The organism is Deinococcus hopiensis KR-140, from assembly GCF_900176165.1.
GTDB lineage: Bacteria > Deinococcota > Deinococci > Deinococcales > Deinococcaceae > Deinococcus > Deinococcus hopiensis.
Genome location: NZ_FWWU01000002.1, coordinates 1 through 57,671, shown reverse-complemented (window position 1 = coordinate 57,671; position 57,671 = coordinate 1). Strand labels below are relative to the sequence as shown.

The window sequence follows — 57,671 nt, the reverse complement described above, 5'->3', positions numbered from 1 at the left end:
GAAGCACTTGCCCGTCACATTCGGTTGAACACCGGCTCTTCCACATGGAGCAGTGTCTCTTTGGAAAAGCGCGTATTCAGTTAGGGACTGCTTGCGTGGTGCAGGGACAGATGGTAGAGCACACCAATGGCTGGGGGGACCGCGAGCTGTCCGAGCGCACGCGCATCTCCAGCCACTTCACCCAGTTCAACCGCCGGGAAGCTCTGACGAGACCCTGGGCATGGAGCGTGGAACAGGCATTCACGGGTCTGGGCACGACGGTACCCATGGCCCAGGCCCGGGCAGGAGACCTGGTGCTCAGCCGGTAACTGGCCTTGCCAGGGTTTTGTGGAGGGAAAGTTCAGTCTGATTCAGACTGGAGCGAGATATGACGACCCCTCGGCAGAACTACACCGCTGAATTCAAGCAGGAGGCCGTGCGGCTGGTCGAAGTCGCGGGCAAAAGTTGTGCCCAAATCGCCCGCGACCTCGGCGTCCCTCCCCACTACGTCGCGCGCTGGAAAAAGCGGCAGGAGGTGCAGAAGGCTGTGGGACGCCCGTATTGACGGGGCGTGGCTTCCCTGCGCGTTCTGAACAGGAAGAACGGATCAAGCATCTGGAGCGTGAACTGGAGATTGCCCGTCAGGAGTGGGATGTGTTGAAAAAAGCCGTGGCCTTCTTCGCCAAACAAAGCTGATCTTCGCCTTCGTTCAGCAGTACCAGGAAGAGTTTCCGGTGGAGCTGATGTGTCAGGTGCTGGAGGTCGGTGTGAGCGGGTATTACGCAGACGCGGGGAAGGCCAGAGCGTGTCAGAGCGCGAAAAGACCGCGCCCAGACCGAGAAGATCAAGGCGAGTCATCAGCGAAGCCGAGGGACTTACGGAACCCCGAGAATTCAAGCGGATCTCGCAGATGAGGGAGAGCGGGTGAGCCGACAGCGGATCGGGCGACCGATGAAGGCAGCGGACCCTGAGATCCGCTGCAAGCGGCCGTTTCGCGTGACGACCAAGGCCTCATCGGCTCACCCAACCGCAGAAAATCTGCTGAACTGAGAGTTCAGTGCCGACCGGCCGAACCGGAAGTGGGTCACGGACATCACCTCTCTGCCGACGACGGAGGGCTGGCTGTATCTGGCCACGGTCATGGACCTGTTCTCCAGAAAAATTGTCGGCTGGGCGATGAGCGAACGTCTTCACACGCCGCTGGTCACCGCGGCGCTGAACATGGCTTGGCAGCGACGGCAGCCCGAGACCGGGCTGCTCCACCACTCCGACCGAGGCAGCCAATACAGCAGTGAGGTCTACCGACAAGCCCTGGAGCGCCTGGAGGCGGTTTAGAGCATGAGCAGCAAAGGGCAGTGTTGGGATAACGCCGTGCAGGAACGCTTTTTCTCAACCCTCAAGGTTGAACTCGACCTGCGCCAGGCACCCGGGACGTGTGCCCAAACCCGCAGTGACGTGTTCGCGTGGATCGAGGTGTTTTACAACCGGCAACGTCGCCATTCGTCGCCCTGCTGCCGTTCCCCGGTGGCCTTTGAGGAACAAACCACCCATCTGAACTACGCCTCCACTAAACCCTTGCAACTTCATCCTCAGGTTGCCGGAGTAGGACAGGGACATCTTGCTTGACCCCGCCCTGGCTTTGGCCAGCGGCGGAAGGGGGGCTTTTTGCGCTTTATTCGTCAACTCAGATCTGTCACTGGTATGTCACTCTCATTCTGAGAAGGTAAGTCATGGTTCGTTTTGAGCATTCTCTATTTGGTGCCCTGCTGATTACTGCCTGCAGCCCCGCTCCCCTTCCCTCTGGGGCCGAAATCAGTGGGCAATTGGAGCTTCCCGGGCCTTGGCCTGACGCTGTTAGCTTTATTCCCATCGAAATCTTGCCTCAGGCCCGAACCCCCGTTGCTGCGGATGGTACGTTCAGATTGCCCCTACCGGCCGCCATGCCTCCAGATGGCACCATATACGGCGATCCTACCTGCGAAGGAATGGTGCTGCAGCGTAACCCTCAGGCAGCGTTCGCTACCCTGCCAACTGATCGACTGAATATCTGGAGGCAGGGACATCCCTCCGGTACAGTCACAACGCGGAAGATTCAATCCGGCGTAGTGAAGACCTACCAGTACGTCTATGCAACGGCAGCGACAACAGTCCACGGCGTACAAACGTGTGGTGGAAGTCAAGAAACCTTTGAATTGGACTACGATTTGGGCTGGAATCTGGTGGAGTGGATTAATATTGGTGGGCGGCAGTTCGAGTTTACAAGTGTGCCAAATCAGCGCCTGATCTGGCGGTCCATCCATTGATTTTTCTGGGTACAGCCTTGCTGACAGATGTACATCAAACTGCCTCATGCAGAGCCAGTCGCTAAAGTTACCCTCTGCCCATACACCTCGCTGACCTGACCGATGTGACGATCGCCGGGGCAGTTGCACACCGCGTCCCAGGAGGACCGCCGCCTGGTCCCATCTGACCCGGACGAGGAGGAACGATTGGCCCTTGCGGATGACTTCGGCTGCCACGAGGAAGCCACAGCCGAGGCGTGGGAGGCTTGGCAGAGCGTGCTGGAGGGGCACGACATGGGGGACGCCGAGTTCTGGCTGCGCCTACCTGGCCGTAGTGGTGCGGGAAGCGTCCTGTGGGACGGCCCGAATCTTTGGGCTACGCGAGCATATTGAGCGTCAGGACCTGACTGCCTTCGAGGCAGCGAGCGCAGCTGTAGAGCTGATGGCGCTCGGGCTGGGCAGCAGTGCTGAGGACATTGGCTCGCGTTCGACCTGCCGCAACAGCGCTGCACCCGGAATCGAAGCAGCTCTACAGGAGGCCCTCAGCGTACTGGGCCGCGGCCTCACCCGGCTGAGCTTCACGAAGCACTACCTGACACTCCTTGACCTTCCCGAACACCTGCGGGAAGCGGTCCGGCGGAAAGCATCCTTGAGGTCCGGTTGCTGCGGCGGGCAACACCGGAGCAGCAGGCGACGTGACTGCCCCAGATTGAGGCACTTCTCCAAACTAGGCCCACGTTCCGTGGAGACGGGAAAGCCCTTTTCAAGTTCCACGTGGACACTTCGGCAGGTGAGCCACAAGTGGGGAACACCGTGGTTTGGGCAGGGGGTGACTGCGAGATCACGGGCACCCACCAACTGGTGGGAGACGCTGCTGACCGTCCATAGGACCCGTCGAACCATGTGTATTCCGCTACATTCGGCTGAGGAGGCGCACATGACAGAACCGGCCAGTATTCCCGTTGAAGCCATGCAGATGTACACGGAGGGCGTGGAAGCCGCGCGCCTCTCCAGTGGCCACAACCAGTTGGAACACCTGAGGGTCCAGGAACTTATGCTGCGGTTCCTGCCACCCACACCTGCTCACGTCCTCGATATTGGTGGTGGTCCGGGTGCACATGCTCTTTGGTTGGCCCAGCATGGATACGTTGTTGACCTGCTGGACGTCGTTCCTTTGCATGTAGAGCAAGCCCACGCTGCATCACAGCTTCAAACTGAGGCACCCCTGAATAGTGCTGTTGTGGGAGATGCCTGCGCCCTGCCTTTTGCTACGGGCAGTGCAGATGCCGTGCTGCTGTTTGGGCCTCTCTACCATCTCACCCAGCGCACAGACCGTTTGAAGGCCTTAAGCGAGGCGCACCGTGTTCTGCGAGCTGGTGGTGTTCTGCTGGCGATGAATGTTAATCGCTTTGCATCCACCTTCGATGGCTTGTTCGGGGGTATGTACGCCGATCCAGACTTCGTGGCGATGGCGAACCAGGACCTTGTGGACGGTCAGCACCGTCCGCCACCAGGGAAGCCGTACTTCACGACGACCTTCTTCCACCATCCGTTTGAGCTTCGAGACGAATTGTTGGAAGCAGGCTTTGCTGTCAGTGCTCTGCTGGGTGTTGAAGGGCCTGGATGGACGATGCGTGACTTTGACGAGGCCTGGGCAGATCCGGAGCGGCGTGGATGGCTGCTTCAAGTGGCTCAACGCCTTGAGGCAGAGGTGACACTGTTAGGAGCCAGTGCACATGTGATGGCGATCGCCACTTCCAACCCGAGGTGCATCTGAAAAATCTCACGGTAAACCGTTGGCCAAACGGCGGACCATCACCTCGTAGATAGGGTGTTCTGCGGTCTCCGGGAGAGCCTCGTAATCCTCTACCATGCGCCTTGATTTCCAGGGCCCCGCAAAGGTCCGCTCCACAACCCAGAGCCGGTTTGAACACCACGAATCCAGTGGGCACCTCCACGCGTCGTGAGGGGGCGTCTTTTGGTGCCCAGGTACTTTGCCAGGACGATTCACGATTTCCAGCGGCCAGCCCAGAAACGTTCCCCATTCTCCCGCCAGTTTTCCGGTGTATCCCGCAACTGCCCACGGGTGCTTCATCCGGGGAAAGACGTTCGCCGCTCCCCGCAGGAGAAGGACCACGCCCCCACGGGGAAGGAGGTCCGCTTCACGCACCTTGATACACATGACGGGTCAGGGCTTGTCCACAAGCAGATCACGCCTGCGTCCATTGACCTTTTTGCCACTGTCGTATCCGCGTGGTCCACCCGCCTTGTTGGTTTTGGCCGATTGGCTGTCAATACTCCCAGCGTCCTTGTTGCATCACGTCCTTCTCGCGCCCGGACCAACGCAGTTTGATGTGAAACGCTTCCCAGACGTCTTGTCGCCTCCACATCCTGTGAGAGTGCATAGATCGTTTGCCAAGGGGCAGATCGTGAGGCCGTACCCTACCGGACGACGGCTCCCGCGTAGGGCAGAGAAGATGCAGTCCAGAATTTCCTGCAAAGACCACTTGCGGGGACGACCAACAAGAAATTCAGGAGGGGTCAGCGGAGCGAGGACGTTTGGGGAGGTGATGCCCACGTTCTGCGCGTACCACCTCCGCCCCATCATCCCGGAAAACCCACGCCAGCACGCTATTCAGATGCACTTTCGCTGTACTTCGGGGAATATTCACAGGCCACGCAAAAACTGTCATGGACGTGAATCAGTCTTGTAGACCTGAGTTCTCAAGGGCGAACGGTGCTGGTTTGAATCCCTGACTCTGGGCTTCACGGTTGGCGCCGTGACCCCATTCCTTCGCCAGTTCGAAGGGCAGCCGCTCCTTCCCTTTTCCAGACCACATCACGAAGCGGTTTCAATATTGTAGGAGTTCGTAAATGCTGTGCCAGACATCAAATTCACACTCCCCTATATTTTCCTGAAGTACCTTTGGAGCCGCTTTGACAGCAAGACCCGAAGGGCCCATGGTGCGGTGGCCAGGCCACCCGGCAAGTCATGGACGGTCACTGCTGGGGAGGGCGGACCGGTGCGCTGCTGATCGCCTGGGACGCGGCTCAGTGTCAGCGGGACTTGTGCCGGGTCTCCCCTACCTACCGGGGGCACGTGGAATTTGGGGAGAAATGCTGTGACGTATAACAAGCGCCGAGCGCGCATGGCTGAGCTGTTGTCCAGAGAAGATCGGGCGGCCCTGCTGGAGCACATGCGTCTCTGGATGGCCGCGGGCTACAGCGGTAGTCCTCAGAACAGGAAGCTGCATGGGCCCATCACCAGAGCATTTATCCCAATTACAACATGAGCGGAAGGGTACCCCTCACGGTGCATTCCCATCAATGCTCATTCAAGTACGCTTGCTCTACTCGGTCAAAAAGAAGCCTTCTTTGTGACCAATGCTCCAGGACATGACCGACGCACCTGCTGCTTGAGGCGTTGAAGCGGGAGTAACCCAAACGCGAAAAGGCCCCACCCTGAGAACTGACAAGGATGGGGTTTCTCGCTGGTGCATGGTGCCCGTTCGTCAGAGGAGGACGTGGACTACTTCTCGTTCCGCAGTGGAAACTGTGCCTGAATTCTCCAGAAGCGCACGAAGCTCTGCACGTCGTTGCTGTCCCTTCTCGGTGATGACGTAGCTCCCCGCCGCTCCAAGTGAACGGGCGACCAGTCGCTCGGACTGGGCAAATCGGACAGCAACTCCCGCTGTTTTTAGGTTGACGTGCTGAGGAAGGAATGTCAGCCAGACATTGAGGCGAATGTGGCCGTCGGGCATAACGGCAATCAGATGATCAAGGGCCCGGAACTCACCCGGGGATTTCCGTGTCACGTTAAGAAGTTTAACATTTCTTGATTTTCAAATATGTCACAGGATCAGGTGGAGTTTAACCGGTAGTGGTCTGTGGATTCCCCGAATGGCAGAGGCAGAAGCCGCGCTGAAGAGTGCCAAAACGTTCCTCTCTCACGGGGCAAGGAGGGGTCTGGGATCAGGCAGCGCGAGAGCGTTGATTTACACCGCACCAGGCTCATGGCCCGGTGGGCATTGGCCAGGAGCCGGATGGATGGGGTCTCATGGCGCAGACCCCATCCGTAGGCTGCTCAACCACGCTTCTGCCTGTGGCTTCCAGCAGTAAACGGTCCAGTTGGACCCCATGTTCCAGGACAATCCCTTTGGGAGGGGTGAGCCTCATCTGCGCTTCTACGCTGGAGCCCCGCTCATCCACGGTGGGTTGCACGCCGGCAGCCTTTGGCGCACGCTGACAGCCGAACAAGTGGAGCGCCTGGCGGGATAGAGGGCAGAAAAACCTACCGCACAACCCACTCCAGCGAGTGCGCTCCACATCAGGTCAGCGGACCTCGGTACAGCCTCACCCGTGCCCAGGGCCAGAAGCACGAACAGCCCCAGCGCGACAACGCGCGTGACAGGATCACGCTTCGTGGCGATTCCACCGCTGCTGGCAGCCGCTCCGAAGGCTGCAGCAGCCGGCACGCCGCCAGCACAGTACTCAGGTCAGTCACCCAGCAGACCCCAGGTGCACCCGTGTGATCCGGCAGCCGGGGGATAGCTCTGCCAACAGCGCTTCTAGTACATCTCCCGCCCGTTCCAACTCCTCAGCGGTCATGGGCGGCAGCGCGTCGAAGAGGAAGTACGCCTCCTGGGTGCCTTCTGTGAGCCGGGTGCGGGTGCCCTGCCGCCAGTTCCAGGCCCGGCACGTCACCCCTGCTTCATCAGCCCACACCACTTCGCCGGGCGCAGGGTAATCGGTAAAGGGCGCGCCGTCCTTGTTTGTCTCGAACGGTTCTGTACCGTCTGCAACTCTCAAGGTCACCGGTCTCACGACGTGGGCCAAGTCCTCACCACCGCAGGGAATGGCAAAGCGCACGCTGACTGCGTTGTAGGCGTCCGCGAGTCGATTAATGGCGGGCAGTTGTCCACCTTTGAGCACGCGCGCGATCAAGGCCTCGGCGGAGTTCATCGTGCGCTTGGGCTTGACGCCAAACGCCCGAAACGCTTCTTGCCAGGCAGCGAGGTGTGGGTGCTCGGCAGGGGGCATGGTGGCGAACATTTGCCGGGCGTGCTCTTCGGCTTTCCGCAGCAGGGCGAGGCTGCGCGCGTCACTCGGTCCGTTCGTCAGGCCAGAGGCCAACAGGACGAGGCCACGGTAGGTGGGGAAGCGTTCAGCAACAGCTGGACTGATGTGAAACAGATCGTTCAAGAGAAGTCCTCCAGAGGGAACAAGAAAGATGTCATGCGGCGCAGCGTTCAGGCGGTGCCAGTTGCCGTTGGTCTGTTGGAGTCAGCTAGAGCAGTCAAGGCCGGGCCACTCAGGCTGTAATCCACCCATACCGGATTTGCCTGTGCGCCCTAGCGCTCATAGAAGCGCTGCCCAGAGGTATTCCAATCGGCGACGGTCCGGCGGACGGAACCACAACCGCGCGCGGTAGCGTTGCGAGCAGCCCCGCGCATAAGGTGTTCCCCGACGTGCTGCCCACGGGCCTCCTCGGTCACGTACAATTCTCTGATGTACAACGTGGGGCGGGCCGTCGCGGTGAAGGAAACAAAGTAGTACACCAACATCCCTACGAGGGTTTCGTCCACTTCTGCAACGGGAGCATGAAAGTCCGGTGGATCTTTGCGGAAGCCCTGCTCGCGCAACACGTCCTCGTCCACGGCAAACACGCCGAGGTAGTGTTCGAACTCAGCAAGGGCACGCATCAGGGGCAGCAGTTGTGGAGTGTCCTGCTCTGTGGCCAGACGGATCATTGGAGACACACACTCATCCTGGCGGGGAATTGGCATGGAAAAAAGGTCCAATTGAGGAAGAAAATGGTGGACCACTTATCTCCTCGGTCAGAGGATGTAACCGTATTGCCAAAGGGGAGATCACATGAAGCCCCGTGTCCTGGGTATGGTTCCGCCGTGCCGTTCGGCTCGAAATACCGCATCATCGACTTTGCCATCAACAACTTCATCAACGCAGGCGTATTTTCGGTCTAGGTGTTGACGCATTGCAGGGTCCAGAGCCTGACCGAACACATCCAACGCGGATGGCGCTTCGGCACCTTCCTCCAGGACCACTTCGTCACGCTGGTGCCCGCGCAGATGTACCAGAACCTCCACCTGATCGACAACCAACCCGTCCATTTTCAACCCCACGTGTCCGGCCCGCCCAGGCGTTGGCCGCGCCGCTGGTTCATCCCTGCATAAGATCCAAGGAGAACGTATGACGAACAGTGTTTCTCACCGCTTTGACGGCCGCGTGGTTCTGGTGACTGGCGCTGCTGGCGGGATCGGCCGCGCGGTGGCAGAGCGTTTCGCACGGGAAGGCGCCCAGGTGGCCGTCAACGACTTGAAAGAAGACGCGGTCCAGGCGGTGGTTGACAGCATCACCGCGGCTGGTGGCCACGCCCTGGCCGTGCCGGCCGACGTCTCGGACACCGCGCAGGTAGAGGCCATGTTCACGCACGTCGAGACGACGCTTGGGTATGTGGACGTGCTGTACAACAACGCCGGGTTGATCGACACCTCGCGGCACTTCCTGGACGCCGACGAAGCGTGGTGGGACCGGATCATCCAGGTGAATCTGAAAAGCGTGTTCCTGTGCTCCCACCGGGCAGCCCGAATCATGGCGCGGCGGCGCAGGGGCGTCATCATCAGCACATCGTCCGGCGGGGCGACCCGCGCCCACCGTGGAAACGTCGCCTACGACGCGACGAAGGGAGGGATCGAAGCCATGACGCGCGCCATGGCCCTGGATCTGGCACCCTACGGCATCCGGGTGAATGGAGTGGTCCCCGGCTTCATCAACACCTATGGCCTGACCGAAGAGCAGCTCAGGATGCGGGAGAAGACCGTGCCGCTGGGCCGCTACGGTGTGGCTGAGGATATGACGGGGGCCGCGTTGTTCCTGGCGTCGGATGACGCAGCGTACGTGACGGGACAGTTCGTATCCGTGGACGGCGGCGTACTGGTACAGCAGCGCTCAGCGAACGTGGACACGTTTCCCGTGGAGGGCTTCCCGGTGGTCGAGGCAGACCTCGCATGACGACCGCGTCGGGGGACGTGGCGGTCATCGGAGCAGGGATTGTCGGGGCAGCTTGCGCGTGGCGACTCACTGAGCGAGGTTTGAAGGTCGTGGTGCTCGAGCAGGGCAGTCCAGGGGGCGGGTCAACCGGGAAGAGCGCTGCGGGTGTTCGCGCGCAGTTCACCTCGGCAACCAACATCCTCCTGTCCAAGCACAGCATTGAGGAGTACGCCAGCATGCCGGAGGCCGGATACCACCCGGGCGGCTACCTGATGCTGGTGCCTGAGGCGCAGTGGCCCGCCCATCAACTCGCCATTGATCTCCAGCACCGGTTGGGCGTGCCCACAGAGCGACTCACTCCAGATGAAGCTCAGAAGCACGCCGGGTTTCTGCCAGACGGCCTCGGCGGCTGCACTTTCTGCAGCACAGATGGTTCCGTGGATGCCCACGGATTGACGATGGCGTACGTCAACCGGGCGCGGCAGGCGGGTGCGCGGTTTCTCCTGGACACCCAGGTCACCCGGATCCAGCGCTCCGGCGAAGTCTGGCAGCTCACCACGCCCACTGGAACAGTAGAAGCCCCACTGCTGGTCAACGCCAGCGGCGCCTGGGCCGGTGAGGTGGGTGCGTTGGCGGGGTTGGACATCCCCGTTCATCCCGCCCGGCGAATGGTCTTTACCACGGGACCGCTCAAGCTGCCACGGCCACTGCCGATGATCTTCGATCTGGCCAGCGGTGTATGGCTGCGCTCTGAAGGTGAACGCATCATTTTGGGCCGTGCCGACCCGGCGGATACGGGCTGGCGAGAGGGCATGGACTGGGACTGGTTGGAGCCCACGCTCGAAGCGGCCATGACGCGGTTTCCCTGGCTGGAAACGGCCTCACTGGATCGCCGGGCGAGCTGGTGGGGGTATTACGAGCTCACTCCGGATCACCAGCCCATCATGGGGCAAATGCCCGGCGTGGATGAATGGCTGAACGTGTGCGGATTTTCAGGGCACGGCGTTATGCAGGCGGCGGCCTCAGCCCGCGTCATCGCGCAGGAAGCCCTGGGGGAAACGCCATTCATCGACATCTCTCCGTTGCGGTACGAACGCTTCTCCCACATGCAGCATGACGTCACCGACATTCAAGTCTGAACGGTAACTGCTCAGCGGGGGCCTGGACTTAGCGCAGCAGGTGTAGGGGCATCTCCGACGACGCCTGCCCGAACTGCAAGAAATCGGTACACGCCCCGCTGGACGCGAAATCCCTTCATACGGCGAATGACGTGTTCGGCCCCCTGCCCGGTGTACGCGAGGACGCGATTTTCCAGACGTTGCTCCCTGGACAGAGGCGACGCGCGCGCCGCCTTGTGGGGTGTGATGGCGTGCCCATGACTTTTCCAGAGGCCTGGATACCCGGCATCTCCGAGGGGCAGCCGGACGAAACAACTTCAGGGCGTGGACCGCTCCTACACCCGCGGCTGTCCCCAGAATGCGCCCCGTCAGGGTACAGATCAGCACCTGAAGCTTCAGCGTGTGGCGCTTTTTCTTCTCCGCTATACCAGCGGCGCTGGGTTTTTTGGGTCGCCCACACGGGACCTCGGAGGCATCGACGGCCACGATGCTCTAGACGGTCAATGCCTCTCGAAGCGCGCGTTTCCGGGGCAGCCGGAACTGCTCGCTGGCGATGAGGGCTGGTTCAACCCGCTCCACCCTGCAGTGCACGGTGGCCTCACGCACGCCCCAGTCATCGCCAGGGTGTGCGAACGCCCGGTACCCGCGCCAGAATTCGAGGGTGAGCAACAATTGTTCGGCGACGCGGAGTACCGCTGGGCGGCCTGATTTCTCCTTCCGCCCCTCCCGTTCCGCCAGCACCGCTTCCATCTGTGCAAACGTCTCGGGATAGACCCCAGGCCGCCGCTTGAATTGCTTCCGATGCATCTTCAATGTGCGTGCCGGACGGTCTCGCTCCACCCTGCCAGCTTGGCCGATCACTTTCGCAGGAGGTCTACTCTCGCTGAGCTTAAAACGCATGTGCGCTGCACACCGCAGCCAGCAAGCGACGCACCAATCATACAGCCACCTATCAAAAAGCCGTCATGAATAAGCCTTTCGGCCCTTTATAAAATTGGTCTGGCTTTCAAACCTTGGGCTGCCGAGGTGGGCCAGCGGGGCTCTCACCCTGAAGCCGGGTATGTAAAGCAAGCCCAGAGCCCAGTAACAGGCCGCAAAGCAGGGCCGCCCCGGAACTTATCAGCACGTCCTGGCTGGGGTTAGAGAACGCTGGGCTGCGATTGGCACTCGCTATAGCCACCAGCTGGTTGAGGTCGATGATGTTTTTCGCCAACAGGAAGACGGTGGCGATCAGGACCAGAACGCCAAGGAACAACAGGACACGCTTGAGGTTATTGATAGTTAGGCCCTTCTGGTTGGGATGGGAGGTGCATTTGGCTTTTTCCTCTAACGATCGTGCCGTGCGTCACCGAGGACTGAAAACAGGACATACCGGCTGGATTGGTGGAGTCTTCCCAGTTATTCAAAGCGTGACGTATGGCTCATGTCGCCCTACTTTACTTCTGTGAAGAATCCCACCTAAATCCTTAGATATGAAGTAAGTACCAAGTTAGTGAGTGCCTTGCCATGGGTGAGCGGTTCCCCGAGCTCGGGGACGTCGAGAGTTAAGCGCATGAAGATGTGGCCCTATCCCTCCAAGAAAGGGTCCCACTTGCCAGCCAATAGGGTGGAGCACTTTTTCAAGGGCACGACTAGGTCAACGCTTTGGGGGAAGGAGACGTTCGGGCCAGTTCACCAAGCGACTGTTTCTCCAGAATGTGACGAACGCCTCAACCTGCTCGACGAACGTACCGAAGCTGGGCGACTTGACAACGTAGGAATTCGCCGACAGCGAGTAGGCCTGGTGAACATCTCTCTCTGTATTGGACGTGGTGAGCATAATAATGGGAATGAGACTCAATCGGGCATCCGCCTTGAGAGCTTTGAGGACGTCAAAACCATTCATGGTGGGCATGTTGATGTCCAACAGTATCACGTCTGGGAGGGTGGCCCCAGCCCGTTGAAGGACTTGAATGGCTGTCCTGCTTGACGAATAAGTCTGCACGAAAACAGGGTGCTCAAGTCCTTTAAAAGCTTCTTCAGCGAGGAGGAGGTCGGGCAGACTGTCGTCAATGATGGCGATGCGGAATAAGCGGATCATTTCTGCCACACCACCCATCATGCCTCTTCCCGAGGGGAGGCAATCAACTATTTTCTGCGCAACTGTTGCTCATTTCATCTCCTTCAAGTTTGTTGGTCACATCGGGACCCTGGCGTGACTACTCAGCAATTGTGTTGGTCGTCAAGGGAGTAAGGGCCGAGGGGATGAGCGGTGGTTGCACCGACACACAAAACGTGCCGGTACAACGCACGCCCACCCCCTCGGTTGAGAAGGAGGCAAGCGGTCATGGAGGCATGGGTTAGGCAGCGGATGGAGCATGCCACGGGGTCTGATCACGCACCATGGCATTGAGGTAGACGAGCAATTTGCGCATACATGCGACCAACGCGACCTTCTTCGGTTTGCCCTTCTGAATCAAATGATTAAACACTGTCTTCAAGGTTGGATTCCAACGTACAGCGGTCACAGCCGCCATATACAGCACTTGGCGCACCTCAGCGCGTCCACCCCAGATACAGCGGTGACCTCTTGATTTGTCACTGTCCCAGTTCAGAGGGGCGACCCCAACCAGGTTGGCAACTTTCTGCCTCGAGAGCGAGCCCAACTCCGGGAGTTGGGCGAGCAACGTCAGGGCCACGACCGGACCGACCCCCGGGGTTGAAGTCAACAGCGCGTATGTCCCCTGGAACTTCGGACTGTTCAGAATGGCCTCCTGGAGAGCCTGATCCAGCTGTTCTCGGCGCCCTTCGAGATACTGGATGACCTCTTGGACATCACGCTGTACATATGAATCCCGACTGCTGTGCAGTCGGTTGCGCTCCATGGTCAGGAGATCGACCATCTGACGACGACGGGCGAGCAACGCCTCAAGCGCACGTTGCGGGGCATCTCCGGGGACTTGGGCTTGGGGTTGCAGCGTCTGAGCGAACTTGGCCAAAAGCACGGCATCCATTCGGTCTGTTTTCGCATGCTTGCCCAACGCGCGACAGAAATGACGGACCTGCCGTGGATTCAAGACCGTCACGGCCAATCCAGCATCATGCAGGGCCAACATCGCAGCCTGTTCCAGGCCGCCGGTCGCTTCGAGGACGACCAGGTGGGGCTGAACTTCAGAAAGGCGAATCAGGAGTTCGGTGAGTCCAGCAGCGGTATTCTCTACGGCGAAGATTTCACCGCTGGGGAGCACGGCCACATCCAGGCGGGCTTTCGAGACATCAATGCCGACAAACATCTGTTCTGGCATACGCATCCACCTCCATCACGGTCAGGTGGGACAGGTTCCGGCCATCGCCAGGCTTGCTCATGCGAACTCCAGGGTTCAAGCAATTGTTCGGCGTCGAAGGCGGAACGGGTGTGACCCGGCGATCAAAGCTGAGTAACGGTCTTTTCGACCTCGCACGAAAGCGATCTGCCGAGTCTCAGTCCCGAATCCAACATACAAGCACGACCGTGAATGCCGTGCTGAGTAGTCACCTCAACGGGTAATTTGAATGTACCATCCGGCTGAGGTGGGAAATTTACAACTTGTACCACTGAGCTAGAATTGATATATCCATAGACGTGAGGAAGGAAATTTCCACTATTCTCATACTCTTCGTATTTCACCTCTGAATTAAGGAGGGACGGATCGATCATCAACACCACCAGGTTCGCCTGGCCACGGAAAATGGCATTTGCAACATTGATGAGTTGATCGTTGGTTGGCGTTGAACAGTGGATGAATTTTTGACTCTTAAGACTATCGTGTGCATAGTAACCCTGTTGTTCTGCTTGTTACCAAGCTTCTCGCGTAGTGATGTGGGCAATCATAGTATCCACCTGTATTATTTGGCATGAGGAAGAGAGACGAGGAAGAAAGACTTGATTCTATAACATGCTGGCCAGTTGCTCGGATTGAATCTATAGCCTAGTATTCTTTGTAGTAACGTATCTACTCAGCACGAAGTGGTTTGTTGTGTTGGGTAGATACTATTACCGAGAATTAATGGCTAAAGGCGGAGAGCCTCGACGTCAGGGTAGAGTCGGCAATGCGCTTCATACATGCGCTTGTAAAAGTCCTTACCTTTTTCCGTAGGAAAGACGTGATCTGCCCCTTGAAACTCCACGTAGCGTAACATCTCTAATGAAAGCCAGACTTCATTCCAATTGAAGCCTCCATAGTCTCCATCACCAACGTCCACTAGACCTTCAGGCGAAGACACGAGTTGAGCAAGTGCCTGCCATGTGACACGTCTGAGCGTTCCGATGGTGAGTGTCATATCCCTACTTAGCTCCCCAGCAATCTCTTGACCTGCTTCAGTAAGCTTTACACAAGACCATGGACCGCCTATGGCTATACCTTTGTAATTTTTAGTTAGAACCTTTATCTCTACCAAGTGTAAATCTGTTAACTTTCTCCAAGTGTTTTCTGTATACTCATCGAGGAGCCCCTGTTCGTAAAGGCGTATATCTAATGCCGAAGGATTGGGGCTTCCTGGCAAGGTATACCTCTGCCAAGACCAGACACTCTCTTCTTGTAAACGAAGCTGTTTCAATTTGGCCCTGTCTTGATATTCTTTTTCCGCTTTGTATTCCTCAAGCAGAGAGACGATATAAGATTTTTCTCTTAAATTTAGTTCTCGATTCATATATTATCCGGAGTACTTTAGGTTAATCACGAGAAATTAGGCATAATAATATCGCCACGAAAGATACTAACGAGACCGCGCCAGATACTCGTACCCTGCTTGTGAAGCGTCGATGTATAACTACGAATGCGGCAAAAATTCATGCTGCCCTTCGCTGAACGAAATCCTCCGGAGACTTTGCGCTTCACACAGGCCATCCGGATGTCCCGCTCCGCTTGATTGTTGTCAAACGGCACTTGTTGGTCATCAAGGAAGCGCAGGATCGCTTCACGGTGGCGCTGGCACCGCAGCGCCAAGTTGCGTCCCCGGGTTTGCTTCACCCGACCCCGTTGCTCAGGAATGGGTTCCGCTGGTGGATTCACGTCTAACCCCGCTTGCACCAACATGTCGAATCGGTCCAAGAATGCGGCTTTTCCCTCTGAGGTCAGCGTCCCTGCTTTGTGCTCGTGATAGACGAGCTGCATGGCGCTGCGTAGTTCTCCTGCCCAGATTTGTCCATGCTCCTCTGCCAGATGCCGCCATTCCCTTAGGAGATGAGCGTTGCACAGGGCATGCTGTGCAGGAAGCTGGAAATAGGTGCTCCAGGCGTCATGGACAACTGTGCCCTGAAATTGGGGGAGGACATCCATGTTCTTGAGCGCCGCATATCCTCGCTGCTCGTGATGCCCATACAACGTGAGCTGCTTGCAGCTCACCACATGCATCCAGGCCAGCTTCCCATTCACCTTGCTGCCGGTCTCATCTGCATGCAGGATAGGCGCATTCAACAGTGCGCTTTTGAGCTCGGTCTCAAAATCGGTCAGACGCTCAGCGGCGACATTGAGGCTCAGGGCAATGGTACCGTCACTGATTGTTGTGCCACAGACGGCTTCCAGAATGTTTGCCGTGCGTTTGAGCGGAACGAAATGCACTACGTTTAGGTAAACCGCCAATCCGTGGATGCAAGCACCGTACTGCACCTGACCAGGAACATGAGCTGGAAAAGAAGCCTGCTCGCGGTGGTGACACGTCGGACACACCTTAACCTGGGCACGGTACTCCACCGCATGCAGACGGATCTCGGGCAGGTCCAGAACCTGCCGCGCCAGTTCATCACTGACTGTGACTGTGTCCCAGGCCTGACCACACCCACAGTGCCCGGTCACAGGAAGAGTCACGACCTCGTCAGGGTGCTCGACCATCTTCAGCGTCTTCCCTTTGTGACCGGGTTGAGCGCCAGAAGACCGACCAGTCTTCTGGCGCTCACTCTTCGGTGTCCAAGGCTTGTCCTGGCTCGGAGGTTGGTGCGAAGTCGTGCTGTTCAGGCAGAGACGCGCTTTGATCTCCTGGAGTTCAGCGAGCACTTTGGCCAGCTGAGCTTCCAGTTTTTTGCAATTTGGGCAGGTGTCCTCGGAGATGCTCTTACTCTACCTGTTGACCCAAGTCCAGGTGCCCCGCTGAGCAGTCACACCCTGGCTTCACTTCGTGTCTTCTTTCAAGCTGCCGAGAGGTCCGCTCCTGATCGAGAAAGTGCGGGACATCGCGTGTGCTGGACCGAAGCACGTCGGCCTGGCCTTTCTGCACCTGGACGCTATAGGGCTGTCAATGATCATCATCCTGCTCAGCAGACCAGTGCGGAACTCACCGCCGCGCTGCAGAAGAAGCGCCCGTTCATCGCCAGGAAGGCCTTCTTGCTCAAGTTTCCAGAAGTCACTGTGCTCACCCCGCTGAAGAGCGGAGCACTGACTCACCCCGAGGATAGGTCGAGGAACGTCAGCGCCCCACCTCCGGTTGGCGTCTACCACAGGAGCGAAGTAAACAAGAATGCAAGCGGCGGAAACGCGCTCAGGATTCTCTGCGTCTACACGCCCGACTTGAGAACCTTTACCACCACTCCCGAACCAGCGTTCCTGCTCCCACCAGAAAAAGCCATCGGAAGCAAGGTCCTGATCTGCGGCCCCCGGCGCGACAAGCGGCCCATCCTCTGGGTCCAGTGGCCCGTCCGGCTGAACTCCAGCTCCGCACCACCGGGGCAGGCCCACGCCTGGCGGATGGAACCCGGCAGTTTGTACGCTGTGTCTCATGACGCCACCCGACTGGTTCCTTCAGCTGCTGGGCGGGGCGGCAATCCTCGCCCTGCTTATGATGCTGCGCCCGTTCGTCCGGATCCGGCGCCCCGTGGTCAGGCGGCACCCTGCACCTCCTCTCCTGCCCCGCACCGATGAAATGGAACAGCGGTGGCGCACCCATGTGCAGCGTGTCATGCGTCCTGGAGCGCTGCACGTCGCCTTCAATCGGCAGAGCGTCAGCATGGGGGATGACGCCGTGGAGCACTGGCGTCTGCTGATCTTCGACGGGGACCTGCCTCTGTCGACCCTACTGGAACGGCCGATTCACAACGTCCTGGCCTCCATCCAGGGAGGCCAGGCCACCTGGCTGTTGCAGGTCTACGAGTCTTTGGAGGAACCGGTTCACCAAGGTGACACCACTCCGGCCCGCCCCGGCCGGGTGCGGGTAACCGATGTGGCGGTTGTGGCACAGCAGTGGAGCGCCCCGCACCTGCTCTGCCCGGATTTCCCCATCTCCCGGATTGCCACAGGCACCCTGTATGCCCGGTATCTGGCACAACAGGATCCGGGCGAGGTGATCGCGGCGTACAGACCGGAATCCAGTCCCCGCGAAGAGGTCAGTTACACGTCCTACACGTACACGCCCGGGGCGGTGCCCCCGGAGAAGCGCACCATGATCCGCCTTCCACCACTGAGATGAGTGCCGGGAAGTTGATCACCGCGATGACTCCCACGAGTGCCTGTGCAGCACGTTCAAAGTTCGCAAATACCGAAGAAACCCTTTGACATGCTGGATGCAGCGAGATTGGCGGGTTGACCATCACTGGGGCGACCGACCACCTTTCACCGGGCAGCCCCCATCTCCCAGTGGCCCTCCCGGAGCAGGCGGCTGATCAGGGCAGCGATGTTCCAGGCGTCGTCCGCGCCCCGGTGGTGGACGCCCTCCAGGGGGAGGCCAGCGTGTTGCAGCGCTGCAGCCATCCCAGGCCGCTTCAAATGGTACCCGGCAGCATACACCTGCTTGGCGTTCGTGTGCCTGGAGCTGAAGGGATACTGCACGCCGCTCCGGCACTGCCGCTCGAACTGCTTGCGGTCATAGTTGCCCCAGCTCGCCCAGGGCCGAGAGTCCGAATGAAAGTCCCGCCTTAGCACGTCACAGGCTTCACGGAGTGTCATCCCTGTGGCAACTTCTTCCGGCGTCAGGCCCGTAAGCTCGGTACAAAAGGTGCCCACTTCCGAATGCTCAGGCCGGACCAGGAGGCTACGCTTCTCCAGCCGCTCCAGCGTGGAGAGGTTGAGCACGCAGAGGCCGATTTCAATGATCTCGTTCGTCTGACCAGGCGGCGGCTCTCCCACCCAGCAGGTGGCTTCCACATCCACGATGTTGAGTAATGTCACGAAAACTCCTCTCCGGTTTCTTTTTTCGCGTACGCCTCCGAGATGAGCTTCAGGCTCAGGTCGCGTCCATCCGCTGTGAGCCGTGGCGTGACGGGCATAACGACCAGGCCCTCGCGGATATGCAGGCCCCGGCCCGAGACGGTTTCCATTCCACCGCGCAGGGAACGCAGCTTCGCCTCCTCGAACGGTCCTTCGTACAGCACCGGCACGCTGCGCTCCAGGACGGAAACCGGCCACTTAGCGCGGGGAAGCGGCTCACCGTCCACCAGCACCTTGAACACGAACACCGCCGGTTTCCGCTGGCCGTAGGAAAATCCCTTTTGCACCGGCACCACCTCACCGAAGACCTGTATCTCCCTTGCGGGAATGGCCGTGTCCACCCGTCCGAACAGCCCGCTGTTCCGGGCCGCCTGCCAGTACACGTTGCCCTCGTTCTCCTTCAGGGTCAGCCGATTGCGTGACAGTCCCTTGCTTGTCGCCCGCCATTCGCCTTCCACCGTCCGGTGATACACGCCCTGCGTCCCGTGCAGCTTCTCGGTGGCGATGACGGGTTCTCCGGCCCGGAACTCCACGGCGTAGATGCCGAACTGTTCCACGTCGTGGTGCCCGTAGTGGGCGAGGGCAGGCAGTGGAGCGACTTCGCCGGTCAGGTGGACGGGAATGGGCGGCTCCCAGAAGGTGATTCCCAACTGGGCGGAGAGGTCTTCGCCGAAGGGGGCCTCCTCCAGTCCCTCCAGCGGCAGGATCACACCCTGCGACAGTTCGCCGCGGAGCCGAACGGCGCCGACACGGTTCTTCTCCGGGCCGTGCAGGTAGGACGCGCCGGTTTCGGAGTTGACGTACCGCGCGGCCAGGTGCGGCGGCAGCAGGGCGCGCTCCGGCGCGACGACGATGGGGTCGCCGTCTTGATACTCACCCTTGCGTACGACGAGCTGGAAAGAGCCCACCTTGCACAGTTCCAGACGTTCGGCTCCAGTGTGTGGAAAAAGGCGGGCGCGGCCTTTGATGACTTGGGGAATGGCCATACTGCTTCTCCTGTCTGCGGCAAGCCTCAAACTTGCCGCAGAGCAAGGTAGGTTCCCGGGCAAGCTAGGCACATCCGTCAAGCGTCCAACCTGCCATAGGCGAAATGGTTCAGGAGCAGGGCGGCGACGTCGGAAGCGGCTCCCGCCGCCCCTCCCCCTCAGTCGCGCCGAATGGTGAACGTCGGAGCCTTCGTCCGAAAGGGCAGCCGGGCACCGGGAGGCATCAGCCAGGCGTGGGGGCGGGCTCCCAGTTCGGCGGGAGCCCAGAGCAGCCCGTCGGTCAGAATCAGCAGGGGCGTGCGGGGATCAACGGGTGGATGCGCGGGAGACGCCACGGTGGCCAGGCGTTCCAGCAGGTCCACACCGTCCTGGAGATCGGTTCCGCCTCCACCCGTCAGCGTCACCGCCTCCCGGAGTTGCCAGGGCCGCACCAGGCCGTGGTCGGTCGCCACGGTGTCGCAGGCGATCAGGCGCAGGTGGCCGATACCCAGCACGCCGCAGGTGTTCTCGATGGCTCCCAGCCCCTCGGCGAGCGTCGCGTCCTCCATGCTGGCCGAAGCGTCGATGAGCACGGCCAGCAACACACTGCTGCGGTCCTCGCCCTGAAAACTGGGCCGGGGCATCCGGGGGTCGCTGCTTTCCCGGCGGGCCAGCTTGTTCCAGCGGGGGCGACGTTGCGGCCGAGGATAGTGCGGCTGCGCCCATTCGAGCAGCGCTGGACGCCAGGGCACCGGCCTGGCCGAGACGGCACGCAGTTCCCGCATCAGGCCACCCCCAAGGTCCAGGCCCAACCCCCGCAGGTAGCGGGCTTCCTCCAGGCCCCGCGCAATCTGGTCGCGCACCGCCTCTTCCTCCGCGGGTGTCAGGCCGCGGGCCGCGTCTTCCCCGTCGCCGATCAGGTCCGGAAGGCCGCGACTCCTCGTCCCACTGAGGTTCCGCTCCCTCAGTTGACCACCTTCCAGACGGCGCAGCAATTCGGCATAGACGGCTTCGGCGCTACCCAACGTTTCCAGATCTGCGTCCCGCGTGGGAGCGGGATCAACGTCACGGCTGAGCGGCGGCATTTGCAGTTCGTCGAACCAGGCCTCGGCGATCATAACGCAGGCTGTGGACCACGGAAGCGCATTCCGCCCGGTGCCCCGCGCCGCGTGTCCGAGGGCCCGGTGAACGACCATCCGGGCGAGGATGCGCACCCGGTCCTGCCCATGCGCATCCTCCCCACCCAGGCGGCTGAGGTTGACGATCACCTGTTCGCCCCGCAAGGCCGCGGTGCGGATGTCCAGGCGGGCCGCCTCGCGGGGGTCGAGGACCAGCCTCATTCCAGCACGGACGTGCCGGAGTTCTGGAAGCAGTTGATCCACGGCGGCCCAGCTCGTCAACCACTGCGTCACCAGGCGGTAAACCTGCTCGCTGCCCGGCAGGTGCTCACCTCGCAGCACGCCTTCCACGAGGGCGGCGGTATGCGCGAGTTCCTTCCCGATGCCCTGGGTGCGGCGGTGGTCCACCACCTGCTCCTGCAGGGTCCGGGCCGCTTCCACACTCGCCTGACGCTGCGCTTCGTCATGCCGGTAGCGGGCCTGGGCCACCAGTCGTTCCGCCAGGGTGACCTGGCGCACGGTGGCGGCCCGCTGCAGACCCTGTTCCACCTCTGGCAGTTCCCAGGGGAAGGTCTCGGAGGACGCGGCGTGCAGGTGGTGCAGCAGACCAACAGGCTGACTTGGATCCGCCTTCTTGAAGTTGTGCCGCAGTCCGAACGCTGGATGCCAGGCCCAGGGCCAGAGCATGCTGCCCCAGGGCTCCACGTCGGTGGGCTGGTAGTCTCCGCGGCTGAGCGCGTTCAGGTTGTCCTGCAGGCGTGGACGGACGGGCGGGCGCTTGGGCAGATTCTCCGGCGGGGGATGCACAGCCTCCAGGGCACCGAGCAGCGCGGCGGAGTACCGGGGCAGGAGCTCTTGCAGGTCGCCCGTCTGGACCGCCGCGTTCAGGTTTGCGTGTCCACGTTCTCGCAGTGCCCCTGCCAGGAGAAGTGCGGCAGCGCGCAGCAGGGGTGTGCGGCTTCCCGTCAATGCCGCGGCCTGTCCGGTCAGGTGCCGTTGCCAGCTCTGGAGGGCCTCCGCGCTCAGGTGGGCCTGAGGCTGCGGCAGGAGGAAGTCCACCTCTCCCCTTCCCCAGACCGCCTGGGGCGTGCAGCGCCAGCCGCACGGCGAAACGAGGACCGGAGAGGCGGCAGGGAGGAAGGGCCGCACCGCTTCCTCTCCGCGCCGCGGGTTGCCGATGAGGCGGTCCGCTTCAGGCCAGTTCACGGTAACCCGGCGGGACGGACCCAGTTCCAGGGTGAGTTCCGCCTGTGGCGTGCCCTGGGTGCGTTGGCGCAGGGGTCGTGGCCGCCAGTACACCTTCAGTTCGCTCCTTTCAGGCAAGAGGTTTCCAGCCGGTCAAGGAACCAACCGGGCAGCAGACCACTCCCTTCGGCGGTCAGCAGCATCGCGCCAAAGGCTTCGGGGTCACGTTCCCGCACCAGGTTCAGCAGGTGTTCAGCCCGGCTGGCAAGCAGGCGGGTGTCCTGGCCCAGGTGCCCTTCGAGCGCCGGCAACTCGCCAACGAGTCGGGTGCGCAGCTGGGTCATCAGTTGCAGCAGCAAGAGTTTCTCCCCTGGCTGGAAGGGTAATTTCTGGTCACCGCGCAGGATGGCGTCGATGGAATACTGCCGGGAGCGGTTCTCCCACCACGTGGAGAGTTCCGTGGCGTCGCGTTCGGCCACGGCGCCCATGGCCACGTGCCGCAAGGTGGTGGCGGCGGGGCGAATCTGGCTGCCGTCCTCCAGCGCGTGCTGTTCGAGACGGGCAAAGCCCAGGCTGGGGGCCTGTAAAGCCAGGGCACAGGCGGTCCAGGCACGGGGCGAGCTGGCGATCTGGCCGTCACTGCCGGGCCTGCCGAGCAGCCGGCTGACGCCCTGTTCACGGATGAACTCGGCGACGAGGGGATGCAGACCCACACCACGCTGGCGCTGGCCCTCGAACCACGCGAGCCAGCTTCTCGGGTTGGGCAGCCGGAAATGGAAGTGCAGCATGCGGTTCATCAGGGGCGCGAGCAGCGGAACCGCACCGCTGTTGGTCTCGGTCGGGTTGCCCGCGCAGACGACGATGGAGCCTTTGGGCAACACGACGTTGCCCAGGCGGCGCTCGGCGACCAGGCTGAACAGGGCCTTTTGCATGCCGGGGTCACCGCCATTGAGTTCGTCGAGGAAGACGAGAGAAGGCCGTTGGGCTTCATCTGCACAGGGATGATGAATCAGTTCGTGCGGTGGGCAGCGGAGGGTGGTGTTCGTTTCGGGCATATGCCGGGGAACGAGCAGATCGGTGGCGTCCATCATGGGGGCCACAAAATCAACGAAGTGGTAACCCATTTCCTGAGCGAAGGCACGTACGGCGGTGGTCTTGCCTACACCGGGGGGGCCCCAGAGCATGAGGGTCTGCACGCTGCCCAGGTCCATCAGGAGGTCGCCGAGGTCCTCGTGCCCGACCGAGGGGAGTTGTTTGAGGTCCATCTTTTCTCCTGTCTGACACCAATGTCGCGTCCAGCCAGTGACGGCAGCATCCGCCGACTGGCCTGGCAGTGTGTGGCCTGGGTGGCTTAGTGAAGCTTCTCAGGAGACCAGGTGCCGCGAGTAACCGTGCAGTACACAGCGATACCTTCTGGCGGGGCGGCCACCATTGTCTTGCCGGCCTTCTGGGTCCACCACCGGGCAGCACAGGCCGGGCAACACCGCTGTTCTCGGACGATCTCCCGCCCCTGTCCACCGGGATCATCGCGGGGTTCGAGGTATTTCCTGGGGATCTTGCGTCCGTTCTTTCCCCTCCTCGGCAGGCCAGGTTGTGCGTCTTCACGTTTGGGGTAGGTGCGGGCACGCGTTTGGATGGGGAGCGTCACGCTGGGGGTACCCGCAGACTGGACCTGCGAGCAGCATTCACATCGGTACATCGTCGGCAGCCGGGGGTCCGGGCAGGGCTGCGTCCCGGGTGAGCAGGGAGAAAGGGCGATCTACCGGGTAGGAAGTTCTTCCCTCACCGATGTCGACGGGCTTTCCAAACTTCAGTTCACGTGTGTCGGCCTTGGTGTCAGGGTTCCCAACGGTCGTGCTCTACCGTGAGAAGGGCCGCGTCCCCGCGTGGGCAGAAGCATAGCAGTTCTGCGTCCCCTGCGCCTGTACAACCCAGCGCGTGCTTTGCATCCTGTGTTCTGCGTGGCGATGGCCGCTCAAACGTGAGGGGTGGCCACCTGATCTTCCCCCTCCCCTACTTCATCCGTGTCAGTTCGGCGTTCACCGCCTCCTCGAACAGGACTTGGCGGCGAAGCTGTTCCTCCGGCATCGCCTGTCTTTGAGCACAAGTCCGCAGGGTCTGAAGGGATAGCGCGTGCCGACCGAAGAGGTTAGCGGCCCTTGGACGTAGCTGGGCTGAAGCACAGCAGTGCAGACGTTGCCCGTCAATGCCGGTGACGGACGCAGGGACAAGCCTCCCGATGAGGCCGCAATTGAGCAGTGTGTCAGCGGTGGAAGACCGCGGGCAAGCCGTACCAGAATGCGTAAGATGGTGCATGACTCCAGCTGGTGCTTCCGTCACGCCCGAGGTCCCCTCCGGTCGCCTTATCGTGGTCAACGGAGGCTCCAGTACCGGGAAGTCCTCGCTCTGCACGGCCCTGCAGAACCTCCTCGAGGAGCCCTATCTTCAACTCGGCTATGACCGGGCCTGGATGAACATGCCGCTGCGCTACTTTCCGTTCCAATCAAACGAGCGGGAAGGGGTCTGGTACGACCTCGACCCGGACGACTCCTCACTCGCCACCGGCATTGGCATTGGTCCGGTGGGGCGCGGCGTGGTGAGCGGCCTGCACCACATGGTCGCGGCGCTGGTGGCGAGCGGGAGCAACGTCATTGTGGACGCGCTCTTTCTGGAGGGCGCGTGGTTCGAGGAAGCCATGCGGCTGTGGCGGCCCGCTTCTCCCCTGCTCGTCGCCCTGAAGCCACCGCTGGAGGTCAGTGAGCGCTGGGAAGCGGAACGCGCAGCGACGCAGGCGGGGCGGCCCAGGGGCCTGGCCCGCCTGAGCCGGAAGGAGATCGACGCACACGGCGGGTTCACTCTGGAACTCGATTCGTCTCTGGGCACGCCGGAAGACACCGCCCGGCTCGTGATCGCTGCGTTGAATGGAGACGGGCACCCTTCGGGCACGCTCGACCTCACTGAACCATTCGTTCAGGACGGAGGATGACCCTCAAGGAAGAAACGGGAGGTTCAACCTCTGGGTTGGTGTTCTCCACAGCGGAAGCGTGGGCCCGACGCCCTTCCCTCATCTGAGGCGACCCAGCCAGGGTTCCAGGCTTCCTCGAAAGACCTCCCAGGACTGAAGCGCTCCGGTGACCGCATGGCAGCGCCCATGGTCGCCGTTTCCCCCCGGCCCTAGCGGGCAGCCAGGCAGCCTGCCGTCGTCTCCGGGCCAGCGCGGTCAACCCACTGAGCTGGTGACCACGTTCCGGGATCTTGGCCTCGACTTCCCCTGTTCGGCGCGCCGGTTGAGGAAGCGGGCGGGTCCATCGGTGAAAGCACCCGCACATTGTGCCGCTTGCCGAAGGCGCACTGTTTCGAGCCTGGCGTTGGCAACGATATTGTTCTGGCCTGCCCACCGTGCGGCAAGCTCTATGCCCTGGACGCTGATGATCAGGAAGACGCGCCCTGCTCGACCTGTCACGCTGTGGTCCCTTTCCCAACAACGGAGGAGGACATTCGCGCCTGCGCCGACGACATCCGCGGCGGGAACGCCGCCTTTACGCAGGACACCGAGCTGGGGATGGTGCGCTGGGAAGATGCGCAACGGGGCGTGACCAACGGCATCCGAGGCGAAGCCCATCCCGACTTCACCTCCTCGGTCAATAAGGACAGTTGGTTCCTGGCGCATGTTCCCGCTCCGGACCTGCTTGAGCTTGTCCGTACGCCGAACTGCCCCAGCTGACGGGGCGAGCGCTGGCTGTTCTGCCACCACCAGCCCATGGTGTACCTGAGCCTGTGGTGGCAGGAAAACTTTCGCCGCGCTGCACCCGATGGTGACGGTCTGGCTCTACTCTTGCAGGCCGACGAGGATGCCGATGCGCACCTCCGGTCGGTAGCGGACAGTCCGCATGTCGGCATTCACGTCTTCCGATGTCAGGCCTGCGAGCAGCTTCGTGCGTATCATGACGCAGATTGAGAACGCCGCTCGCTACGCAGGCATGATGAAAAGCATTTCCGTTCTCCAGTTGTCGCAACGGTGAGCGGCTTTCGCCGTAGAGGGTGTGCCATTCGGAAGAGCCGCTCGGTCCGGGTGAGGTCCGTAGATGCCATACGGGCAGTGTGCGGTGAGTGTGCCACGCTGCTGTCCACCCTTTTTCAGACGTGTTCAAGGTGGAGAAAAGCTGAGAGGAAGCAGTCAATCAGAGCACCGAGGGCAGGGGGGCGTGGTGGAGGCGCCAGTCCTCCAGCCAGGGGTCAAGGCGGCCCTCGCAGAACGACTCCGCCTGTTCTGGACCGGGGGTATGCAGGACCCAGGTCAGATCGGTGGAGAGGCGCAGGAGTCCGTCGCCCGTCTGAACTGCACCTGGCCATCCCAGCGCGTCACGCAGGTCACCCACCACGCGGCTGAGCGCCTTGCGCCGGGCGTTCTCGTCCCGGCCCGGCAGGTCCAGGGCATCCTGAACCCGCTCCCGTCTGAGCGCTCCCCCTTCGAGCAGCAGCAGCACCAACAGCGCGGCTTCCGGACGCTGAGGCCGCAGGGGAAGCGCCTCACCGTGCATGCGAACCGTGACCGGGCCCTCAGCGTTCACCTCCGCCGTCCACGGGGCGGGAGACACGGGATGCATATCCACGAGTGCGAACAGGGCCGGGAAGAGCCGCGCGGTCTCCCCCACCCACTCGGAGCGCATGTTCCTCGCGGCCAGGAGGTCACGCGCGTCCTCCTCGTGGCCCTGCGTGCGCAGCAGTTCCGCACGCACGACGGCCACCAGGTGTTCGTCGTCCCGGGTCAGCCCTCCGGCACGGTTCAGGGCCGCCTGCGCGCCTTCGTGGTCTCCCAGCATCAGGCGGATGGCGGCCACGCTGGCGAACACCCGGTGGTCTCCCCCTTCCGGGCCGAGCTGACCGGCCTGTCCCGCCGCGTCATACAGGGTAGAGAGCGCCTCGTCACAGCGCCCCCACAGGGCGAGGGTCCTCGCTTCCCCCAGCAGCGCCGCCACCCGGTCTTCCACCGAAAGGGCAAGCCGGAGTGCCTCCCGGTAAGCGTGCTGTGCCCTTGGATACTCCCCGTACGCGCGGTACACGCTGCCAAGACCGCGCTGTACCGCCATGAGGTGCTGCCCGGTGCTCTCCTTGCCAGCCCATTTCTGTGCCTGTCCCAGCGCCCGTTCCGCACCGTGCAGGTCGCCAAGTCGTTGGCAGATGATGCCGAGGTTCGACCAGGAAAAGGCCTGTCCCCAGGGGTCACCCGCGAACTCAGCGGCCGCTTGCGCGAACTCTGGGCGAGCCGCGCGGTCATCTTCGAGCCAGGCGAGCGCCACCGCGTAGTCGAGGCGGGCGAGGGCCCGGTCTCGGCCCTGCGCGAGTTGCAGCGCGGCTTCATAGGCTTCCCGCCATCCGGGAGCGCCGGAGCGCACGAGGGCCTGCGCCCGGTAGCGCGCCGCGACCGCTGAATCAGGACCGCCAAGACCCACTTCGGCTTCTCGAAGAGCGTCCGCCCACCTGCCCTGCGTGCAGGCGAGAAACGCGGCAAAGGCGTTCAGGTCAGGCGCACCGAGGGCCAGGACATCGCGCATCAGGGCGAGGTCTCCCGACCGGTACGCGGCCCAGGCCAGGGTATGGGCCCAGCCGGGTTTCGCCCAGTGCTCGCGCGGGACCTCGCGCGCCACCTGACCGAACAACACCCCTTCCTCACGGGTCCGTACGCCTTGAGCGCCACGGAGCAGGTGCAGGCGGGCCGCTTCCCAAATGCCTGTGGCGAGCAGGGACTGGATGTGGGCGGCCAGATTCGGTCCTTTCACTGACTCGACCTGGTCGCGGCCTTCACGCCTCTCACCGCTCCATTTTAGGAGGGCGGCGGGCCGAGGTGTGCATGCCCGGGTGCCGCGCCGTTATCCTCCGACGGGCCACACGGGCTCTTCGAGGGGCCGAATGACGCCGGCGCCTTTGCCTCCACCTGCCGAGGCATACGGCGCAACGAGGACCAGGCCGACCAGAACCAGCTTCAAGAGGCGTTTTCGCATACAAAGCTCCCCGCCCAGGTGCAAGAATCTGCACTGGGACGCTCGAAACGCGGTCTCGCGTTCTGAGAAGGAGCATCCGGCGCACCTCCGACACTGGCTGTCGGCGCGCACGGACTGCGAAAGAGACACTGATTGACCGAAGGCAACGGGAGGTGCGCTTGCCACTGCCCTGAAGGACTGGTCAGGGTCAGCCCTCAGGCTTCAGCTGTCGGGATCACCCTTGGGTAGTCCCTCACGACTTGGTGTGCGGCGGAGGACTACAGCGTGATGCTGCTGTTCAGCGGTGATTCCGGCCGCGGACGCACGAGGAGTGCAGCCATACAGCGGAGAGCCTTAATGCCGATCTGTCCGCTGTATGGCCTTTCTCTGCAGGAGAAGGGCGGCAGTTTTCTCAACTCTTCTCGTGTAAACAGACAGGGCGGCTCGGTTGAGGCGGTAAAGGCACGAGGCCTTCGCCTGGTCCTGTAGGTCGAGGTGAAATTGTGGAACGGCAGAGCTGCTTCACGGGGCCGTCCCCAGCGGAATTCAGTTGGGGGTGCTGATCAGTGAGAGACAGTCAGTCTTATGCATCCACCCCATCAATAGACCTTGCCTGGTAGAGACAACGCCCTCCTGTTAACCTCCAGGTTTTCATTACCTCCACGCACGAACATGTTCATTGCTGAACAGTCATGACCAGAAGACCAAAGGCAGGGCCTGATCTCTGCCGTGAAAGCGTGCGGACCAGGCAAGAGGGGGAGAGCACCCTGATGCGAGATGCACCCGGCAGATACCCCGCAAAGTTTCAGGAGATTCCCTCCCCGATGCACATTTACAGGATGACCTGGACCGGTCCGAGCATCTGGATCCCTTCAGGTGGACCGATCACCGCGGTGGGAGACACCTGAATCGCTCTGAAGAGGATGTCCAAGCAGCGACCAAAGTGGCTCGGTCGTTACAGCCGGTGACCAGTACCCCTCTCGCGTTTGTCCAAGTTCAATGCCATAGAAGGCAGCACTCCTGAAAGTGTCGACCCCGTGAATTGACGGAAGCTTCCACCCTTTAAGCCATGTCGAAAGCTCCGGCAAACTTAGGCATCTCATTGCCGAACAAAAATTCGCTGGCATCCGAGCTGCCGCCACAGGAGGTGTGGCCTTCGCGGAGCTGCACGGGCTCAGTCTGACTCTTGCCTGGTCCGCCCCACATCAGAGGGAACCGGTGCAGGCCCGGCCCCCGCAGTGAGGTGGCCTCGGCGTCCCACACTGCGCTCCTGGTGAGCTTTACGCCTGTCCTTTTGCGTCCACAGAGCCGAGGAGCTACCCCTCAGGACTCCAGATCAGCAGTGGTGCGCCCGGTTGGGCATAACGTTATGCCCAACCGATACACTGGGGCAAAATGCACGTCCTGACCTTCTTCAATCATGCCGGTGGAGCCTCCAAGACGAGCTCCACACGCGACCTGGGATACAGCCTTGCTCAGCGGGGCTACCGCGTCCGCCTCATCGACTGTGATCCACAGGGAAATTTGAGTACGTGGATGGGTATTCCGGATGCCCCGATGAACCGCACCATCCACCTGACAGCGATGAACGACGCGCCTCTTCCAGAACCCTTCGAGGTGCATGGCCTGCACCTCACGCCCGCAGCGCTGCCCCTCGCCATGGTCGAGGCGCAACTCCCCGGCGTCATCGGGGGCGTGACCCATCTGCGGAATGCGGTACGTCACCTCGAGGGCCAGTACGACTTTGTCCTTCTCGACAGTCCACCGAGTCTCGGCCAGCTCAGCGCCCTGGCGGCGATAGCGGCGGACGGACTCGTCGTACCAGTACCCACCAACAGCAAGGGCGTTCAAGGACTCACCGCCGTCCATGAGATGATTGCCACCTACCGCAAGCTGAATACAGGGTTGCACATCGCCTTCTACCTGCCCACCCAGTTCCACCCAGGCACCGTGCATGCGCGCGAGTCCCTTGAAGCCCTCCGCGCCCACGTCTCTCCTCTCGGAGATCCCATCACGTACCGGCCCGCCGTCTACCCGGACGCCGCCTTGTCGGCCATGCCTGTTCTCAAATATGCGCCAGGCTCTCCTGCCTCGCAGGAGATCGAGCGCGCGACGGATCAACTCCTGTCGGCGCTGAATTTGGAGGTGGGGCGTGGCACCTAAGCGGCCTGATGTGCGTACCGCGCTCGGAACCATGCTGGGCAACCTCTCCACGACCGCACAGGAGGCGCCGGACGTTCGGTTCATCTCCCCCCGCGAGTTGCGACCTCTGCCCGACCAGCCACGACGTTCGTTCAACCCTGAGGCCATGGAGGAGCTGGTCCGCAGTGTTCGCGACCAGGGCATCTTGACTCCACTCCTGGTGCGGCCAGCGGGAGGCAGTTTTGAGATTGTGGCGGGAGAGCGCCGCTGGCGCGCTGCCACGGCTGCTGGTCTCGATCAGGTTCCTGTTGTGGTGCGTGACCTCACGGAGGCTGAAGCCCGGAGGGTTGCCCTCGTCGAAAATGTGCAGCGCGAGGACCTGAACCCCGTTGACCGGGTGGATGCCACCGCGCATCTGGTCGCCGAGGTGCTGGGCCTCAGCATGGACGTCCTGCCCGCTCGCTTGAGCGCCCTTCGGCGACAGCCCGAGGCCGCGGAGGTCCAGAAACTCGAACAGCTGTTCGCGGGTCTGGGAGGGTCGTGGACCTCCTTCTACTCCAACCTCCTGCCTGTTCTGCGTTACCCTCCGGACGTCCTTGAGGCCATCCGAGGCGGGTTGGAGTACACCAAGGGAGCCCTGATTGCCCGGGAGGCGCAGGTTGAGCGGCGCACACACCTGCTGGAACTGGCCAGAAAAGGCGCGAGCCTGTCCGAACTGCGGGCCGCGCGCACCAAGTCCCCGGACCATGATGGGGGAGAGGACCGGAACCGCCGCATCATCCGGGCGCTGAGCAGTAAGAAGGTCCTCTCGAGCATTTCGGAAGCGAAGCGAAAGCGGGCTGAACGTCTTCTCGCGGAGTTGGACGAACTGCTCAGCTCATCTTGAAGAAACCGGAGCTCCTCGGAGAACCGCAGCAGAGACTCGTGAACCCCAGGGTTCACTCGACCATTCCTGCTCGGATCAGAAGCGCGCAGAAGCTCCGCCTGTCGGACATTCCCGGTAGGACGTACACGTTCACCAGCCGTAGAACGATGTGGTTATCGAGTCTTCAGGGATGACTTCGCCCTGACAACCCGTGCAGCGGACCCCTGCTGGATCCAGGGCATCTATGGTGACATGCTGGAGTGAACCCAATGGAGCGGACCGCAGGGCAAGTCACATCTGGGTAGCAGTGTAGCGGGCAGCGAACTCGGCAGGTGGGACGTATCCCAGGCTGGAGTGCAGTCGGCGGCGATTGTACAGGTCCGCAATAAAGAACTCGATGTGTCGTCGAGCGTCGTCCAGATCGACGTATTCTTGCAGATCGACCTCCTCAGTCTTCAGGGTCTTGTAGAAGCTCTCCATTTTGGCGTTGTCATAGGGATTGCCTGTCCTGGACATGCTTGGCGTGATTCCTGCGGACCGCAAGCGGTCCACGTACACTCGGCTCGCGTATTGCATGCCCTGGTCCGAGTGGTGCAGCAGACCGGGAGCAGGACAACGCGCCGAAAGCGCGTTGTCCTGGGCTGCCAACGGCAAATCCGCGTCCATGAACTTTGACATGGACCAGCCCACGACCTCACGGGTAAAACCGTCCAGCACGCAGGCCAGGTACACAAAGCCTTGCCGGACTCGCACGTAGGTCAGGTCTGCCTGCCAGACCTGATTGGGCCGTACCGGAACGGCGTCACGCAGCAGGTTGGGAAAGCGCTTCTCGCTGTGGTTGGAATCCGTCGTCGCCCGGTGGCGGCGCTTGGGACGGCACAACAACCGTCGTTCCCGCATGACACGCAACACGCGCTTGTGATTGACCGGGCGGCCCCGTCGGGCCAACTCGCGGGTGACACGCCGATATCCGTACCCGTTGAACTCCATCACCACGGCCTCAATGTCCTGGGACAACGCCTGATCGGTGTCCACCTCCTCCCGGCCCTGCTGTTCGTAGAACCACGAGCGATTGACGCCGTGCAGCTCGCACAGACGACGTACCGACACCTGGGGATACGCGAGTCGCGCATCCTCGATCATTTGATGCCGTTTTTCGAGCGGTACGTCGCCAACGACTTTTTTAGAATCGTGTTCTCCAGCGACAACTGTCCGCAAAATCGTTCCAACTCGGCGATTCGTTGTTCCAACGACTGGTCGGGTTTGGCCTGGTCGGTGAACGCTGCTTCACCTCGCGCCTCGACCTCTTTCCGCCAACGGTGAATCAAGCTGGGCGACAGGGCATGTTCTCGGCAGAGCTGGGCGGTCGTCTTGTGAGCCCCATTGATCTGGTTCACGATGTCAAGCTTGAATTCACGGCTGTGGGTGCGTCCGGGCATCTTGGCTCCTTCGGTGCTGTCAGCCTACGGGCTGACGGGGACGAAGTGCTTGGCCTCTTGGTCCGGTCCTAAGGGGTCAGTCCATGCCTCTCCCGCGACCAACGTAGGCATATGGCTGGCAACCGCGACGAACATCCACCGGTTAAGCAAATTTCGCCACGCCCTTCTCCGTGATTCCGCAAAGTGTCACCGACACCAGGAACCCCCTCCTTGAGCACGGCGGTAGGTGGAGTGGTCCTTGGTGGGCTGTGGTGCATTCGGCATTCAGGTGAGATGCCGCATATGTTGGGACGGGCCAGAAGCACGCAAAACCGCTTTTCTAGACCCGGGAACGTCGGCCAGGTATCTTCAGGCCATTCACTGTGAGATGCAACGGGCGCTTTGATCGTCGAAGATCTGAAGATTAGGGGAAGAAGGCAGCAACTTAACGACCCTGAGGAGAGGAGCTCGCCTTGTTACTGTGCTAGACGAACTCTCCCTCTTCTCTGGGGCCCGGAACTGCATCTGGAGCAGTTGTTGGTGCAGCGCCTGGCAATTTCTCGAGTATGGCTTGTTACTGAAGCACCGGTCTTCAACTCAAAGTGAAGTGGGCTGTCGCAATGTTGTGTGTTGGGCCGCGGTGAAAATTGGCAGAGCAGTGTGTCCTGAGCTTTGCAAGCGTCAAGGGAGCCGACTCGGGGCATTGGACATCGCTGAGACAGTTATTCGTGCTGATGTGGAGAACCTTGCGGCATTGCCCGTATGAGCGTGTTCAGAAACAGGGCGTCAAACGGCGCATGAGCGCCAATATCATTGTCGAAGTACACGTAGACGTCCCGTGGCCGTTCGGGGACCAGTTCGGTCGTCAAGCGGACTGCATCTTCCAGTTGACGGCCCCGCAACCAGGCTTGAATCCGCTGGGCCCACCGTTCAAGCTCGGACGGCTCGTACTTGCTGCGGTACAACTCCCGGGAGCCGTGGAGGCGAACGTAGATGAACTCTGCTGTGATCTCCTCGACCAGCGGGAACACGCCCGCAGCGTCCGCCACCACCAGGGCGACCCCATAACGGCGGAGAAGCGGAGCCAGGTCGGGCGTGAGGAAACTGGCGTGCCGCACTTCCAGGGCGTAGCGCAGGGGAACGTCTCGCTCCACCTCTGTCCAGGCGCGGCCGTCCAGGTGCGCGTCATGTTCTTCCGCCAGCTGGGCGGCCGCGCCTGTGGAAGAGGGCAGGAGGGCCAGGAACTCTTCCAGCAACTCCGGGTCAAAGCGCAGACGCTCCGGCAACTGCCACAGGATGGGACCCAGGTGCTCCTCCAAACGCAGGAGGCCTGACGCAAAGAAATTGGCCAGCGGCGCCCGCACGTTCCGTAGCTTCTTCATGTGGGTGACGAACCGCCCTCCCTTGACTGCAAAGAGAAAGCCTGGCGGAACCTGCGCCGCCCAACGGGCGTAGGTCTCTGGCGTCTGGAGCGAATAGAACGAGCCGTTGAGCTCTACCGTTTCGAATTGTCCTGCCAGGTATTCAAGTTCCCGACGCTGCACCAGACCGTCTGGATAGAACACACCTCGCCAATGACGGTAGGTCCAACCTGATGTGCCGACGATAACCCGGCCGGCAGGGGAGATGTCTGATGGGTTCATGGACAGCCAACCTCCCAGGGAATTGACGATAGCGGTTCGGGGAAGGCCCAACAGGGGGACCGACCCCCTAAGGTCCCGGATGAGGCTCCGCGCTCCTCCTCATGGCCACCCCAGCATTACGTCACCCTCACGACCAGAGTGAGTGGACCAGAATCCCACTGTGGTCTCACAGGCTTGAGACGCACCTCAGGAGTCGGTTGACGGCGCCTCGTCCCGACGCTGTACCTGACGACGCGCCACCCAAGACATCACCAGCGCGTCGGGATCCTCTGCACTGCCCACCAGTGTGAGTTCCTGGGCGTTGATGGCGCCAGTCACAAAGAGATCCAGGAGAATCCGGCGGCGGTGGTCAGGATGCGGCGTGCGTCCTTTCGACAGCAGGAACTCCGCAGTGCGCGCACGGGCCTCTGGGGTCGCTGGCATCTCCTCATCGGCCGGACCTGCTCGAGCGGCACGGGGCAGCGGGCGCTGCACAGGAAGGAGTTCCTCTCGTGGCACGTATTTGGAGGGGCTGCGGAGCATATCCGTGAGCAGACCGCCGCGGCTTTTCGCGGCGTATCCGCTGCGCAGCAGGGCGTCGAACGACTCACAGGCCTGCACGATCTGTGCGCGGCTGTACTGTACGGCGAGCTTCGTCGCTGCTGGCATGGTCACGCCCCGCTGTGCCAACAGGCCCACGAGTTCCGCGTCGGGAGGCGGCTGCAGGTTGTCGGCGAACTCATAGGTCACGCTCTGGGCCTCACCGCGCCCACTGTACGTGACGTCCTTCAGGAACCCCTTGCCCATAAGCTCCGCGTGCGCAGGTTTGAGAGCGCGCCGCACAAGGTCGATGCGGGTGTCGTGATGTCCAAGGTGAATCGCCCAGGCGCGAACACTGATCGAGAAGACGTGCACTGGCCTGCCGTCGGCGCCAAACGACTGTTCCCGCAACAGCCGGTAAAGGGTGCGGACCATCGGTTGAGAGAGTTCGGAGTAGAAGGCCAGGTCCAGAGGACGCAGATGCCCGGCGCGAATACTCCGGGTGAGCAGGCTGGCCAGCGTCAACTGCACGGTGGTCTCCGCCTTGAACTGACCCCGCAAAGTGTCACCGGTCTGGGGGTTGAGGAAGCGGTACTGCAGAATCAGCCGAAAGCCCTCTTCATCCAGCCAGGTCTGCTGCTCGGCGTCGTACCAGGACTTGGAAAAGTCGTACTTGGTGTCGGAAAGTCGGAGCAGGGATTCCCGCACCTCACGGTACACCCGCCCATTCTTGCTCAGACCAGAAGCGCGCAGAAGTTCTGCCACGGTCACGGTGACACGTCCATCATCGGGCATCCCCTGCTGGACGTACACGTTCACCAGCCCCACGACGATGTCGTTGTCGATGCCGTGAGGGACGACATTGTCGCGACCCGCCGTGCAGCGGATCCGTATGGGGCCCAGGGCATCGATGGTGACGCTCTTTTCCCAGCCGACTGCCGTCTCGGGCACACGGTTGGCAGCTACGACGAACATCAACCGGTTGAGGTTGATTTCGTCGTGCCCAGCGTCGCCCGTAACGGTCAGTTCCGGCTTGTCCTGAGGGGGCATGCCGCGCATTCTAAGGTCTGCTTTGTTTCACCCGTACCCGACTTGCCTCCTCTGTATGTTGTTCATAATTCTTTTTTAAAAGAAGAAAAGAAATGATGATCATTCATCATAGGACTTTGAAAAAATCGCGCTCAGCGCCGCAATTCCACTGCAATCCCGCAAAGTGTCACCGGTCACTCCGCAAAGTGTCACCGGACAAACGGAGAAACTCCGCAAAGTGTCACCCGGGACCTGGGCCCAAGTCCGCAAAGTGTCACCGGTCACTCCGCAAAGTGTCACCGGACAAACGGAGAAACTCCGCAAAGTGTCACCCGGGACCTGGGCCCAAATCCGCAAAGTGTCACCGGTCACTCCGCAAAGTGTCACCGGACAAACGGAGAAACTCCGCAAAGTGTCACCGGCAGACCTCTGCATGGTCGACCCGGAACCCAGGGCAACGGGGTGAGCTACACCCTACTTCCGGTAGATAAGGCCTCTGCGTCCGTGTGAGCTTGAGCTGGAGGGTTCTGGCAACTTAACGTCGGTAGGTTGGTGAGCTGTGCGTGACCGCACGCCCTACCACCACCGTTTTCCCCTCAGCGTCGTCGGTGACGCTCTACGGCTGGATCACCCCTTCCCACTCAGCCAGCGTGACGTGCAGCAACTGCTTCGCAAACGCGGCATCCAGTTCAGTCACGAGAAGGAAGCGGCAGTGGAACATCAAGTTTTCCCCGCTCCTCACCGAAGAGCTGCGCCACCGAGAACCCCGCCGGGGTTCTCGGTGGCACCTGAAGGAGGTGTGCGTCCAGGTCGGTGGGGTCAAGCACGGGTTGTGGGGGGAGTCGACGAACGCGGGGACGTACTGGACGTCCTTTTCCAGGAACACCGCGATACCGAGGCGGCCAAGTCCTTATTGCGTCCGCTTGCTGAGCGAGTACGGCGTCCCAGAGGTCATTCATACCGACAAGCTGTGGAGCCGTGGGGCAGCTCTGCCGGAACTTCCCGTGCTCCACACGGTGGAGCACGTTCAGGTCGTCTCTACCGCCCGCTGCAACAATCTCTTGGAACAGTCGCATCGACCAACACGGCGGCAGGAACGGAGCGAGTTCGGCTTCAAACGACGGCGGCGAACGCAGGATTGCGCTGCACGTCCGAGTCTCGAACCTTCACCGCCATGCCCGAACGACCATCCCCGCTGCCCTCAGACGAAGCAACCAAACCGGAGCACTGCTCCTCTGGCGAGAGGCAATGTTGCAGGCGGCTTGATTCTCAAGCCGCCTGCTGAACTACTCCAGCCCCGCTCAGGTTAAGTTGTCAGAACCGGTGGGAGCGTTCTCCGCAGGCCAGGGTATGCGAGGCGCGCGCTCCTGGTCCTGTAGGGCTGGCGCCCCCCCTTTACTTGAGAGAAGCTGTCGCAAAGGAGACGTCATGACCACACTGCCGACCGAGATCGAACGCAAATTTCTCGTCAATCACGCCGCCTGGGCGGCGGCGGGCCAGCCTGAAGGGCAGCTGCTGTCACAGGGCTACCTCTCGCAGGACCCGGAACGCACCGTCCGCATCCGCTTGCAGGGAGATGAGGCGTGGATCACGGTGAAAGGCCAGGTGCAGGGCCTCACCCGGGCAGAATTCGAGTACGCCATTCCTCCAGGCGACGCGGCGCAGATGCTGGAGACCCTCACGCTCAGCGCCCTGAGCAAGCGGCGAACCCGCGTCTTCGTGGGCGCGCACGTTTGGGATGTGGATGTCTTCCTGGGCAGCCTGACGGGCCTGATTCTCGCCGAAGTCGAGCTCTCGTCCGAGGATGAACCCTTCGTGCGTCCGGAATGGCTGGGGCAGGAAGTCAGTCATGACCCGCGTTACTTCAACTCCGCTCTGGCGAGATCCGGAGTTATTCCGGACAAAGCAACATGATGTGGGACTTCCTATCGGTGGTGCAGCCGTGGGCCGCTCACGGCGCGCCGCGGTGACTCCTCAGCGGTCCTCGAGCAGCGCAACGGGAGGAGGTAAGGTGAGAGCATCTCGGACATAACCTGCCCGAATTGTGAACACCTCCAAGCGCGTAACCGCATCTCCCTTGGGCGGGTAGGACGTGCTGAGGAGTCACAAGAGGACTTCTTTTTGATCAAGTCCAGCGAGCGAACTTGAATGCGCATTTGTCCGAATGGAGCCGTGAGGGGTGCCCTTCCCCTCACGGCTCCATTCCCCCCAGTGCTCTAGAGAGCGGCGACGGCTTCCTTGGCCAGGCGGCTCGCGAGGCCGCCGTCGTAACGCCCCTCGTGCTGGGCCTTAAGGAGCTTCATCACGGCACCGATGTTCGTGGCGCCGTCGGCGACGGCCGCCCGGATCACGCCGGCGAGTTCGGCTTCGGACATCAACAGGGCCGCTCTTTCCGCGTCCTGCTGGGCTTTAAGCTGGGTGACCTCGTCATGGAGTGCCTGGAGCACTTCGAGTTCCCGACGCGCCACGTCGGTGCTGCGCCCCAGGCGAGTGAGGTCCTGCACTTCTTTCTCGAGCGAGGCGCGCTGTGCGGTGGTCACGCCAGCAATCAAGTCGAGCTGAGCGGTTCCAGGTCTGTTCTTGGCCTGGGTCTCGGCGTCGCCGAGCACCCGGCTGAGCACAGCGGCTGCAGAGGCCGCCTTAGCGTCGGTGCGCGACGCCTTGCGGGCCTGCAGGTGACGGGCTTTCAGTGTGTTGAGGTCCATGTGAGGTGACTACTCACCAGGGGGTGCGGACTTGGCTAAGTAGGTAAAGTAAGGGCATCTCCGAAGATGTCTGCCCGTTCTCTAATTGGGGCGGCATGGAACACTAGTGGTATGAAGATCGTGTTTCGGTACGACGAGTTGCTGGAAGCCATGCGTGAACGCTTGCGGGCCCTTCCGCGAGATTCAGAACAGTTGACCGACCGCGTGATCGACACGATTGCTCAGGGCCTGCGGCACGGATGGCTGGTGAATTACCGCGACGAGCCTCGGGCAGACGAGGATTTTCCCATCGGGGCGAGTAAGTTTGGCGGGCGTCCCGATGTACCGCCTGGGTGGACGTGGCCTACGAGCGAATCTGGACGGCCCATGGGCTTCTTGCTTCAGGTAGACATGGCGGATATAGACGTGACCTGGCAGGGCTACCCGGCGGACGGCTTGTTGTCGCTGTACTGGGAGCCAGGAGGCGATGGGCGGATTCATTATGCCCCTGCTGGGAGTGTGCTGGAGCGCTTCATGGAGGACATGACGGAGAGAACGGTCGAGGCGGACTGTCAGTTGATCTATGCCCCGGCGGCGATGCAGCTCCGGGAAGCTCGGTGGTTGCCCCCATTTTATGACGTGGATGCTGCCATTCACAGGAATGGTGAGCGTATTCCAGATATGGAGTTTTACGACCAACTCCACCATCCTGATACCGAGGCCCATTATGAGCGTTGCCGAGAAGTACTTGGAACTCCTGACGAAGAGCAGCTGTGGGATTGGTATCACGATGGGTTCCTTTTGTTCGGCAATGGGAGTTTGAGCCATCTTTCCTCGATGCAGTTTCTTACTGACTGGACCGAGTGGCGGTTGATTTTCGATATCTTTTTCATGGATCGCCCCCAGTTTGCTGAGTGCTACACTGATCATAATATTTGTCAGCAAATGATGGTGCGAGTTTCCGATCTACAAGCTCTGGATTTTCAGAGGCTTGAAATGGGTGGAGGCGGAGAAGGATAGAAATCATCTGTAAATACGGCGGAGCTGGACTGAGTTGTGCGATTGTGACTCCTTAGCATTAGAGTCGTCCTTGTGATGAGCCGTAGTACTGGGTAACTACAATTGAATGAGAATGAGATTATTCATTTTGTGCTGACTGTTAAGACAAATGAAAATACTTTGGTAACCACTCAGCATGAGCTTTGACCTCATGCTGAGTGGTTACGTTCAAAGTTCGTAACTACCTAGTAGGAGATCCGCTCTCGTGCTAGGTAGTTACAAAAGTAGTATTAGAAATGTTATTTACATAAATCTTCTCATTTAATTATGTCGTTCAGAACAAACGTCGAATTTCTCTGCTTCCAATAAATGGTGGAGATGTCCTCCGTGCTCACTATGTAGAAGGCATTTGAGCCGTCATTAAATACATCTACAGTCGCTAATTTAATTCCCATACTATCTATAGTCTTGCCACAGGTATATTGAGCACGAGTTATAGAAATATACTTTTCCTTGGAGCATAACATAATTGTATTAGTTGCGGCTTTATTAATGTATCTGGGTATATAGAACTCCCGCAAGAGGTAGGATATTGAAAAAACTACTAAGGCAGCTAAAGATCCAAGTAATTGAGGGCTAAATATTCTATTTTTCACTAAAACTCCTCTTTACTATTAGGTCATTTTTAAAATGATAATGTGTTACATATGCTTTTCCAGCGATGGGCTTTATTATAAGATAGGCCAGATTTTTATCTTTTACTGATATAATCCTTGTAGTTCTATCAATATATTGTACTTTAGGATTAGGGCAAATAATAATATCTTTGGTATTATTCAATACATATTGCCCGCATTCTTTAATAGATACTTCTGTAAGTAATCCATATATTTCACTGGCGGATCCTCTAATAAAATTATTTTTTGAAAATATGTTTGAGAGTATAAGAAGTAAGAATATAGAAATAAAAAACGATATTAGAAATAATATTATATTCTTATATTTTTCGATTGAATGTCCAGATTGCTCCATTATTTTACCTCTTTGGTTCTTGTATCATATGTAAAGCTTCCGTGGCTACTCAGCACGAGGAACACTTATCGTGCTGAGTAGCCATCAACTCTGTTCCTCTAGGAATACTTGCCGTACATGCCAGTTTCTGAAGGTTAGGTAAGAGGAGTTGACCAAGTTAGTCCAGCCGTCAGCAACGAGTCCCTGGTGAAAGGTAAGAAGAGGAAGATCTTTCCTTGGCCAGCTCGAGTATGGATAGGAAATCTCCTGGGCAAAGCAGACATTGACTGCCCGTCCTTTCCAACACCAAACGGCAAATTTAATCTCGGGCTCCAAGCTAAACAACTCTTCCCAACCGTTAGGGAGGTCAGGTGATGCCTCTTCCCATTCTAGGTAGATTGGACCTTCGAAGTGAGTGAGAAAGCGTCTAGGCTGGTAATTGGGATCGTAGTCGCTAGGCTTAATTGTGGATGATTTAATATCAACCATTCCCCGGTCTGTGAGTGTGGTATACGAACCACCAAGCGGGAGAAGACGTCGGTAGGCCTGCTCACCGATGGGCTTCGTTCTGTTTCGAAAGTGTTTAGGTGTCCCAGCGAGCACTAAGCTATCGAAGCCGTAGCGAGCACGCTCCCATTCTTCAAACGGTACACCTTCAATAGTTAGGCCAGATGAAAATAAAAGATTATCACTATCAGATCCTTCATCGGCGGTCCGTATCCAAACTGCGTAATTTTGTTGGAAATGACTGTCATCGATGAATTTATCTATCGCATTTCCATGCTTCCCAGAACCATATTGGATCCGCATTCTGCGCGTTTCAGAATCGTATTCGCGGTAAATACGCACCCAATAAGATCCGAAGCTTTCTCGGTATCTTACCAATCCTTGAAACAGCCAATCCTGTTCCTCAGGAGTGACATGTCTACCGTCCAAGCGTACAATCTCGAAATAGGAAGTATGGATATTGGACATGCTTCGCAACGGTTCAGCACGAGGACGAGAGGTGAGGAAGAAGGATCTGGTTCTGGAAGATGCTGACCAGACCTGTGTAGATTGAGAGGCCTTGCTTCTGAAGTGTCGAGAGATAACTCCGGATGCGGCAGAAGTTCTTCCCTCCCGTTGCCGAGCGAAACCCACCAGAGATCTTGCGCTTCACACACACCATTCGAAGGTCTCGCTCGGCTTGATTGTTGTCGAACGGCACGCCCTCCTCATACAGGAAGCGTAATACCTTGTCTCGGTGTTTCTGGCAGCGAAGCGCGAGGTTGCGCCCTGGGGACTGCTTCACCCGTCCCCGATGCTTCGGAACCGGCTCTGCTGCGGGGTTGGAAACCAACCCCGCTTCCACGAGGGTGTCAAAGCGAACCAGGAACGCGGCTTGCTCCACTGGAGTGAGGGTGCCTGTCTTATGTTGATGGTAGACCCCTTGGAGCGCAGTCCGCAGTTCCCCCGCCCAGTCTTGGTGCAACTGTTCGTGGAGGAAGCGCAACTCCCGGAGCAGGTGCGCGTTACACAGCGCATGCCGGGCACAAAGGTGGAAGTACGAGAGCCAGGCATCATGCATTAACACGCCGCCGTACCGGGGCAGGACCCCCAAAGCCTGGATGGCGGCCGACCCGCGGTGCGGGTCGTGTCCGTAGAGGGTGAGTTGCTTGCTGCTAATGACGTGCACCCAGGCGAGCTTGCCCTTCACCTTGCTGCCCGTCTCGTCCACATGCAGAACGGGTTCTTCGAGCAAGGCTTCTTTCAGGCTGGCCTCAAACCCAGCCAGTCGCTCTGTAGCGAGGTTGAGGTGGAGTGCGATTGTGCCTTCACTGGGACGCTGACCGCACAGTGTTTCGAGCACGTCTCCAACTCGTTTGAACGGCAGGAATTGAGCGACATTAAGGTAGACCGCCAAACCTTGGAAGCGAGGGCCGTACTGCACTTGACCGCGCACTTCCCCTGGGAACGCGGCCTGTTGTCGTTGGTGACAGCGGGGGCACACCTTCACTTCGGCCTGATACTCAGTCACGTGTAACTGGACTTCCGGCAGGTCCAAGACCTGCCGAGCCAGGAGGTCGTGCACTTCGACTTCATGCCAATGCTGTCCACACCTACAGCTTCCCGTCACGGGGAGCATGACCACCTCATCGGGAGAAGGGCTCATCTTCAAGGTGGTGCCTGGGTGTCCGATCTGACCACCAGAAGAGCGAATGCCAGAAAGGCGTTCGCTCTTCTGCTTCTGCTTCCAAGCCTGGTCCTGGCTAGGGGGTTGATGGGACGTCTCGCTGGTCCGCGCGACCTGTGCTTCCAACTCGCGGATGCGCGCTTGGAGCCGTTCGCAATTCGGGCAAGTCACGTCAGAGATGCTCTCACCTTACCTCATTCCCTTGCGCTGCTCAGACCCCCGCTGAGTAGTCACCATGTGAGTTCCTTTGGGGGCTCATCCCGGAGCCCTTTGAGTGGGGTGAGAGCCGGAGGTACCCCCCCGGCCTTCAGAGGGTGTCGAGCAGGCCGCGCAGGCCGTACACAGCGACGCCAACCGGCTGGGTGATTCCAGGCTGCAGGGCAATGATGGTGTCGCCGGGCTGCAGGGCGCGCCGCGGCTGATCAGTAACCAGCAGGGCCGGGCCCTGGAGCACGTTCACGGCGATGTCGCTGTCCGGCACGAGACCTTCGGCGCACTCCATCAACCCAAGCTGCGCCCGGCGGGCGAAGTCCTCGCGGCTCTCGCCCTCGGTGCAGACCCAGGTGTACGTGCCGCAGCGGACCTGCGACGCGCGCGCCAGGTGCGGCGTGATCAGGAGCGTCAGCGGCATGCCGCTGCCCAGCTGCGTGGCCTGCAGGGCGAGCTCTCCCATCGGGTCGCGCTCGGCCACCTGGTAGCCGCCGCGGTCCCCAGCCAGCTCGAGGAAGATGACCTTTTCGCAGCCAACTTCACGCAGGTCGATGGCCAGCAGCGTGCAGGAGGTCTGCTCGCCGCGCAGGTCGAACTTCAGGCGCACGGTCGACAGGTCCATCTCGCGCGCACCCTCGCCCGTGTCCACGCGGCTCATCAGCCCGCACGAAGCGCGCTCCATCTTCGAGAAGGGAATGGAGGTGTACGAGTACACCGAGGCGACCACCAGGGTGGCGCCAGAGCGGCGCAGCTCAGCCAAGTTCAGATCGACGTATTCGGTCGCGCCAGCTGGCAGGGGCGCGCTGCGCAGGTCACCCGAGTGCACCATGCCGGGGGCACGCAGCGAGCTGAAGGTGCACTGCGCGATCTGCTGGCCCTGCGCGTTGTACGCCACCGCCGACAGGTCGAGGTCAATCGGGCCTGCGCCCTCCTTCTGGGCCCAGTGCATAAAGAGGCGCGCGGCGGTGGCCGCCTCGGCGCCTTCCGGCGTCAGGGGCAGGACGCTACCGGGCGCAAGCCCTTCGAGGCCGCCGGAGGCCGCGCGGGCCGAAGCCGCAACGCGTACGCCCAGGACCTGAGGATCAAGCTCCAGCAGGCCAAGCTCAGGAGCGGCCGCGCCGCGGCGCAGCAGTTCGTTCTCGAGGATGTTCTGTACCTGGCCAATCAGCTCGGTGTGCAGCGGCGTGCGGGTATCGCCCAGAGCGCGGGTCGTCGCCTTGCCGCGAGAGCGGAACGAGCGCGTGTTGTCCGGCATGGACCGGCGCCCCACGTGCGCGTGCAGTCCCGCGACCATGGCTGCCGTCAGGCGCGGCGCAGCGCTGGTCAGGGCGGCCAGCGTCGCCGGTGCTCCCGCCTTGCCCCGGCTCTCTTCGCGCAGCAGCCGGTCAAGGCTGCGCCCCAGCAGACCCGGACGGGTGGCGAGCAATTGTGCGGCGTCGCCGATGCGTCCCTTGTCCATGGCCAGCTCGACGCCGCCCATCAGGCTGCGCGCCCGGCCCGCTTCACCCGGCGTCTGCCGCGCCACGCGGCGCGCCAGCTCTGCCGCCTCAGCGCGCAGCGTGCCCAGCTTGCTGACCTTGCCGCCTGTCGAGAGCAGGCCTGCCAGCGCGGCAGCGTGCGGGTAGTCGCGCGGACGCTCGTGGACGTGCAGCTTGCGCAGCACGCGCTTGAACGCTTCGCTGTGACGGCTTAGCGCTTCCCATGCCAGGGTCTGACCAGCCTCACCCTGCTGGGCCAGGCTGGAGAGGCTCTGCTCCAGCGCACCCAGAATGGCGCGGCGCTGCGCGCGGCTCAGGCGCGGCACGCGCACGTGCGGCTCCAGGCGGCTCGCCACAGGCGTGACTTCACGGCCCAGACGGGAGAAGGCCTGACCCAGGACGCTCACTTCCTGCGAGGTAGGCGCGCGCGCCAGGGTGCCGCTGCCGCCGCCCCAGACGTCGAGGATGCGCAGCAGATCGGTCGGCAGCAGGCCGAGGCCACACTGCAACTCGCCCAGCACGCTGGCGTCTTCAGACAGGGCAATGAGGTTGCCCATGACCAGGGCGCGCACTTCGCGCTGCGGCATGCCGCGGGCGACCAGGCCAGCCGTCAGCCGCTCCGCAGTGACGCCCTCTCCGAGCAGGATCTGCAGCAGGGCCACCAGGTCGCTGCGCTCCTGCTCCGAAGGCGGTGTGGAGGAGGCAGCGAGTTGCTCCAGCGCAACCTGCAGGGCGCGGGTCAGCGCTTCACCCGTTGGTGCCAGATCGACTCCACGCGTGGGCAGGGGGCGGTCTACACGGCGCTGGTGGTCCTTGACAGCGAGCTTCAGGAGTTCCTGGGCGTCTCCCACACGCATGTGGCAGATGGCGCACGCGCCCTGGGTGGCGCTGCTCAGGATGCCCGTGGCGCAGGCACGCTGACGCTGCGGGCCCTGGTCACCCAGGGCCTGGGTGCCCCAGGTGCCCGGCAGGACGTTCAGGTCCTGCCGAACCGAGCAGTGCTCGGCGTCACTGGCAGACAGGCCGTACCACGCCGCCAGACGCGCCTGGAACAGGGCGCCGGTGTCGGCCGCCTGATTGAAGGCAAACTCGCGCAGTTGTGGCAGGCTGGGCGCGTCACCGCGGGCGTCACGCAGGGCCTGCACCCCGTAGGCCAGGGCGCCGCGGCGCTGGTCGGTCGAGGCCGCGTTCAAAGCGTCGATCAGGGCCGGGGTCGGCAGAGCGCCGGAGGCCAGGATCTCGCCGACGACCTTTTGTCCAGAGGGCCGCTCACTGCCTGCAAAGCCAGGCAGTTCAATCACACCGAGGGCGCGCAGCAGGGTCGCGGCGCGGATCTGGGGGGTGATGGCGGTCTTGGGCTGAGGGGTCGTCATATTCGTTCCTCCAGAAAGTAGAAATTTCTCGCGTTGGGTCCGTCAAAAAGAGGGGCAGCACTCCTGCTGTTCCGGTGAGGGAAGGAGGCTGCCGAGAGGTCGAGAAGAAAAGGGCTGGAAAGCGGGTACGCGAAGATTAGATTGGAAGTCTAGGGGTGAAGGATGCGTACCCAGGGGGCCAGCCGCAGGAAAAGACAAAGAAAGCCCTGGAAGGCGAACAGGCGGATTTTTCGCCAATGAAAGGGAGAAGGATGCCTGTTCAGGGAGCCGGGGCGAGGGAGGAGAGCTGGAAGGCAGCCGCGCAGGTCGCTGATTCGAAAAGGATCGGGAAAGAAGGATGCCTGGCCAGGAAGCCAGCTCAGCGGTTCAAAAGAGGAAGCTGCGGAAGGCGAACAGGCGAAATTTTCGGTTGAGAAAAGGGGAGAAGGATGCCTGTCCAGGGGGCCGCAGCGTTGAGACGCAGTCTGCCAGATGTCACCTCAGGTAGGAATCCGCCAGATGTTGTACCTGACGCTAGGTACTCTGATGACCTCTGTTCCTTTGGGCGCGTATTCCTGAACATCTGGCGGTGCCGAGGAATGAATGGATCCTCCGATACGGGACTAAGATAAATGCAGGACGTGCCTGGTCCAGGGAAAAAGGGTGAGCGACCTCACTTCCTGTGGGCAGCTTCTAAGTCTTTCACGGTGACTCCTCAGCAGCCCCCTGAGCAGCGCAGCGGGGTGAGGTCAGGTGAAGACATCCCGGACGTGACCTGCCCGGACTGCGCACGTCTCCAAACGCGCATCCGCGAGTTGGAAGGACAGGTCACACAACAGCGAGACTTCCCACCGGCCCCCAGCCAGGGCCAGGTTTGGCAGAAGAAGCCCGAAAGTGAACGCCAGAAAGGCGCCCGTTCTTCCCGTGGTCAGGCGGGGCACTGAGGAACAACGTTGAAGATGAGCGCCTCTCCCGACGAAGTGGTTGTCCTGCCTGTAACGGGAACTTGCACGTCATACCCTGGATGAGGCCATGTCAGTTCCTGCTCAGCCGCAGGGCTGAACCGCCGCAGAGGCAACCTCGGGAACGGCCAGCTGGGTCTTCTACAGGGGAATACGGGGAGGGAGGACGGAATGGGGGGGAGGGGTGTTCACCCTGGCCCTTGCAGTGCTGCGGGGTGACTACTCAGCAGGGTCCTAAGCAGCGCAGGGGAATGAAGTAAGGTGAGGGCATCTCAGACTCGACCTGCCCGAATTGCGAACGGCTCCAAGCACGCATCCGCGAATTGGAAGCACAGGTCGCGCGGACCAGCGAGACGTCCCATCAACCCCCCAGCCAGGACCAGGCCTGGCGGAAGAAACCCAAGAGCGAACGCCAGAAGGGCGTTCGTTCTTCTGGTGGTCAAGTGGGATACCCAGGCACCACCTTGAAGATGAGCCCTTCTCCCGATGAGGTCGTCGTGCTGCCCGTGACAGGAAGCTGTAGGTGTGGACAGCATTGGAATGAAGTCGAAGTGCACGACCTCCTGGCTCGGCAGGTCATGGACCTGCCGGAAGTCCAGTTGCACGTGACCGAGTACCAGGCCGAAGTGAAAGTGTGCCCCCGCTGTCACCAACGACAACAGGCGGCGTTCCCAGGGGACGTGCGCGGTCAAGTGCAGTACGGCCCTCGGTTCCAGGCCGTGGCGGTATACCTCAATGTGGCTCAGTTCCTCCCTTTCAAGCGAGTGGGCGACGTGCTCGAAACGCTGTACGGTCAGCGTCCCAGTGAAGGGACCCTCGCGCTGCACCTCAACCTCGCCACAGAGCGACTGGCTGGGTTTGAGGTCAGCCTGAAAGAAGCCCTGCTCGAAGAACCCGTCCTGCATGTGGACGAGACGGGCAGCAAGGTGAAGGGCAAGCTCACCTGGGTGCACGTCATCAGCAGCAAGCAACTCACCCTCTACGGACACGACCCCCACCGCGGGTCGGCCGCCATCCAGGTTTGGGGGTCCTGCCCCGGTACTGTGGGGTGTTGATGCATGATGCCTGGCTTTCGTACTTCCAACTCTGTGCCCGCCACGCGCTGTGTAACGCGCACCTGCTCCGGGAGTTGCGTTTCCTTCACGAACAGCTGGGACAAGGCTGGGCGGGGGAACTGCGGACCGCACTCCAAGGTGTCTACCATCAACACAAGACAGGCAGCCTCACGCCACCGGAGAAGGCCACGTTCCTGGTTCGCTTTGATGAACTCGTGGAAGCGGGGTTGATTTCCAACCCCGCAGCAGAGTCGGTTCCGAAGCAGCGGGGACGGGTGAAGCAGTCTCCTGGGCGGAACCTCGCGCTTCGCTGTCAGAAGCACCGAGACAAGGTGTTACGCTTTCTCCACGAGGAAGGTGTCCCATTTGACAACAATCAAGCTGAGCGAGACCTTCGAATGGTGTGCGTGAAGCGCAAGATTTCTGGTGGCTTTCGTTCTGCTGCAGGAGGGAAGAACTTTTGCCGCATCCGGAGTTATCTCTCGACGCTTCAGAAGCAAGGCCTCTGTGCCTATAACGGGTTGGTCAGCATCTTCCAGAACGACGTTCTTCTTCCTAAGCTCTCGTTCTTGCACTGAGCTGTTACGCATAAGGATGATCTATCAGGTGAAAAATACCACTTTCACATTGCGGATATTCGGACTGCACTTGTAGATGCATATCCTGGCAATGGTAGAATAGCAGCATATATGGCACTGTTTGAATTCTTTTTTCAAATAAAGAGAAGCCTGAGTTTTATTATAGCAAGGAAGTAGAAGCTTGGTTACTTGATTAGATGTAGATTGTCAGTGCGGACCTCTTCTTTGTGCTGAATAGTCACAGATAAAGAGGAATTAGGGACGCCGTTTAGGGCTTGAGGCTGGGGTAGCCGAGTAGGACGGAGACGAGGAAAAATGGAGACGGTATGTGCAGATACCGTCTCCATCATAGTTTAGGTCGTCGTGCGGTGATTCGTCAGCTCCACCGTTGGGCGAAGCGGCACTTCAGCGATCTGAAGCGATTTAGAGCGTTTGTCAAAAAGAGGTCTTCTTCTTGACCGAGCAGCGTGAGCGAGCTTGAAGGAGGATGCAGGAGAAAGGAGCCGTGAGGGGAAGGGCACCCCTCACAGCGTAATTCAGACAAATGCTCTAAGCATCAGAAGCTGACGGATGCCCTGCTCGTGGCCCTCTTGCTCGCTCGCTTCGTGTTCAAGCAGCCGTATCGCTCGATCTGGTGGAACATGTTGAGGGAAGACCGCGTCGGTCTTCCCTCCTACACCCAGGCGTACATGCGAAGCGTGCGTCTGCTGGAACGCCTCGAAGCCTTGGTCAGCCCCGCCAAACGCTGTGCAGAAGTGATCATTGACTCCATGCCGCTCCCGGTGTGTCGCCCGAAACGAGGCAAGCGGTGCAAGTTCCCGGGAGCGAAATGGGGGTTTGGGACCCAGGGCGACGTGTACGGGTACAAGCTGCATGCCTGGGTGACACCCGCAGGGGAGATCGTCCAGTACCTCCTCAAACCCGCCAATCTTCACGACACCACCGTCAGCTATGAGTTGAACCGGAGGTGGCCTGAGTTCGGCGGGCCAAAGATCATTGGGGACAAGGGCTATTGCTGCCTGGGCTACCTGTTCCCACCCAAGAAAAACACCCGCTATGACAACGGGTGGCGGCAAGACCGCCACCCAAAGCTCCGCAAACGCATTGAAACCGTCTTTTCACAATTGGTCGAAGCTCAAATTCGCTCCGTTCAGACCAAAACACTTCCCTCTCTCCGGCTCCGCGTCGTCCTGGCCGTCCTCGCCCATAACCTCGCTCAGCCCTAAACGGCGTTAGGGAATAAAGATGCAGAAAAAAAGACTACATACATCCCAGAACATACATGACATGAGTGTTTACTTAGACGATAAGTCTATAGATGAGAATATATTCAGGAGGAAGAGTTTGATTTATTCCAATAATGGAGAGGTATTAAGCTCAATAGACTTCCTATTTAGATCTTTTTCAGAAGCAAGTATAATAGACGGACTTACTTTTGATAATATAAATGGTATTGAAAAAATAGCGATTGGATTAAATTATCAATGCTCGGATTATGTGTTTCTCAATAAAATATCCGTCATTCTTGGAGCTCTATCAATAAAAATTGAGGGTTTCATATGCTCAAAAGAAGTTGATAGGGATGAGAATGTTACCAGAGACCTTTGGGGACTAGAAGAGGATTTCTGGCTTGAAGTAGAAGAGAGAATCAATGAAAATCCTAGAGTATTAGCTTCCTTTGATCTAATAGATGGCTTAAGCATTCGTTTCTTAAATGATGCCAATATCTATTCTTTGTGTATCACTATTGTCAATGTAATTAAAGACGTCAGTCATGATTTTAGTGATAAATTTAATGAAAATTAAAACACAACTATTAAGAATAATGGACTGAGGCGAATTAAAAAGGATTGATGAGGGTCGCAGAGCGAAAGAATATTTCAATGAATAGAAGGTCAGATCTTTGCGGTAGCTGACCTTCTATTCATTTACAGTAACTACTCACCACGAGAGTCATACTCGTGGTGAGTAGTTACAGGGGATCTTTCTCGTGCTGAGTTGTTGCCTGCAGTTGTAACTATTCAGCAGGACAATTGCGATCGTGCTGAATAGTTGCCTTATTTTTAGTACTATAATTGCAGTTCCTTTGGGAACCTGTTGCTCAAAGACTTTCTGTCACCAGTCACCTCCCAAGAATTCCCATGTTTGAGGGACAGAACCGCCCACTGCAACTGTAGTGCTGGTGGGCCGTCAAGAACGGTCTGTCAAGGAGCCCTTCCTCCTGGCGGTGCTTGCAGCGGCCTGACAGTGACAGACCGTTCTTGACGGCCCACTGGAGCAGCACAACCCAACATCCTGCTTCGCTTCGAGCAGGCGTGAAGCTCGGGAGAATACGCTTGGCGTGTCTAAACCTGAGTTCAAGAATAGATGTGCTGCTTTGGCATAGGGTGGAACGCGAGGTGAGGCTATGGAATATCGTCGATTGGGCCAATCTGGTTTGCAGGTCAGTGAGCTTTCCTTCGGTGCGTGGGTGACGTTTGGCACGCAGTTAGATGTGAACGGTGCCCTGGAACTGATGTCCGCCGCCTATGACCGCGGGTGTAACTTCTTCGACAACGCCGAGGTGTACGCTCGGGGCCAGGCTGAAACCATCATGGGCCAGGCCCTGGCCAAGGCAGGTTGGCGGCGCGACAGCTACATCGTTTCAAGCAAAGTGTTCGGCGGAGCGGTTGAAAACCCAGCGCCCACTCAGCGGGGACTTTCACGCAAGCACATTTATGAGGCGTGCTACCAGGCCATCGAACGCCTGCAATGCGAGTACCTGGACTTGTACTTCTGTCATCGCCCGGACCGCAACACCCCCATCGAAGAAACGGTGCGGGCCATGACCGAATTGATCCAGCGCGGTGACGTGCTGTATTGGGGAACGAGTGAGTGGTCGGCGCAGGAATTGATGGAAGCCTACGCCGTCGCCCGTCAGTACAACCTGATTCCCCCGACCATGGAGCAGCCGCAATACAACATGCTCACCCGCTACCGGGTCGAGGTCGAATACAGCCGCTTGTACCGCCCGGACACGCTCGGGTTGGGCACCACGGTCTGGTCGCCGCTGGCGAGCGGTCTCCTGACTGGCAAATACAACGATGTGGTTCCGAACGACACCCGCGTCAACCTGCCCGGCTACGAATGGTTGAAAGCCAGGCTCGAGAGTGAAGAAGGCCAAACCAACCTGGTCAAAGTCCGGGGCTTGGCCAAGATTGCCGACGACCTGGGCACGACCTTGCCGAAGCTTGCCCTGGCGTGGTGCGTCAAAAATCCGAATGTGAGCACCGTGATTACTGGTGCCTCCAAAGTCACGCAAGTGGTGGAGAATTTCTCCGCGCTCGAGGTGCTTCCCCAGCTCACCGACGAGGTGATGGCGGCCATCGATGCGTCACTGGGCAACAAGGAAACCCGTTTATACGGCTCAAGCGAGTAAAACCAAACTTGCGTGTGAACACTGCAGCGACCTCACCGTTGGCTCCTGCTGAATGGTCACGCTGCGGGAACTCAGGGAGACGGCCGCTGCGGGACTGTGAAGCGTCACTGGCCGTATGCCTCTGCCCTGAGGCATGACGGTGAAGCCTCCTGAAGTTGTCCGAGCATCGCTGCCCTCCCTTTCATGCCCCCAGGGAGAGAACCGTCACGCCCTCTTCCGTACCCACGGCGAAGCGGCTTCGTGCCGTGTCCATGGCGAAGGGCGGGGGACGCCCGATGTGACGAATGATGCTGCTCTGCTGCTCACCGGTTTTCAGATCCGGCCACTGCGTGATCAACACTCCCGTTGAGGCGTTGTACAACCGGGGGTGATGGTGCAGCGCCAGAATACCGCCCTGAACGGCGTGAATCGTGCCCAGTTCAGCCGTCATGTCCAGCGTCTGCACCACCTGCCCTTCCCGGAGGTTCGCCGTGATCAGGAGCGTCTGTCCCAGTTCGTCACTGCCGCAGGTCCAGCGCGACGATCACCTGGTCCTCCGAGAGAAAGTCGGCGCTCCGCATCACATGGGGAAAATCGGTGGTTGCCACCTCCGGCAGCGTGTTCAGGAGGGTTGGGTCCGCCAGCACTGCGGCAACGTCGTAGACCGCCAGTGCGTCCCAGGGATGCCACACCCAGCCGGCACTCAGCAGGTGCCCGCCGCCAGGCGAGAAGCGCAGGCGGGAGTGGAAAAAGTCGGCCACTTCACCTGTCCGGGCGCTTAACCGCTCACCCGTGCCCGCGTCTTCCAGCACGTTGTACTCCTCTGGACAGTGCGCGAGGAGTACTCCTCGCGCACTGCGCGTCAAGGCCACCGGGTACCCGTACGCGTCCGCGCAGTATAGCTCCGGTTGATCTCCCGCAGCAGCTGCCTGCCCCTGACAGCAGGCCCTGGGTGCCGAGCCGCTGATAGACCACGATGTACTGACCATCCTCCGTGCTTACCGCCGCACCGAAGGGAAAGGGCAGAGAGGACGGTCCCCCACCGAGCCATCGAGGCGGTAACGGGTTCCTCCGCCCGCCCAGTCCACCAGTTCGTCTTTCTGCCAGATGAGGGAAAGGGGACGGGGGCCAGCGATGTCGACTCGGGCAGAGGGAAGCGTGCGCCGCATCCTCGCGCCCTGGACGTGGCTGCTCATCCGCGCTGTGGCATACGGCAAATGGAACAGCGTATCGCCTGAGGGCGATGGCGTACGTCACCTGGCGGGTACAGAGGTTCTGTCCGCTCCCTATGCTGCTCCCCATGGAACGGTTGCACCGACATCCCGGGAACGAGAACGGCCGCGCGCTGAAGAACAGCGCCGCCCACCCGCTTCCCCGCCTGCACCGTTTACCCCGGGCAGGACCCAACAGGTCAGGTCCATATGATCAAGCCCAGGCCCCTCAGCGGCTTTCCGGAATACCTCCCCGCACAGCAGCTCACCTTTAACCGCGTCCTTTCGGTCATCCGCAGCACCTACGAGGCGCACGGCTTCACACCCATCGAGACCCCGAGCGCCGAACTCAAGGATGTGCTGACCGCCAAGGGCGGTGACGACGCGGAGATCTACGCCCTGACCCGACTCAACGGCGCTCCGGATGAGCGCGAGACGGACCTGGCCCTGCACTTTGACCTGTCCGTACCCCTGGCACGCTACGTCGCGCAGCGCGAGGGTGAGCTGACCTTTCCCTTCCTGCGGTCCCAGGTGCAGAAGGTCTGGCGCGGCGAGCGGCCCCAGGCGGGGCGGTTCCGCGAGTTCTACCAGGCGGACATCGACGTCATCGGGCGCGGTTCGCTCAGCCTGCTGTACGACGCCGTGCTGCCCGCGGTCGTGAACGACGCCCTGACCCGCCTGGACATCGGCCCCTTCTGCATCCGCATCAATAACCGGCAGCTGTTGCAGGGCTACTTCGAGGGCCTCGGCCTCGCCCCGGAGGCTGTTCCGCAGGCCCTGCGGATCCTCGATCGGCTGGAGAAAGTCGGTCTGGACCGGGTGCGCGAGGGCCTTACGACGGAATTCAGACTGGACCCGGCCGCCCTGGCCCCTTTTTTCGACCTGGCGACGGGCCGTCCGGATCCCCACGCGCTGCTCACCGAACTGGAAGGGTGGGCGTTTGGCGTCACGTTCGAACGGGGCGTGAGCGAACTGAAGGCCGTCCTCTCCGGCCTACGGGACCAGGGCGTGCCCACGCCGAACTTCCGGATGGACCTGAGCGTCGCCCGGGGCCTCGGGTACTACACGGGAACGGTCTATGAGACGACGCTCCCCGATTTTCCGCAGCTGGGGAGCATCTGCTCCGGGGGACGTTACGAGAACCTGGTGGGGAACTTCCACCGGGGTGCGTTCCCAGGCGCCGGCATGTCCATCGGGGTGAGTCGGTTCGTGCCTGCCCTGCTGGAAGCGGGTGTCCTGGGCGTCGGCGCTTCGACCACCGCTCAGGTTCTCGTGACCTCACTGCAGGCCGAGCACCGGGGAGAAGCCCTGCGGCTGGGAGCGGAACTGCGCGCACAGGACGTGCGCGCGGAGGTGTATCTGGAGCCGCACCGTCTGGGGCAGCAACTTCGGTACGCGGACCGGAAGGGCTTTCGCCTGGCCGTGATGGTCGGAGAAGAGGAGCTTCAGGCAGGGCGAGTCCGCGTCAAGGACCTGCGGTCGGGTGAAGAGACCCTGCTGGAGCGGACGCAGTGGAGCCAGGAGGTGCGCCAGCGCCTGTGCCCGCCAGACGCCATCCGTTCACGAGCAGGGCCTCGCTGAAAGAGCTGGAGCTTGTTCTGAAGGCGGGTCCAGATGACAGACCGGGCCACCGATACGGACAACGAGGCTCCGTGCGCAGAGGGGCGGATTCAAAAGACCCAGGAGGCAAGGGGCAGAAGAAGCCCAGCAACAGGCCCGACCCGTAGAAGCCCAGCGTGGCCCCGTCGCAGAAGCGCTCCTGCCGCGCAAAGGTGAGCGGCAACCGGACCAGTTGAAGCGGTGTTGCCCGCTCCAGCGCCCCTGGCTTATCGCGGAGGAGACGCGCCTCCTCCCTATCCACGCCGTCCAGCGAGACTCCTCCTTCTCCATAGACCAGAGCCCCGTCGGTTCAGCACCTCAAGAAACCGGTAGACCCCACAGTGATGGGTGAAAGAAACCACCTGGAGGCCCTCGAACGTGGGTGCAGAGCCTCCTCCATGCCGGACGAGCTCAAATCCTGCCTTCGTTGGCAGGAGCGCTGCAAGTACCTGAAGATCCTCGTGGAATACGTGGGCATGATGCCCATACTCTTGCGGATCTCTCCTCGCCCGAAGCGCTGATCTGCCATGCTCTGGGCATGACCAAGAGTCTGCCTCCGGGTGTGGCGCTTCGCCTGTATCCCTCTTTCGCAGAGGTGCGCCTCAGGGTGGAGAGCGCCGAGCCCCGGCTTACCTTCACCTTCCCGCCGGAAGCCTGGCGGCGGGTCATTCCCCAGTCGCTCGCCTTGGTAGGGCTCTCGCCAGCGTCCATGACCTTGACGCCGCAGCAGACGGGCCTGTCGTTACTGGAGGGCCGGAAAGTCTGGTGGCGCTCGCCTGAGGGCCGGCAGGAGGTGACCCTCATCCGTGCCGAGGACCTCCTGGTGCAAGACCAGGAGGGCGCCTACTTCAACGTGCAAAAGCAGCATCTCCTTTTTCCCGAGCCGCCACCGCTCAGCCAGTCTGACGCCATGACGGCCACGTTCGAACTGCATGAACCCGGACAGGGCCTGATCTCCTACCTGACGCAGTCTCTCTCGTGGAAAGCCCTGTACACCTTGGAGGTCAACGCCACCGGGAATGCGGAGCTGACCGCGTATGCGGAGTTGGAGAACGCGTCCGACCAGCCGCTCGTGCCGGACGAAGTCAAGCTCCTGGCCGGACAGGTGGAGTTGTCTGGAGGAAGGCGGCGGATGGATTTCTCAAGAGGGATCCTGGGCATGGTCGGAACGGCACAACTCGCCAGGAGTCTGCCTGAACTGGAGGAGGCTGGGGAGGTGGCCGGGCTGTATTCCTTCGGCCTCAAGCATCCGCCGGTACTGCCGGCGCGCAGTACCGTCACGGTCCCTTTCCAACCCGTCTCCCTGCAAAGCTTTCAGGCCGCCGTGACGCTGCTCAATACCTTCGGTACGTATGCTCAGCACAAAGGAGTCGGCCTCCGGGAGTACACCCTCACCGCAGGGCAACCTCTCCTGGGAGCGCAGGTGATGGTCCGCGAACAAGGCTACACGGTGGGACAGAGCAGCTGGCAGGAAACGGCGGCGGGCGAATCCGTCACGTTCACGTTGGGCCGTGACCCGGACGTGACCTACACCCGTACAGCCACCTTCCTCGACGAACCAGAGGCCGATCCCGCCATAAAGAAGCGGAAGGCGACCTACCGCGTGACCTACAGCTTCCGGAATGCGAAGTCCCGCTCCGTGCAGCTGAGGCTGCACGAGCGCATCAGCGAGGCGCCGCTTGCTCTCGAAGGCGAAGTGACCTGGTCGGATGGCGAGTTGATATTTGAACAAGTTCTCCAGCCTGGTGAGATACGGGACATGACCTATCAGGTGACCATCCCTGTGGAGGGTTAAGAGCCCATCCGGAAGATGTTTTGAGTGATGCAGTGGGGCGAGTCTGCGCCAGATAATGCCCAGCGGCGTGTCTTGCGGCCATAAGGTGAATGCCGACCACAACGAACGTTCTGGAACGGGCCGTCCCTTCTGGCACCCACGTGGAGCAACTGGCTCATGCCTCGCCAGAGAAGCCCTTGCCTTTAAGGTCACGAACGGCTCTGATGGAACTTGTGGGGCGTGCCAGACCTTCGCCAATCGGCAGATCTGACCCCCGCCTGTCCGCGGTGAGGCCAGGGAGAGCCCGGGCCAGCGTGACGGCCACCGGCATGAACACCAAAATTGGACATAGCTCCGAACTGTTCAGGCGGACCTGGGCCGAAGCTTCACGTCCTGGTCTGTTCCTGTTCCTGAGCGTCCGCCTGGCGCTCACCCTCTAGACCGAATGGGTCCGTGTGCGTGATGGGTTGAGCGATGGTGATCAGGATGGCGCTGTCCTCCAGGGCCATAACTTCGTGGGGGATGCGGGTGGGCAGGGTAATCAGGTCATGCGGGCCAAGTTCAATGGGTCCACTCTGCGACGTAAAGGTGACGCGGCCATCGAGGACAAGGACACTGATGGGGCCGGGAGCGGTGTGGTCAGGGAGGCCCTTTCCGGCTTTCAGGACCATCAGCAGGAGGGTGAAGCCCGGGTCGCGTACCAGCGTGAGCGAATCGCGTCCGCGGGTGTGGAAGGGCGCTTCGCTGCGCAGCCGGACGAGTTGATCCGCGAGGGCGTAGCGGTGGAGCGCAATGGGTTGTGGCCGATCTGGTCGTCCTTCAGACATAACAGCCTCCGTGGATCCACCGTATCCGATAGCAGATACGCTCCCCTTGGCCGCGCCCCCATCAAGTCCTCAGCCCGCTTCTTTCCAACATCTTGTCTTGCGGCAACAGGGGGTGAGCAGGGCAAAATGGGAGCCGTTCAGCACAGTCATTTCCCTTGCGCATACCCTCAACATGAAGTGGGAAGCCGTCATGGACGTTCCCAGACTGGACAATCCCAGTTGTCCTCTATTCTGCGCGATACGAACGTTCAGGTTGGAGCGGCCTTGCGTTCTCCTCAGTTCCCCAGATGGTGCCCGAGGGTGCGTCGGCGTTCTTCTCGGTACATGAATTTGCGCGGGGCTTTGTTCCCGATCTGCCGCATGCGCTCGCGTGGGACCTTGAAGTGGTTCCCGACTTCTTCCGCCGTGGGCTCCCGCCCATCAGCCAAGCTTTGAGGCATCTGGATCACTTGTGCTTCTTCCCTTGCGTGTTACTTTTAAGCGTAGTGTGGACCCATGTGTGGGTCTGGGTGGGAACCCGTACTTCTCGCACGGATTGCCTTCTTTTAGCCGCTACTCCGTAAGAAGGCCGACGAAGAGATCCGTTGGCGAGAGGCTGGGTGGAAGCTGTGCAACAGGCCGGACCTATAGGGGGTTTCATCCTTACCTGGTGTGTCGTGGGCGTGGTCTGACCTGCACTTTTTCCCGCTTGGAAGCCCTCCTTGGAGAAAATTGCTGCAAGTCTCGATGTCGTTGTGGCGATCGTGGCTTCTCGGAGTCATTCTCTACGCCGCCCCAAGTTGGCTTATGTTGCAGCTGGGTCGCCGCAGGCCATGAGCATCCACGTCAGCGGGCAGCAGAGACATCGAGCAGTACGGCAAGCCGAAACGCTCGCGTGCCGTACCTCGCCACCCGGCAGGGCGGCGAGACCTTATCACCGTGGGCGGCACACCCTGAACCTGGAGCGTTCCTGA

The 57,671-nt window shown here is 60.7% G+C and carries 53 protein-coding genes and 6 pseudogenes (1 of these 59 running past the window's edge); 27 read left to right on the top strand and 32 right to left on the bottom strand.

All coding sequences use genetic code 11. From position 1 onward, the window contains the following. The 10 genes and pseudogenes from B9A95_RS01030 to B9A95_RS33070 form a co-directional block, all read left to right on the top strand. On the top strand, positions 1–28 hold the 3' end of the coding sequence (locus tag B9A95_RS01030) for a cytochrome P450 (RefSeq protein WP_139806348.1). 1,106 nt of this gene lie to the left of the window's left edge; the window shows 28 of its 1,134 coding nt (coding positions 1,107–1,134); its start codon lies off the left edge, out of view; the stop codon is at positions 26–28. Between the two features lie 67 nt (positions 29–95). Further along, positions 96–308, top strand: coding sequence for a hypothetical protein (locus B9A95_RS01025; RefSeq protein ID WP_084045117.1), 213 nt, complete (start codon positions 96–98; stop codon positions 306–308). Between the two features lie 59 nt (positions 309–367). Next, positions 368–544, top strand: a complete 177-nt coding sequence (locus B9A95_RS01020) for a transposase (protein ID WP_084045116.1) — start codon at positions 368–370, stop codon at positions 542–544. After that, positions 541–675 carry a hypothetical protein gene (locus tag B9A95_RS36000; protein ID WP_281255790.1) on the top strand — a complete coding sequence of 45 codons (135 nt, stop codon included), beginning with the start codon at positions 541–543 and terminating at the stop codon, positions 673–675. The genes B9A95_RS01020 and B9A95_RS36000 overlap by 4 nt, the downstream gene beginning before the upstream one ends. A gap of 81 nt (positions 676–756) precedes the next feature. Then, on the top strand, positions 757–1,029 hold the full coding sequence (locus B9A95_RS36665) for an IS3 family transposase (protein WP_084045115.1): 273 nt from the start codon (positions 757–759) through the stop codon (positions 1,027–1,029). A gap of 24 nt (positions 1,030–1,053) precedes the next feature. Next, positions 1,054–1,314: pseudogene (locus B9A95_RS01010) on the top strand (transposase); the annotation flags it as partial. A 3-nt stretch (positions 1,315–1,317) separates the two neighbouring features. Beyond that, positions 1,318–1,605, top strand: coding sequence for an integrase core domain-containing protein (locus B9A95_RS01005; protein WP_084045113.1), 288 nt, complete (start codon positions 1,318–1,320; stop codon positions 1,603–1,605). A 104-nt stretch (positions 1,606–1,709) separates the two neighbouring features. Beyond that, positions 1,710–2,282, top strand: coding sequence for a hypothetical protein (locus B9A95_RS31320; protein WP_139806346.1), 573 nt, complete (start codon positions 1,710–1,712; stop codon positions 2,280–2,282). A 186-nt stretch (positions 2,283–2,468) separates the two neighbouring features. Further along, on the top strand, positions 2,469–2,654 hold the full coding sequence (locus B9A95_RS33075; RefSeq protein ID WP_170928359.1) for a hypothetical protein: 186 nt from the start codon (positions 2,469–2,471) through the stop codon (positions 2,652–2,654). Positions 2,655–3,198: 544 nt separating this feature from the next. Next, positions 3,199–4,038, top strand: coding sequence for a class I SAM-dependent methyltransferase (locus B9A95_RS33070; RefSeq protein WP_170928358.1), 840 nt, complete (start codon positions 3,199–3,201; stop codon positions 4,036–4,038). Positions 4,039–5,773: 1,735 nt separating this feature from the next. Here B9A95_RS33070 and B9A95_RS31315 read toward each other — a convergent pair. The 3 genes from B9A95_RS31315 to B9A95_RS00985 all read right to left on the bottom strand — a co-directional run bounded on the left by B9A95_RS31315 (position 5,774) and on the right by B9A95_RS00985 (position 8,011). Next, entirely contained in the window at positions 5,774–6,076 is a 303-nt protein-coding gene (locus B9A95_RS31315; RefSeq protein WP_139806344.1) for a hypothetical protein, read from the bottom strand. Between the two features lie 685 nt (positions 6,077–6,761). Further along, entirely contained in the window at positions 6,762–7,463 is a 702-nt protein-coding gene (locus B9A95_RS00990) for a B3/B4 domain-containing protein (RefSeq protein WP_084045111.1), read from the bottom strand. 149 nt (positions 7,464–7,612) lie between these two features. Further along, on the bottom strand, positions 7,613–8,011 hold the full coding sequence (locus B9A95_RS00985) for a GNAT family N-acetyltransferase (protein WP_245808091.1): 399 nt from the start codon (positions 8,009–8,011) through the stop codon (positions 7,613–7,615). Between the two features lie 153 nt (positions 8,012–8,164). On the opposite strand from B9A95_RS00985, the pseudogene B9A95_RS00980 reads away from it, so the two are divergent. The 3 genes and pseudogenes from B9A95_RS00980 to B9A95_RS00970 all read left to right on the top strand — a co-directional run. Beyond that, a pseudogene (locus B9A95_RS00980) lies at positions 8,165–8,380 on the top strand (sugar phosphate nucleotidyltransferase); the annotation flags it as partial. Between the two features lie 91 nt (positions 8,381–8,471). After that, a complete protein-coding gene (locus B9A95_RS00975) occupies positions 8,472–9,293 on the top strand; it encodes an SDR family NAD(P)-dependent oxidoreductase (RefSeq protein ID WP_084045110.1) in 822 nt (273 codons plus the stop codon). Next, positions 9,290–10,411: an NAD(P)/FAD-dependent oxidoreductase gene (locus B9A95_RS00970; RefSeq protein WP_084045109.1), complete on the top strand. Its 1,122-nt coding sequence runs from the start codon at positions 9,290–9,292 to the stop codon at positions 10,409–10,411. The genes B9A95_RS00975 and B9A95_RS00970 overlap by 4 nt, the downstream gene beginning before the upstream one ends. 11 nt (positions 10,412–10,422) lie before the next feature. Here B9A95_RS00970 and B9A95_RS36660 read toward each other — a convergent pair whose 3' ends face one another. The 8 genes and pseudogenes from B9A95_RS36660 to tnpC (B9A95_RS00935) form a co-directional block, all read right to left on the bottom strand. Next, complete coding sequence (locus tag B9A95_RS36660; protein ID WP_425429901.1) at positions 10,423–10,638, bottom strand: hypothetical protein; 216 nt, start codon at positions 10,636–10,638, stop codon at positions 10,423–10,425. 115 nt (positions 10,639–10,753) lie between these two features. Further along, a pseudogene (locus B9A95_RS36655) lies at positions 10,754–10,876 on the bottom strand (hypothetical protein); the annotation flags it as partial. A 6-nt stretch (positions 10,877–10,882) separates the two neighbouring features. After that, the gene (locus tag B9A95_RS00960) at positions 10,883–11,197 is read right to left on the bottom strand and encodes a transposase family protein (RefSeq protein ID WP_170928357.1); all 315 of its coding nucleotides are present in this window, start codon (positions 11,195–11,197) and stop codon (positions 10,883–10,885) included. Between the two features lie 829 nt (positions 11,198–12,026). Further along, the gene (locus B9A95_RS00950) at positions 12,027–12,470 is read right to left on the bottom strand and encodes a response regulator (RefSeq protein WP_084045262.1); all 444 of its coding nucleotides are present in this window, start codon (positions 12,468–12,470) and stop codon (positions 12,027–12,029) included. A 259-nt stretch (positions 12,471–12,729) separates the two neighbouring features. Continuing rightward, complete coding sequence (locus B9A95_RS00945; RefSeq protein ID WP_245808076.1) at positions 12,730–13,674, bottom strand: IS110 family RNA-guided transposase; 945 nt, start codon at positions 13,672–13,674, stop codon at positions 12,730–12,732. 122 nt (positions 13,675–13,796) lie between these two features. Next, a pseudogene (locus B9A95_RS36650) lies at positions 13,797–14,192 on the bottom strand (DUF952 domain-containing protein); the annotation flags it as partial. A gap of 227 nt (positions 14,193–14,419) precedes the next feature. Continuing rightward, positions 14,420–15,058: a hypothetical protein gene (locus B9A95_RS31310; RefSeq protein ID WP_139806341.1), complete on the bottom strand. Its 639-nt coding sequence runs from the start codon at positions 15,056–15,058 to the stop codon at positions 14,420–14,422. Between the two features lie 26 nt (positions 15,059–15,084). Beyond that, positions 15,085–16,455: an IS66 family transposase gene (tnpC, locus tag B9A95_RS00935; protein ID WP_084045105.1), complete on the bottom strand. Its 1,371-nt coding sequence runs from the start codon at positions 16,453–16,455 to the stop codon at positions 15,085–15,087. A gap of 664 nt (positions 16,456–17,119) precedes the next feature. Between tnpC (B9A95_RS00935) and B9A95_RS00925 the strand changes: the two genes are divergently transcribed. Continuing rightward, on the top strand, positions 17,120–17,806 hold the full coding sequence (locus B9A95_RS00925) for a hypothetical protein (protein WP_084045103.1): 687 nt from the start codon (positions 17,120–17,122) through the stop codon (positions 17,804–17,806). Between the two features lie 143 nt (positions 17,807–17,949). Here B9A95_RS00925 and B9A95_RS00920 read toward each other — a convergent pair whose 3' ends face one another. The 4 genes from B9A95_RS00920 to B9A95_RS00905 form a co-directional block, all read right to left on the bottom strand. Further along, positions 17,950–18,504, bottom strand: coding sequence for a 3'-5' exonuclease (locus B9A95_RS00920; RefSeq protein WP_084045102.1), 555 nt, complete (start codon positions 18,502–18,504; stop codon positions 17,950–17,952). After that, positions 18,501–19,529: an RNA ligase (ATP) gene (locus B9A95_RS00915; RefSeq protein ID WP_084045101.1), complete on the bottom strand. Its 1,029-nt coding sequence runs from the start codon at positions 19,527–19,529 to the stop codon at positions 18,501–18,503. Before B9A95_RS00915 ends, B9A95_RS00920 begins: the two co-directional genes overlap by 4 nt. Positions 19,530–19,687: 158 nt before the next feature. Beyond that, positions 19,688–21,949 (bottom strand): VWA-like domain-containing protein, encoded by a 2,262-nt coding sequence (locus B9A95_RS00910; RefSeq protein ID WP_139806340.1) that lies wholly within the window; start codon positions 21,947–21,949, stop codon positions 19,688–19,690. Continuing rightward, positions 21,928–23,076, bottom strand: a complete 1,149-nt coding sequence (locus B9A95_RS00905; protein WP_084045099.1) for an ATP-binding protein — start codon at positions 23,074–23,076, stop codon at positions 21,928–21,930. The genes B9A95_RS00910 and B9A95_RS00905 overlap by 22 nt, the downstream gene beginning before the upstream one ends. Before the next feature lie 1,049 nt (positions 23,077–24,125). Between B9A95_RS00905 and B9A95_RS00900 the strand changes: the two genes are divergently transcribed. Continuing rightward, positions 24,126–24,797 carry a phosphotransferase-like protein gene (locus B9A95_RS00900; protein ID WP_084045098.1) on the top strand — a complete coding sequence of 224 codons (672 nt, stop codon included), beginning with the start codon at positions 24,126–24,128 and terminating at the stop codon, positions 24,795–24,797. 351 nt (positions 24,798–25,148) lie between these two features. Beyond that, positions 25,149–25,535, top strand: a complete 387-nt coding sequence (locus tag B9A95_RS00895; RefSeq protein ID WP_139806339.1) for a hypothetical protein — start codon at positions 25,149–25,151, stop codon at positions 25,533–25,535. A 457-nt stretch (positions 25,536–25,992) separates the two neighbouring features. Here the strand turns inward: B9A95_RS00895 and B9A95_RS00890 are convergent, their stop codons facing one another. Continuing rightward, on the bottom strand, positions 25,993–27,591 hold the full coding sequence (locus B9A95_RS00890; protein ID WP_084045096.1) for a tetratricopeptide repeat protein: 1,599 nt from the start codon (positions 27,589–27,591) through the stop codon (positions 25,993–25,995). Between the two features lie 90 nt (positions 27,592–27,681). Further along, the gene (locus tag B9A95_RS35995; RefSeq protein WP_281255789.1) at positions 27,682–27,813 is read right to left on the bottom strand and encodes a hypothetical protein; all 132 of its coding nucleotides are present in this window, start codon (positions 27,811–27,813) and stop codon (positions 27,682–27,684) included. A 1,374-nt stretch (positions 27,814–29,187) separates the two neighbouring features. Between B9A95_RS35995 and B9A95_RS00880 the strand changes: the two genes are divergently transcribed. Further along, complete coding sequence (locus B9A95_RS00880) at positions 29,188–29,955, top strand: ParA family protein (protein ID WP_084045094.1); 768 nt, start codon at positions 29,188–29,190, stop codon at positions 29,953–29,955. Between the two features lie 10 nt (positions 29,956–29,965). Next, a complete protein-coding gene (locus B9A95_RS00875) occupies positions 29,966–30,820 on the top strand; it encodes a ParB/RepB/Spo0J family partition protein (protein ID WP_084045093.1) in 855 nt (284 codons plus the stop codon). Positions 30,821–31,090: 270 nt separating this feature from the next. On the opposite strand, the gene B9A95_RS00870 is transcribed toward B9A95_RS00875, so the two are convergent. From B9A95_RS00870 to B9A95_RS00855, 4 genes are all read right to left on the bottom strand, one after another. After that, positions 31,091–31,942 (bottom strand): IS3 family transposase, encoded by an 852-nt coding sequence (locus tag B9A95_RS00870; protein ID WP_084045092.1) that lies wholly within the window; start codon positions 31,940–31,942, stop codon positions 31,091–31,093. Beyond that, a complete protein-coding gene (locus B9A95_RS00865) occupies positions 31,939–32,238 on the bottom strand; it encodes a transposase (RefSeq protein ID WP_084045091.1) in 300 nt (99 codons plus the stop codon). Before B9A95_RS00865 ends, B9A95_RS00870 begins: the two co-directional genes overlap by 4 nt. A gap of 701 nt (positions 32,239–32,939) precedes the next feature. Next, positions 32,940–33,860 (bottom strand): DUF72 domain-containing protein, encoded by a 921-nt coding sequence (locus tag B9A95_RS00860; protein ID WP_084045090.1) that lies wholly within the window; start codon positions 33,858–33,860, stop codon positions 32,940–32,942. Positions 33,861–34,046: 186 nt separating this feature from the next. Then, positions 34,047–35,429 (bottom strand): replication initiator protein A, encoded by a 1,383-nt coding sequence (locus B9A95_RS00855; RefSeq protein WP_170928356.1) that lies wholly within the window; start codon positions 35,427–35,429, stop codon positions 34,047–34,049. Between the two features lie 542 nt (positions 35,430–35,971). Between B9A95_RS00855 and B9A95_RS00850 the strand changes: the two genes are divergently transcribed. Next, on the top strand, positions 35,972–36,718 hold the full coding sequence (locus B9A95_RS00850) for a DDE-type integrase/transposase/recombinase (protein WP_170928355.1): 747 nt from the start codon (positions 35,972–35,974) through the stop codon (positions 36,716–36,718). Positions 36,719–36,836: 118 nt separating this feature from the next. Then, a complete protein-coding gene (locus B9A95_RS00845; protein ID WP_084045087.1) occupies positions 36,837–37,322 on the top strand; it encodes a CYTH domain-containing protein in 486 nt (161 codons plus the stop codon). Between the two features lie 302 nt (positions 37,323–37,624). On the opposite strand, the gene B9A95_RS00840 is transcribed toward B9A95_RS00845, so the two are convergent. Then, positions 37,625–38,113, bottom strand: coding sequence for a GatB/YqeY domain-containing protein (locus B9A95_RS00840; RefSeq protein ID WP_084045086.1), 489 nt, complete (start codon positions 38,111–38,113; stop codon positions 37,625–37,627). A 111-nt stretch (positions 38,114–38,224) separates the two neighbouring features. Here B9A95_RS00840 and B9A95_RS00835 point away from each other — a divergent pair, with 111 nt between their 5' ends. Beyond that, on the top strand, positions 38,225–39,112 hold the full coding sequence (locus B9A95_RS00835; RefSeq protein ID WP_170928354.1) for a DUF1963 domain-containing protein: 888 nt from the start codon (positions 38,225–38,227) through the stop codon (positions 39,110–39,112). 624 nt (positions 39,113–39,736) lie between these two features. Here the strand turns inward: B9A95_RS00835 and B9A95_RS31305 are convergent. From B9A95_RS31305 to B9A95_RS00825, 4 genes are all read right to left on the bottom strand, one after another. Beyond that, positions 39,737–40,123, bottom strand: coding sequence for a hypothetical protein (locus B9A95_RS31305; protein WP_139806337.1), 387 nt, complete (start codon positions 40,121–40,123; stop codon positions 39,737–39,739). Positions 40,124–40,207: 84 nt separating this feature from the next. Beyond that, entirely contained in the window at positions 40,208–41,077 is an 870-nt protein-coding gene (locus B9A95_RS31300) for a hypothetical protein (RefSeq protein WP_139806336.1), read from the bottom strand. Positions 41,078–41,090: 13 nt separating this feature from the next. Continuing rightward, positions 41,091–42,446, bottom strand: coding sequence for an IS66 family transposase (gene tnpC, locus B9A95_RS00830; RefSeq protein ID WP_084045084.1), 1,356 nt, complete (start codon positions 42,444–42,446; stop codon positions 41,091–41,093). A gap of 136 nt (positions 42,447–42,582) precedes the next feature. Continuing rightward, entirely contained in the window at positions 42,583–45,336 is a 2,754-nt protein-coding gene (locus tag B9A95_RS00825) for a TerD family protein (RefSeq protein WP_084045083.1), read from the bottom strand. A gap of 1,210 nt (positions 45,337–46,546) precedes the next feature. Between B9A95_RS00825 and tnpC (B9A95_RS00820) the strand changes: the two are divergent. From tnpC (B9A95_RS00820) to B9A95_RS00810, 4 genes and pseudogenes are all read left to right on the top strand, one after another. Beyond that, positions 46,547–47,910 (top strand): annotated as a pseudogene (gene tnpC, locus B9A95_RS00820) (IS66 family transposase). 326 nt (positions 47,911–48,236) lie between these two features. Further along, positions 48,237–49,136, top strand: a pseudogene (locus B9A95_RS00815) (IS982 family transposase). Between the two features lie 118 nt (positions 49,137–49,254). Further along, positions 49,255–49,716 (top strand): hypothetical protein, encoded by a 462-nt coding sequence (locus B9A95_RS31290; protein WP_139806335.1) that lies wholly within the window; start codon positions 49,255–49,257, stop codon positions 49,714–49,716. 601 nt (positions 49,717–50,317) lie between these two features. Further along, the gene (locus tag B9A95_RS00810; protein WP_084045082.1) at positions 50,318–51,328 is read left to right on the top strand and encodes a potassium channel beta subunit family protein; all 1,011 of its coding nucleotides are present in this window, start codon (positions 50,318–50,320) and stop codon (positions 51,326–51,328) included. A gap of 181 nt (positions 51,329–51,509) precedes the next feature. Here the strand turns inward: B9A95_RS00810 and B9A95_RS00805 are convergent, their stop codons facing one another. From B9A95_RS00805 to B9A95_RS31285, 3 genes are all read right to left on the bottom strand, one after another. Next, entirely contained in the window at positions 51,510–51,758 is a 249-nt protein-coding gene (locus B9A95_RS00805; protein ID WP_139806334.1) for a hypothetical protein, read from the bottom strand. Between the two features lie 67 nt (positions 51,759–51,825). Beyond that, positions 51,826–52,173, bottom strand: a complete 348-nt coding sequence (locus tag B9A95_RS00800) for a hypothetical protein (protein WP_139806333.1) — start codon at positions 52,171–52,173, stop codon at positions 51,826–51,828. Between the two features lie 132 nt (positions 52,174–52,305). Then, entirely contained in the window at positions 52,306–52,524 is a 219-nt protein-coding gene (locus tag B9A95_RS31285) for a hypothetical protein (protein WP_139806332.1), read from the bottom strand. A 204-nt stretch (positions 52,525–52,728) separates the two neighbouring features. Between B9A95_RS31285 and hisS the strand changes: the two genes are divergently transcribed. Beyond that, entirely contained in the window at positions 52,729–54,099 is a 1,371-nt protein-coding gene (hisS, locus tag B9A95_RS00795; protein WP_084045079.1) for a histidine--tRNA ligase, read from the top strand. Here the strand turns inward: hisS and B9A95_RS34915 are convergent. Next, on the bottom strand, positions 53,984–54,379 hold the full coding sequence (locus B9A95_RS34915; protein WP_245808075.1) for a DUF6508 domain-containing protein: 396 nt from the start codon (positions 54,377–54,379) through the stop codon (positions 53,984–53,986). The two genes, hisS and B9A95_RS34915, sit on opposite strands and share 116 nt — an antisense overlap. A 276-nt stretch (positions 54,380–54,655) precedes the next feature. Between B9A95_RS34915 and B9A95_RS00790 the strand changes: the two genes are divergently transcribed. Then, positions 54,656–55,912: a hypothetical protein gene (locus B9A95_RS00790; RefSeq protein ID WP_084045078.1), complete on the top strand. Its 1,257-nt coding sequence runs from the start codon at positions 54,656–54,658 to the stop codon at positions 55,910–55,912. Positions 55,913–56,277: 365 nt separating this feature from the next. On the opposite strand, the gene B9A95_RS00785 is transcribed toward B9A95_RS00790, so the two are convergent. Both B9A95_RS00785 and B9A95_RS31280 read right to left on the bottom strand, forming a co-directional pair. Continuing rightward, the gene (locus B9A95_RS00785; protein WP_084045077.1) at positions 56,278–56,718 is read right to left on the bottom strand and encodes a cupin domain-containing protein; all 441 of its coding nucleotides are present in this window, start codon (positions 56,716–56,718) and stop codon (positions 56,278–56,280) included. A 275-nt stretch (positions 56,719–56,993) separates the two neighbouring features. Beyond that, positions 56,994–57,167, bottom strand: a complete 174-nt coding sequence (locus tag B9A95_RS31280) for a hypothetical protein (RefSeq protein WP_342744548.1) — start codon at positions 57,165–57,167, stop codon at positions 56,994–56,996. Positions 57,168–57,671: the final 504 nt, after the last annotated feature.

Bases quoted from the DNA above. Each gene is read 5' to 3' on its own strand.
- B9A95_RS01020 (WP_084045116.1), top strand. From the start codon at position 368: ATGACGACCCCTCGGCAGAACTACACCGCTGAATTCAAGCAGGAGGCC.
- B9A95_RS01005 (WP_084045113.1), top strand. From the start codon at position 1,318: ATGAGCAGCAAAGGGCAGTGTTGGGATAACGCCGTGCAGGAACGCTTT.
- B9A95_RS31320 (WP_139806346.1), top strand. From the start codon at position 1,710: ATGGTTCGTTTTGAGCATTCTCTATTTGGTGCCCTGCTGATTACTGCC.
- B9A95_RS33070 (WP_170928358.1), top strand. From the start codon at position 3,199: ATGACAGAACCGGCCAGTATTCCCGTTGAAGCCATGCAGATGTACACG.
- B9A95_RS00985 (WP_245808091.1), bottom strand. From the start codon at position 8,011: ATGATCCGTCTGGCCACAGAGCAGGACACTCCACAACTGCTGCCCCTG.
- B9A95_RS00975 (WP_084045110.1), top strand. From the start codon at position 8,472: ATGACGAACAGTGTTTCTCACCGCTTTGACGGCCGCGTGGTTCTGGTG.
- B9A95_RS00970 (WP_084045109.1), top strand. From the start codon at position 9,290: ATGACGACCGCGTCGGGGGACGTGGCGGTCATCGGAGCAGGGATTGTC.
- B9A95_RS00960 (WP_170928357.1), bottom strand. From the start codon at position 11,197: ATGCATCGGAAGCAATTCAAGCGGCGGCCTGGGGTCTATCCCGAGACG.
- B9A95_RS00950 (WP_084045262.1), bottom strand. From the start codon at position 12,470: ATGATCCGCTTATTCCGCATCGCCATCATTGACGACAGTCTGCCCGAC.
- B9A95_RS00945 (WP_245808076.1), bottom strand. From the start codon at position 13,674: ATGCCAGAACAGATGTTTGTCGGCATTGATGTCTCGAAAGCCCGCCTG.
- B9A95_RS31310 (WP_139806341.1), bottom strand. From the start codon at position 15,058: ATGAATCGAGAACTAAATTTAAGAGAAAAATCTTATATCGTCTCTCTG.
- B9A95_RS00925 (WP_084045103.1), top strand. From the start codon at position 17,120: ATGACGCCACCCGACTGGTTCCTTCAGCTGCTGGGCGGGGCGGCAATC.
- B9A95_RS00915 (WP_084045101.1), bottom strand. From the start codon at position 19,529: ATGGCCATTCCCCAAGTCATCAAAGGCCGCGCCCGCCTTTTTCCACAC.
- B9A95_RS00905 (WP_084045099.1), bottom strand. From the start codon at position 23,076: ATGGACCTCAAACAACTCCCCTCGGTCGGGCACGAGGACCTCGGCGAC.
- B9A95_RS00900 (WP_084045098.1), top strand. From the start codon at position 24,126: ATGACTCCAGCTGGTGCTTCCGTCACGCCCGAGGTCCCCTCCGGTCGC.
- B9A95_RS35995 (WP_281255789.1), bottom strand. From the start codon at position 27,813: ATGCGAAAACGCCTCTTGAAGCTGGTTCTGGTCGGCCTGGTCCTCGTT.
- B9A95_RS00880 (WP_084045094.1), top strand. From the start codon at position 29,188: ATGCACGTCCTGACCTTCTTCAATCATGCCGGTGGAGCCTCCAAGACG.
- B9A95_RS00870 (WP_084045092.1), bottom strand. From the start codon at position 31,942: ATGATCGAGGATGCGCGACTCGCGTATCCCCAGGTGTCGGTACGTCGT.
- B9A95_RS00865 (WP_084045091.1), bottom strand. From the start codon at position 32,238: ATGCCCGGACGCACCCACAGCCGTGAATTCAAGCTTGACATCGTGAAC.
- B9A95_RS00860 (WP_084045090.1), bottom strand. From the start codon at position 33,860: ATGAACCCATCAGACATCTCCCCTGCCGGCCGGGTTATCGTCGGCACA.
- B9A95_RS00855 (WP_170928356.1), bottom strand. From the start codon at position 35,429: ATGCCCCCTCAGGACAAGCCGGAACTGACCGTTACGGGCGACGCTGGG.
- B9A95_RS00845 (WP_084045087.1), top strand. From the start codon at position 36,837: ATGACCACACTGCCGACCGAGATCGAACGCAAATTTCTCGTCAATCAC.
- B9A95_RS00840 (WP_084045086.1), bottom strand. From the start codon at position 38,113: ATGGACCTCAACACACTGAAAGCCCGTCACCTGCAGGCCCGCAAGGCG.
- B9A95_RS00835 (WP_170928354.1), top strand. From the start codon at position 38,225: ATGAAGATCGTGTTTCGGTACGACGAGTTGCTGGAAGCCATGCGTGAA.
- B9A95_RS31305 (WP_139806337.1), bottom strand. From the start codon at position 40,123: ATGGAGCAATCTGGACATTCAATCGAAAAATATAAGAATATAATATTA.
- B9A95_RS31300 (WP_139806336.1), bottom strand. From the start codon at position 41,077: ATGTCCAATATCCATACTTCCTATTTCGAGATTGTACGCTTGGACGGT.
- B9A95_RS00825 (WP_084045083.1), bottom strand. From the start codon at position 45,336: ATGACGACCCCTCAGCCCAAGACCGCCATCACCCCCCAGATCCGCGCC.
- B9A95_RS00810 (WP_084045082.1), top strand. From the start codon at position 50,318: ATGGAATATCGTCGATTGGGCCAATCTGGTTTGCAGGTCAGTGAGCTT.
- B9A95_RS00805 (WP_139806334.1), bottom strand. From the start codon at position 51,758: ATGACGGCTGAACTGGGCACGATTCACGCCGTTCAGGGCGGTATTCTG.
- hisS (WP_084045079.1), top strand. From the start codon at position 52,729: ATGATCAAGCCCAGGCCCCTCAGCGGCTTTCCGGAATACCTCCCCGCA.
- B9A95_RS00790 (WP_084045078.1), top strand. From the start codon at position 54,656: ATGACCAAGAGTCTGCCTCCGGGTGTGGCGCTTCGCCTGTATCCCTCT.
- B9A95_RS00785 (WP_084045077.1), bottom strand. From the start codon at position 56,718: ATGTCTGAAGGACGACCAGATCGGCCACAACCCATTGCGCTCCACCGC.